Genomic DNA, 56374 nt, shown 5'->3' with positions numbered 1-56374 from the left:
TGAGGTCTTGCGTGTCAGTTGTGCCTAAGCGTTCAGTGCATCGTGCTTTGAGGTTGTTTTGAGCGGCGGTAGCGGACTTCCCCCGCGCTCGAAGGCGTACCGTTTCGCCGTTCCATAGGCGAAGGCGTGTAGATGCTTCTAACTTGCCGCTCGCTAACTCCTTAACGTGGATCTCGCCCCACGTTCCGAGCGGCGTCGCCGGCCTACCCCTCGCCATCGCCATCGCTCAGTTCAACAGGATCGGGCTTTTCAACGTTCCCACCTAATTCGGCGATTTGGCTCATGCAGTTGTCAATTTGTCGTTGGAGCGTTTCTATCAGCGGAGTTAGGTCATCAATCCGGTTTTGTCCTTGAGTCAACGCTGCCCACAATTCTGAAAGTTGTCCGGACAGGCGATCCGACAGTGCCGCCGCCTCGCGCGCGAGTTTAAGAATCTTGACCTGCTTCGACGGATCGTTTTCGCTTAAGTCGAATTGGGGATCAGGGTATTCAACTCTCCCCTGGAGATATTCAATCTTCGTATGCATCGCCAACAGGTCGCCATCCTCCATGCCAATGAGCACGTCGGCTCCAACAGGCACAGTTTGTCGCTCGCCGCTAACCCATTCGACCGCATCGAACGCGGCGACCTCCAGATGATTGGGGAGAAGTGTAACGAGCCCGTTAGGCACCTCCGGGAACAAAAGCGAGACGGGCGGCACCTCAAGTGCTGCGGCGATGACGAGCCAGTCAGTCACCGGCATCGTCTTGCGAACTCCGCGACGGTATTCGGAGATGGCCGTCCGAGAGATTGGATGCCCATGCAACTGGGTTTTGTCGGATATCCACTGGTCGGAATGTTTCTCGCGGGCAATGTCGATAGCACGTCCCATTTGGCGAGTGAAGTTTTCCACCCATTCAATTGACTCCATGCCAGTCAGTTTATGCCATCGGATACGGGTATGTCTTGACAGTCCAGTCAATTACAACTAGTTTGACTGTTATCGAGTCATAAAACCTCGATTCAAGTGAGAACTTGTCCTTCTTTCAGTCGAAAGGAGGGGTGATGACCACCCCCACAGTTTCCATCCCAGTCGCCGCAGCCCTGCTCGGAATCAGCCGGAGCAGCGCATATGAAGCGGCCCGCACCGGCAATTTTCCGTCGCCAGTCCTAAAGATCAACGGCCGCTACGTCGTACCGACGAAGCCGCTTCTCGACGCGCTCGGTCTGGACGAGCTGCCCGCGACCGCCTAACCGAAAGGAACCCTCATGTTGTTTATCCCTACGGTCGAGAAGCGCGGCAACACTGCCGCAGTCCTTCTCGACGAGCCCCGCACCTTCGCCGAAGGTCTCGACCTGGACGCCGCGCGCGAAATCGCAAACGCGCTCTCCGACCGCTTCGAGATCTACGCGATCAAGGACAACGCCGGCTACATCGTCATGATCTACGCCAACGAAGAGTGCATCGAGACCGTGAAGGTCGAATCGTGGACCGACGCCCTCGATGCCGTAGCTCAACGCTCGGCCGATCTCGCCCCGGAAGATTCCCTCGAAGGTGCCGAAGATTCCCACTCACACGAACGGGAACCCTCCGGCCCCTTCGGCACCGCGCACTCGCCACGTATGGACTACTCGCCGGTTGATTCCCTGCGATTCCTCCATCACGGCAACCCGCTCGACGTTGCTCTCAACGTGCTCGCCGAGCGCCCTGAAACCGACGAGCTCGGCGAAGTTCGTGCCGTAATCGAGCAAGCGATCGCACAGATTCGCCGCGAATACATGCACCACCGCGAAGCGAACGAAGACCCGGCCGCCTACTCGAACGGCATGCCAGTGTCGACCGTCGTGCCGCACATCGCCAACGACGGCAAGCAGGCCTTCGTCTCGCCTGCGCAGCACATCAACCACCCCGGCGAAGGCTTCCGACTTTTGACCCGCTCGGCGGATGCCGACCGCTACTTCGACGGCCTAGAAGACGGCTACGTCGCGTAATTCCCTAGAGAGGAAAACATGCTCAACCAGAAGCAGCTCGAGTACTTCCTGAAGTCCGCAGCTATAACTCACGCCGCGGCCATGTATGAAGCAGCGCACGCGATCGAACGCACCAAGACAGAGGAAAACGTGACTTTCGCAGCCGGTGTTCAGTCGGCAATTGAAGACTTGGAAGAAGCCCTAGCGCTCGGAACTGGTCAAGACCCGGAAGGCAGTGTGCGCAAACGCTTCTGCGATTACTCACAGAAACTTCTCGACGGGCTCAACATGATGTTTGAGAAGTCCCCCGAAGTCTTCGACAAGACACGCACCGTCAATGTCGCCGCCGTAATCGCCGAACGATTGCTCGGATGCCCCCGCGCTGGAAGCCCGTTCCACCTTGAAGGGCTGGTGTCCTAAATGTCCCCAATCAACGAGAAAACCCCGGCAACCGCGCCAACGACTACCGGGGCAAAGGAGCAAGTAGATATGCCGAACCTCAACCAGAACAATACCTCACGGTCGGTTGAACTCCACCTACCGCACCGCACGAACGGGCGCTTAGGCACCTGGGGAGAGTGCGACATTCCCGACGAGCGCCGTCGAACGGTGTTTGTCAACGCCGCCGACTACCTCGACCTCGCCGACAACATTCGCCCCGCGCACCTTTGCCCGGTTTGCGTTGACGCCGCAGTCGCCCACGCCGAAGAAGAGCGACGAAAGAAAGAAGAGCAGCTTCGCCGACAACAGGCCAACGAAGAAGCTCAACAACGTCGCATGCGCGAAGCAGATATGCACTACGAACTTATCGAAGCTCACCGCGCAGGCGACACCGAAACAGTGACGAAGTTGCTCGACGCACTTCTCGCCGAAGACGATGCCGCACTCGCCAAACTCGGCATCTCGTCATGGGGCGAGGTGAACGACGATGAATGACCTTCTCGACCAGGCAGACCAGATTCTCGAAGCCGAAGCCGCGTTACTGCTCGAAGCTCTCGACCTCAACCACCTACTCACAAACGTCAAGTGACGTAAAACAGGCCGACTAGCAGACACCGGGAGTGCAAGTCCCCGGCGGCCACCGGGTAGCCGTCACCCACACAACGCAATATGCCGCAGACACCTACCTCACGTTAGGAACAGTCAGTTGAAACACCTTCACCCCCGCGAAGCGCACACACTCGAATACCTCGCCGCGCTTCTCTTCGAATCAACCAACCGCGAAGCCTACGACGGCACCCGCTTCATCCACTCCGACGATCTCCCCCACTGGCAAGCCCGAACCGTACTCGCCGCGATCACCACCGTCGCCCGCGCCGGCATCGACTCCGGTTTTGCCCTCAAACCAATCGCCCCAACCGACGTACACGACCACCTTCGCGACGAAGGCCACCTCGACGAAGAACCGATGCGCCGCTACTGGCACGACCTCGTCGCCCCGGCCGTCGCCCACACCCCCGCGAAGCACCGGCTGAAAGCACTTGCTCGCCGAATCGCCGAAGACCACCTTCGCCAGAAAATCGGAGACGTCTACACCTACGGCGACCACGACACCGCACCCCTCGACGAGCTAATCGATCGCATGTCCCGCGACCGCCAAATCATGCTCAACATTCACGCCCGCACCGGCCACACACCGCACCTGCACGTCGTATCGAAAGAAGGTGCATAAGGTTTGGACTCGATCTATCCGCCGCCCTCGAAGCCGTTCGCTGTCGCCCACGCACTCAATGCCGACGTGTTCAGCCGCAACGGTATTCCTACGCTTCGTTACTGGCTCAAACACGGCTGGTATCGCTACAACGGCCGGTCTTGGTCGCCGGCCGACGAGCTCGAAATCAAAGGCCCGATCTGGGAACGCTTAGAGCAAACGCAGTTCGAAACCGACAAGGGAATGGTCGACTTCTCGCCGACACCAGCGAAGGTTGCCAACACGATCGAGCCGTTACAGTGGCTCAACCGTCTCGCAGACACCGCCGAACCGCCGATCTGGCTCGACGGCCGCACCAACGACAACCCGAAAGCACTTATCGCCCTCGACAACGGAGTGCTCAACTTCCGCACCGGCACCTTCACCGAAGGACACACCCCAGCTCTGTTCACGTTGTGGCACCTGCCGTTCCCATACGACCCGAAGGCGACATGCTCGCAGTGGAAGGCGTTTCTCAAACAGACCTTCGCTCACGACCCGGACGCCGCCCGCGCACTCCAACAGTGGGCCGGCTACCTCATTAGCGGCCGCACCGACCTGCATAAGGCACTCATGCTTATCGGCCCGCCCCGCTCGGGTAAAGGCACCATCTCGCGAGTGCTCCAACAGCTCGTTGGAACGCAAAACTCCGTATCCCCAAGCTTCGGCACGCTCGACACCAACTTCGGCGCACAAGTCCTTATCGGCAAGACCTTCGCAGTGTTCGAAGACACCCGCAACGACCGCGACCGCAACATCGGCCAAACCGTCGAACGCATTATCGGCATCACCGGCGGCGACGCACAGACCATCGACCGCAAGTACCACGAAGCGTGGAACGGCCGGCTCGACACCCGTTTCATGCTCGTTTCCAACGAGATACCTCGACTCACCGACGCATCCGGCGCGCTGGTCAACCGCTTCGTCTCCATCGAGCTCAAACGCTCCCACGCCGACAACCCCGACCCGGAGCTCGGAGCCAAACTCGCCGCAGAACTCCCCGGCATCTTCCTTTGGGCACTCGAAGGCCTTCGCGACCTCGAAGCCGCCGGCACGTTCACCACCCCGCGCACGATGGCCGGACTAACCGAGATGCTCGCCGACGTCTCACAACCCGTCGCAACCTTCCTCGACGATCACGACAACTACACCCTCACCGGCAACCCAGACGATCACGTTCTACTCCGCGACATTCACGGCGATTACAAGACGTGGTGCGAAGAAGTCGGAGTCGGAGCTGTCAAACAATCCTCATTCGCCCAAGCGCTCAAGGCCACCGACCCGCGCATCGAATACAAGAACACCGCAGTCGACGGCCACCCGAAGGCGCGCCGCATCTTCGGCGTCAAACACGTCAAAAACCCCCACGCATGGCAATTCGCACAGAAAACCGCCTAGGAACATGTTCCAAATGTTCCACCAGCTCAACCCAACTTTTCGCCTTGTTCCCAGGAACAAAGGAACACGCAGAACAGAATAGGAACAAAACCATGAATGTTCGGAACACAACCCAAAACACCCTTGACCAGCAGGAACGCCCGGAACATGTTCCGAGCACAAAACTCCCCACAGAAAACAACCAGCCTGCCGCCGAACCCATCCGCGCCCGCCTTAGTCAACCCGTCCACGGCTGGAAAACGACCGAAATCACCGTCGCCAGGCACCTAAACAGCAAAAGAAAACGACGAGTCTCCATTCGAGCCCACATGACAAATGGGCTCTACATCACGCTAGAACTCGAAGCTCGTCACGCCTTTGAGCTCGCTAACCGCATCGTCGACACGATGGAAAGCGGTGCAGCATGAAAGACGAGCCGGCACGCCCGCCGCTACCAACACGCGCCGAAGTCGCCGCCGCCCCGGTGCGACTGCCTGGGCCCGCGCTACTGCGATTCGTCAAGAACATTCAACCGGCCTACGACCTACGCAAAGGCCGGTGTGTTGGGCAAGCGCCACGCTTCGATACCGACCGACTCGAAGGCGAAACGCACGAAGACTACAAAGAGCGCATCGAGTGGGCACAGCGGCAATGCAACACTTGCCCGATTCTCGCCAAGTGCGGCATACGCATACCCCGAAACGCCGATGGGGTATGGGCCGGCGAAGCCCGCTACTTCGGCCGTCCACCGAAGCCGAAGGCGGCATGATGTCCAGCCGAGTAATCCGAAGCGCACTCATCCTCGACCAGGAAGACGCCATCAACGTTGGCCGCGCTCTTGCATACCTCGACCGCACACAACGACGCGCCGGCGGCGCTCTCGCGCCCGCGCTACGGGAGATTATGGAAGAGATCGCTGCCAACTTCGGCAACTCGGCACACATCGAGCAGGCCACCGACGAATGTGTGCGGCATGAGTTCATCGACGTCGAAGAAGCAGCGCACATCCTCAGCTGCTCACCGCGCAACGTGCGTGACCTCGCTACACGGGGGAGACTGCCAGGCCGCAAACTCGCCGGCCGCTGGCAATTCCTTCGCGCCGAAGTCGAGCAGCTTCGCGACTTCGGCGGCAGATAACTCATACATCGGTGTGCCCCTCGTTCGCACCGGCACGTGGAACGCATCCACCGGCACCGTGACACTGACACGCGCCGACCTTGCATCGGCCGTTGCATCGGCCCGGATGCTTCCGTTTCCTCCTTTAAAACTCGGCCACACTGACCCGCGTTTCGACGCAGACCCCAGTGTCGGCCGAGTGAAAAATCTTCGTCTCGCAGACGCCGGCCACACACTGCTCGGCGACTTCGTAGACATGCCCGATTGGGTCTACAAGATGCTGCCCGACAGCTACCCACAGCGCAGCATCGAAGCAACGTTCAACCTCGAAGACAACGGCCGCACCTACCGCATGGCGCTTACCGCCGTAGCACTACTCGGCGCTCAATGGCCCGCAGTATCAACGCTCGCCGACCTTCGAGACCTCTACACGTAAAAGGAGCTACACATGGCCATTCACCCGCAGCAGAAACGCGACCGCATTTTCGAGCCAACAACGGTAACCCGATTCCAGTCGAACGCCGGAATCGCGCTCACCCTCGACAAGATCGACGCATGTGTCTTTGAGCCGGTCGACCTCAAGATGCAACCGCAGCGCCCCGCAGTCATCGGCGTGACCCTCGACGAAGATGCCCTCGGCGTCGACCACGTACCCGAATACGAAAACCCCGAAAACCTCGGCGCTTGGCTCAAGGGCTACTACGCCGGCAAACGCGCCGCACGATAAACCACGAAGGGAGATTTCACATGTCGTTCTATCCCGGAGCCGTCGACTATCAAGACGGTAAGATCACCATCGACCAGGCACTCGACCAGCCCGAGACCATCGAGCAGCGCATCGCCGAAATCGCAAGTGGCAGCAAGCTTCTCGACACATTATTCACCCAGCACTCCGCACCGGTCAACGGCGGCGCAGTGTTCTATTCGCCGGTAACGAAGGCGCACCTCTACACCGCCGAAGACGTCGCCGACCGCAACCCCGGCGACGAGTACCCGGTGCTCTACTCGACACGTCCAGAAATGCAGGTCGCCCGTGTCCAGGACTTCGGCGGCAAGTTCGCCGTCACCGACGAAGCCCGCCGTCGCAACCTCACCGTCGACTTCGACAACGACGTCACCGCCTTGACAAACACGATCACCCGCAAGATCAACCAGCGAGCCGTCGAGACCATCACCGCCGCAGTTCAAGGTTCCGAAGACGTCTTCGAGATCGCATCCTCCGAACCGTGGACACAGATGCAGGCACAAGGCAACCCTGCGAACCTCACCGACCCCTTCGCGCTGCCGTCTGCAAACTTCGCTGACATCTTTGCGAACGCCGCCGAACAAGACCTCGGCGTCGAATTCGACCACCTAATCGTGACCCCGAAGGACTACTCGGCGCTGAGAATCATGTACGGCACCGACCTCAAGCCCATGCTCGACGATTACAACCTCACCGCCGTGGTCTCCAACCACGTACCGGCGGGGCACGCCTACCTCGTCGACGCCGGCGAAATCGGCTTTGTCAACTACGAAGAATCGCTCACCGTGACTACATGGCGCGACGAACACCACCGCCAGACCTGGGTGCAAGGCTTCTGCATGCCAGTCATGGGCGTGACGAAGCCCTCCGCCATCGCAGTGATCACAGGCACAAACGAATAGGAGAACAAAGTGAGCTTCATCAACCAGGCCCGCGACTACTACAACCCGGGCACCGACCTCACCACCGTGGCAACCACGCCAGTAAGGGGCAAGACCTTCGCCGCGATAGCAGGCCCGCGTACACGTAACCTGCTATCCACCACCACTGCTAAGCCCGGCGCACTCGCCGCCGGCGTATTCAAGTACGACGCAGCAGCCGACGAGCTCGTCGGAGTCGCACGCGGCGCATCCCGCATCCTCACCGTCACCGCAGAAGTCAAGATCACCGCCGGCGAGACGATCTACGTCGGCAACGACGGCAAAGCAACCAACACCAGCGACGGCATCGCAGTTGGCTACGCCGTCGACAACGCTGACGCCGACAGCGACGTGCTCGTCAGCCTGAACCAGTAGGAGAGACGATGTTCGAATTCCTCAACCGTGGCCGTAACCAGGCCGTCACCTTCGCCGCCGAAGCGCCGGAAACCATGACTATCACAGCGGAACAGCTTGCGCTGCTCGTCGAATCACTCGGTCTCGACCCGGAAGAGATCGTCACCTTCGACGAGCTCGTCGCCGCAGTAGTCGCCGCCCGCGAAGAAGCCGACGACGTAGCGGCAGCAGCGGCCGACTCAACCGTCGTGCTCGACAAAGACGTCTACGATGATCTGCTCACACGGGCGAACCGCGTCGACGAGGTTGACCGGGCCGAAGGCCGCAAACGCGCTGCCGAGCTCGTAGAGCGCGAAGGCATCAAGGCCGGTCGCTTGCTCGGCTGGCAGCGAGAAAAGTGGGTCGACGCCGCGACCGAAGACTACGACAAGACCAAACGCGAACTACTGGCACTCTCGGCCGGTGCCGTCAACCTCAATGAAGTCGGCCGCATCGGAAACGAAGATGACGCGAAGGAAAATAAGGGCGGTAACTGGGTGCGATAAGCCAAGCTACGGCAAACTTTTTGACCCCGCGTAAAAAATCCCTGACTCGGGGGGCGCGGTGCTCAGTCAGGTGGGCATAGTGCCGGAGATTACCCCGGTGGCCATATTCATCGGCACATCCCGCCCCTGACTGAGCACCGCGCGACCCGAGTCAGGTTTCTCTCTCCCCGGTCAAAGGGGGGGTCGCGCGCGTTATAGAGGTATCAGGCCTTTCGGCCGAATTGACGTGCACGGCCGACAACACGCGCGCGCGATGGCGGCCCGTTTTTAAATGGACATTTTTCGGACACCTCAACCGGCGATCGACAGCTTCGGCACTCGTTTCGCCTGATAAACGTGCCCCCAGTCGGGCTCGAACCGACACTGGGCGGATTTTAAGTCCGCTGCCTCTGCCAATTGGGCTATAGGGGCGACGGGAAACATCGTACTTCCCCGGCGCCTCCGGGCGGGAATCGGTCGGCTCGTTTTCGCCGTGCGGAGCCGACCGACCCGCCTTACACTCTCCGTGCAAATACTAAATTCTACCTGAGCTGACGCTCAGGTTCCCGGACACTGCAAAGGTAGAAGCACGTGAACATCCAGCTCCCTCCCCCGCTTGACCAGCTGATCAAGGACCTGAACTTCGAGCAGATCATCGCCGCCGTCGCAGGCGCCTTCGTCGTCGGCGGTCTCGTCGGCGGCGCCATCGGAGCCGCTGCGGGCGGAAGCTCCGAGGGGACAGGATCAAGCAACCAGGCAGCTGCCCCGTCCACGGCACAAGGCCCCGTCCTGGACGGTCGCGCGAAGCTCTCGGCGCTCTACCAGGCGCCTGGCCCGGATTCCGGCAAGGATGCCTTCGACGGCAACGGGCAGACCCACCCGTTCAAGGGCCAGGTCATCCCAGGCTTTTCCGGAATTGTTGAGAAGGGCGATGGCCAGTTCTACGCGCTTCCCGACAACGGCTTCGGCTCGAAGAAGAACTCCTCCGACTTCCTACTGCGCATCTACACGGTGAAGCCGAACTGGGAGACCGCGGGCACCGCGAAGGACCCGAAGGACACCGGCGGCATCGAAGTGCTGGACTACGTTTCGCTGAAGGACCCGAACAACAAAATTTCCTGGGACATCGTCAACAACGACACCGAGGACCGCCTGCTCACCGGCGCGGATTTCGACCCTGAGTCCTTCGTGCAGGCCGCGGACGGCACCTTTTGGGTTGGCGAAGAGTTCGGCCCCTACATCCTCCACGTGGACAAGGACGGCACACTTCTCGACGCCCCGTTTGCCTACCCGGATGTCAAGAGCCCGTCCAACCCGACGCTGGGCGCTGAAGAAAAGCCGAACCTGCGCAACTCCAAGGGCTTCGAAGCCATGGCCACCGACGGCCGCTACCTCTACCCGATCTTCGAGGGCTACCTCGACGAAGCCACCGACAAGCGCGTGCGCGTGATCTCCCAGTTCGACACCGAAACCGGAAAGTACACCGGAAAGACCTGGGATTACCTTGCAGAAGACGAAGACGCGCTGATTGGCGACGCATTCTTGACCAAGGACGGCCGCCTGCTCATGCTCGAGCGCGACGATTTCCGCGGCTCGGAGGCCCAGCTTAAGAAGGTCTTCGAGGTGAAGGACTTCGCGGACGCCAAGGCTGGCTCCACGCTGAAGAAGGACCTGATGGCGGACCTGCTTAGCATTGCCAACCCGGGCAAAATCGGCATGGTCTCCGACGCCCGCGCTTACGGCGTCGGCGATCCGTTCCAATTCGCGCTGCTCAGTGTCGAAACCATCATCCAGCTGGAAGACGGCCGCTACCTCACCGCGCTGGACAACAACTTCCCCGGCGACGATGGCCGCTACCGCGGCAAGCCGGACGACACCGAGATGATCACCTTCTCGGTGAAGTAACTTCCGACATCGCGGCGACGCCGAGCCCGCTCGCCACAACCGCGGGCCACGGCGAGCGCCCAGCCTCTCGTGCGTTACCCGCGGCGATGGTGCCCGCCACCGCCGCGGCGAGGTTGAGCGGAACCTGCACCAACGGCCGCCGACTTAACGCGCCCGCAGCCACCGCCGCCAAATGCAACATGGTGGCCAACCCGCCATACCAGCCCGGTTCGGTGCCCTCGGCGGCCGCCCGCACCGCGTCCTCGAATTTCTGGTTGCCGCCCCGTGGCGTTCCCACCAGCGCTTCGAGGTCGTGTTCCTCGACCACGGTGTCCACGCTGACCGATTCGAAGATCGGCAGGATCTGCTTGTGGCCCAGCGGGGTGAGCACGCCCAACCCCCACGCGGCTAACCCGCGGGTCATGATCGGCGCGGTGAAGTACGGGCGGCGGTGCAACCCCACCGCCTCGGCGTAGCGCTGCATCATCTCCACGTACGGCATCGAGTCCAGCCCGCCCACGTCGAAGGTGCGGTTCATCTCCGCCGGGAGATCGGCCGCCGCTACTAGGTAGAAGGCGATGTCGCGGGCGCCGATCGGGGTGATCTCGTTGGTGATCCACTCCGGTGCGACGAACGCGGGCACGCGTTCGGTGACGTGCCGCAGCAGCTGGAACGACAGCGAGCCGTCACCGATGACCACGCCCGCCTGCAGCACCGCAGTGGGCACGCCCGAATCCATTAGGATCTCCCCGCCCCTGACGCGCGAGGCGAGATGCACGGACATTTCCTCGCCCTGCGGGTGCAGCCCGCCCAGGTACACGATCCGGCCCACCCCGGCTCCGCACGCGCCTACACGTACGTCTCCGGCGCGGCCGAGCTCGCCGCCGCTGCTCTGCTGGCAAACCCGAAAGCGCGGGCTACCGGCGGGAAGTTCGCTGCCCGCGATGCTTCCTCTTCCATTTGTCCGTCCGAGGTCGCGTGCGACCTCGGGGGCGACGACTGGCGCAAGCTCATTCAGCCCGTGCGCGACGCAACACAGGATCTTGCACACTCCGGGACCGTGATTGTTACTCAGGGGTCCGACACCGTGGATCTGGAAACGGTGAAGGGCCCCATCCGAATCAGACGAGGCCCCAATTGGTGACAGTGCCCCCAGTCGGGCTCGAACCGACACTGGGCGGATTTTAGTCCGCTGCCTCTGCCAATCGGGCTATAGGGGCGACGGGAAACATCGTAGTTCCCGGCGCCTCCGGGCGGGAATCGGTCAGCTTTTTCACCGTGCGGAGCCAGCCGACCCGCTTTAGCCCGGGGCAACCTGATGAACAGAAACAGTAGGTACTAACCCCGCCGAATCTAAAATTCCGGCTTCAGGCCAAACCGCTTCGGGCTCACTATGTTGGTCGTGACATCAAAGACGAGAAACTGACTGAGCTGATAAAAGACCGGGGAAACTCATCTTCGTCAGCGAGAAGCATATCTTCCCATAACCGGGATACTGATGCGCCGGGTTCGATCGGCTCCTCGAGAGTCCCAAGAGCGGTGGAATAACTATAGAGATTCCATTCATCTTCATTTGGCGGTTCAGCACTCTGATAACCAAGTTTCACGAGCAGATTTTCCTTCACAACAGGATTAGTCTCGTAAAACTCCATATCAGCGACCAGGTAGACGGTCGTGAACTGTTTGACGCGCTCGACCCGTTCAAGATAGCGCTGATAACACCGGGGTAGCTCGTCCTCCTTGGCTAGAAAGTAGGTTCGAGTCAGCGTGATTTCACCGGGTTTCATTTAGGGTTCCAATCCGTGTCAATGGCTCCTGAAGGCCGGTATTTCTTTTGAGGGTAACAATGCCTCTTGTGCGCATCCCCGAGTTTGCTCCCATAACGGTAAGCATCCTTTTCAGCTTCGGCAGAATCTACCGAACGCCATGTCGGTTTCCTATTGGGCGAACGGGCGCCGTCGTCCATGTAGTGCAGCAGCTACCACGCAAGTCCGCTCCCCTCGAACGGGCGAGGATTTTCGCGCGCCAGCCATGCCGTAATCTTGGACCAGAATCGCCGCAGATATTTAGACGGAGGCACACGTGACCAGGCAGTGGCTGTTTGTCGTCCCCTGCTCCCTCGGCGCACTCGGCCTGTTTCTCGCACGCCGCGCCGGCGACGGCACCGCGGGCTTCTACTGGGCCACCGCCTTTACCGCCGTGGTGTACGCGGCCGCGTGGTGGCTGTGGGGCAGCCGCACGGCGTTCGCGGGGCCGCGCAAGCTTTTCGACGTCCTCCGGGGCGCCCTCATCGGCGCCGCACTGGCGCTCGTGTTCGTCCTCGGGGCGCTGGTGGTGCAGCACATCCCGTTCCTCGCTGGCCCCGCGGCGGAGCTGCTGGACACGCCTGACAAGGGCGGCTACGCCCTGACGCTGCTGGTGCTGGTGGTTAACGGAGCTGGCGAGGAGTTGGTCTTCCGCGACGTGGTACCGCGGCAGCTGCGCGCGATGGGCCAGTCGTTGGCGCAGGCCGGCGTGTGGTCCACCCTCGCCTACTGCCTGGTCACGTGCGTGATGGGCGTGCCGCTGTTGGTCTTCGCCGCCGGCGTGCTGGGAGCGGTGGCCTACTTCGAAGCGGCGAAAACCGGCCGGCTCTACTCTCCGATTGCAGCGCACCTGACCTGGAGCATCGGGATGCTTTTGATCCTGCCCCAGTTCTTCTAGGCAGGTCTTGACCTGCCTACTCGCTGACGGAGAACACCTTCTTCTTCGGCTTCTCCTCCGTCTTGGCGGCCCCGGCGACCGAGATCTTCGGCGCGTCCAGCATCTCCGTCATGAAGTCGGCCACCCACTGCAGCAGCTCCGTATCGCGCAAGTTCGGCGCGTTCAGGGCGCGCTTCGCTCCACCTTCGCGCGGCATCGGCACCTGCAGCGCCTTGGCCGCGGCGCGGAAGTTCGCGCCCGGGTACAGGCGCTTCAGGCGCACCTGCTTGGAGTCCGGCAGCTCCACCGGGTGCAGCTTGATGCGGCTGCCCTGGGTGAGGATGTCGGAAACCCCCACCTCGCGGGCCTGGTTGCGCAGCCGCGCCACAGCCATGAGGTGCTCGACCTCCGCGGGCAGGGCACCGAAGCGGTCGATCATGTCGTCGGCGGCGGCACGCAGCGCGTCGTCGTCACGCGCCTCCGCGAGCTTGCGGTAGACCTCCAAGCGCAGGCGTTCGGAGTTGATGTAGGTCTCCGGGATGTGGGCGTCCACCGGCAGGTCCACGCGGATTTCCTTCGGGCCTTTGTCTGTCGCGTCGACCGGCTCGCCGCTCATCAGCCCCTTGAACGTCTCCACCGCCTCGCTGACCAGGCGCACGTACATGTCAAAGCCCACGCCAGCGATGTGGCCGGATTGCTCCGCCCCCAACACGTTACCGGCGCCGCGCATCTCCAAGTCCTTTTGCGCCACTGCGATGCCGGAGCCCAAGTCGTTGTTCTGGGCGATGGTGGCAAGCCGGTCGTAGGAGGTCTCCGTGAGCGTCTTGTCCTTCGGGTACAAAAAGTACGCGTATGCGCGCTCGCGGGAGCGCCCCACGCGCCCGCGCAGCTGGTGCAGCTGGCTGAGGCCCATGTTCTGGGCGTTTTCCACGATCAGGGTGTTGGCGTTGGCGATGTCCAGGCCGGTTTCCACAATCGTGGTGCAGACCATGACGTCATAATCACGGTTCCAGAATCCTTGCACGGTCTGCTCGAGCACCTGCTCGCTCATCTGGCCGTGCGCGACCACGATGCGCGCCTCCGGGACCAGCTCGCGCAGCTGGCGGGCGGTCTTTTCAATGTCGGAGACCTTGTTGTGGATGTAGAAGACCTGGCCGTCGCGCAGCAGCTCGCGCCGGATCGCTGCGGCGACCTGCTTGTCTTCCTGCGGTCCCACATAGGTCAGCACCGGGTGGCGGTCCTCGGGCGCGGTGGTAATGGAGGTCATCTCGCGGATGCCGGTCAGCGACATCTCCAGGGTGCGCGGGATCGGCGTTGCGGTCATGGTCAGCACGTCCACATGCGACTTCAAGGCCTTGATGTGTTCCTTGTGCTCCACGCCGAAGCGTTGCTCCTCGTCCACGATGATCAAACCGAGGTTCTTCCACTGCACGCCCGTCTGCAGCAGGCGGTGGGTACCGATGACGATGTCCACCGAGCCATCCGCAAGCCCCGAGATGATCTTCTTCGAATCCGCGGCGGTAGTAAAGCGCGACAGCTCCCGCACCGTCACGCCGAAGCCGTCCATGCGCTGGTTGAACGTGGAGAAGTGCTGCTGCGCCAAAAGCGTGGTCGGTACCAGCACCGCGACCTGCTTGCCGTCCTGCACCGCCTTGAACGCGGCACGTACAGCCACCTCGGTTTTGCCGAAGCCGACGTCGCCGACGATCACGCGGTCCATCGGGGTGGGCTTTTCCATGTCCGCCTTCACGGCCTCGATGGCGGTGAGCTGGTCTTCGGTCTCCATAAACGGGAAGGCGTCTTCCATCTCGTGCTGCCACGGCGTGTCCGGCGCGAACGCGTGCCCCGGCGCGGCTTGGCGCTTGGCGTAGAGCTCCACCAGCTCGCCGGCGATCTCGCGCACCGCCGCGCGCGCCTTGCGCTTGGTGGATTTCCAGTCGGAGCCGCCCATTTTGCTAAGCGACGGCTTCTCGCCCCCGGTGTACTTACTCAGCAGGTCCAACGACTCCATGGGCACCCACAGCTGGTCGCCGGGCTGGCCGCGCTTGGCGGGCTGGTACTCCAACACGATGTATTCGCGGCGAGAATCCTCGTCGCCGGCTTTGACGGTGCGCTCCGCCATCTTCACGAACTTGCCGATGCCGTGGGTGTCGTGCACCACGAAATCGCCCGGCTGCAGGGCCAGCGGATCAACGCGGTTGCGGCGGCGCGGGGCCCGCCGTTTAGCGCCTGCGATGTCGCCGACGCGGTTGCCGGTGACATCCGTTTCGGTGACCACCACAAGGTTTGGCCCGGAAAACACCAGGCCGGCATGGGACAGGGCCTGGTAGAGGGTTACAGCGCCCTCCACAGGCTCCAGGCCCGGCGTGGCTACCCGGGCGGAAATCCCGTGCTCGCGCAGGCGCTCCGCCATGCGGTCGATCGAGCCCTTCGCCGGCGCGACATACGCCGCCTTGCCGTGGTTGTTCCCGACGTGCAGCTTCAAGGTGGCGTAAAGCTGCTCAATCGCCTTCGGGTCGCCTTTCGGCGCGGGGGCGGGCTCGAATTCCAGCGGCAGCGTTTCCGCGTCGTCCGCGGCGAACATGCCCGGCGGGGCGAACGTCCACCAGGCGTTGCCCGCCTTGCGCGCAGAGATCTCCAGGGATTCGTACGAGCGGTAGGACGACGCGGAGACGTCCAGACCCTCCACCACCACGGGGCCTTCGGCGCCCATGGCGGCGGCCTCCCAGCCCGCTTCGAGGAACTCGCGGTCCGTCGCCTCCAAATCGGCGATGCGGGCGCGGACCTTCTCCGGGTTGGTCACCAGCACCAGAGAACCGGCGGGCATGAGCTCTGGCAGCACCGCGTACTGCTCGTCCGTCAACGCCGGGATCAGCGCCTCCATGCCGTCCGCCGGCTGCTTTTCGGAGATGCGGGAAAGCAGTGAGGAAAGCGTGGGGTTCGAGGGGAATTTCCGCGCCAGCTCATCGGCTTTGGCGGCCACGGAGTCGTCGATAAGCAACTGCCTCGCGGGGTGCAGCTCCACCGAACGCACCTCCTCGATGGTGCGCTGGTCGGCGACGGCGAAGGAGCGGATGTCGGTGACTTCATCGCCCCAGAACTCGATGCGCACGGGGTTTTGAGCGGTGGTCGGAAACACGTCGATAATGCCGCCGCGGGTGGCGAACTCGCCCCTGGAGGCCACCATGTCCACATGGTCGTACGCGAAGTGCACCAGCTGTTGAGTCAGCTCCTCAAAATCGCACTCCTGGTCCACCGCGATGCGGATCGGCTCCACGGCCGGCAGCACCGGCTGGCACACCGCACGCGCCGCCGCGACAATCACGCGCGGCATGTCCCACAGCACCTTCGAGCGGCGGCCCACGATATCCGCCGCCGGCGAGAGTCGCTCGTGCGGCAACGTCTCATACGCCGGGAACTGCGCCACCTCTTCCTCGCCCAAGATCGCCTTGAGCTCAGCCGCGAGATCCTCAGCCTCGTGGCCCGTAGCCGTGACCAACAGCAGCGGTATCTCCCGGGCAATCGCGCCAGCAGCCCAGGAACGAGCCTGGTCAATGCCCGTTACGTGCAGCGAATCCTCGCCGACGTGCGTGACAAGGCCCTTCAGTTTCGGGTCTGTCAACGCTGCCGTCAGCAACCCGCCGAGCACTGCAGGGGTGGTATCAGTCATGTCTTACACTTCCTTTTCTGCGGTTTCCGCCGCTGCAACTGCCGCCGTATCGCTTCCTGCCCCGTACACCCGCGGCTGCGCTTCCATCCCCCGCAGCCCGTTCCAGCACAGGTTGGAAATGTGCGCCGCCACCGTTTCCTTGTCCGGCGTGCGCTCGTCCAGCCACCACAACGCCGAGTTGGAGACAGTGCCCACAAGCGCCTGACCGTACAGCCCGGCCATGGCCTCGTCGAGCCCGCGGTGCTGGAACGCCTCCGCCAACAAGTGGCTCACCTCAGCGGTGACACGGTTGAGGATGGTCGAATACGTCCGCCCCTCCCCCGGCAACTGCCCGTGGGCGAGGATGACAAAACCATCCGTCTCGTCCTCAACGTACGTGAGCAGCGCCAACACGCCACGCTCAATGCGCTCGCGCCATCGCCCCGCCTGGATTGAGGAGGTAATAGTCTGTTCCAGCCGCGCCATCTCCAGCCTGACGACTTCCTGGTACAGGCCCTCTTTGCTGCCGAAATGCTCGTACACGACAGGCTTGGACACTCCGGCGCGCGCCGCGATCTCCTCCATGGAAATGCCGTCGAGCCCGCGCTCGGCGAATGCCTTACGCCCAACACCGATCAGTTGATCCCTGCGCTGGGGTGCTGTCATACGCCTTCGAGCCATGCGCCCTAGCTTAGAGCGTCACCCCCAGGCCCCCGTCTTTGGCAGTTGGCGGGTCTGGTCTACAATCATCGTTGCTATTCCCCATGGTGTAATCGGCAACACTACGGTTTTTGGTACCGTCATTCTAGGTTCGAGTCCTGGTGGGGAAGCTTTTTATTGGAGGGGTACATGAAACGCCACGTCGTTTCGCTTCTGTCGTGCGGACTGCTAGCGGGGTGCGCCACATCGCCCCCGCCTATCGACGAACCTTCGGCCCTCCCCACCACCCCCAACACAAGCGAACAGCCATCGCCTGCCGCCTTCCACTTCAAAAGCGGCACCCTGGAGATCGGCGACTTCGACCCCTACACCCTCGGCGACGACATCTTCGACCCCTGCACCGAGATCTCCCCCGAAGAGTTCGCAGCCGCCGGCTTCGACAACGTGGAGCCGATCCCGGAGGAGTACCGCAACTTAAATAGCGAGATCAAAGCCTGCTTTTTCGACTCTGAGCTAAAGAATTATGTAATGAGCCTTTCTAGCACCAATGCCAATCGCAAAATCGTCGAATCGAAGCGGAAGATTCCCGCGCGATTCCACTCACAGTCTCTGCCACCATTATTCGTCTACGGCACAGGCTTACCCGACGATTCAGATTGCTACGCACAAGTCGATACGAAACGAGGTGGCTTGACTGTCTCGGTCACTCAGCCGCCTGGGCTAGGCAGTTTTGAGGAATCGTGCAATGTGGCAATAGCTTCCCTTGAATCGTTGTTCGAAAATGCTGATTAAATGGGTTGTCCATTTCAATGGACAACCCATTTACGAATGGCTTTCCCCCTCTTAGCATTCTCAGTGTTTATGTAACAGAAACAGGGGGTATACATGCTGATCCAACTCGATGTAGACGGAGTTGAGAGCGCAATCGAACAGCTAAGGAAACAAGCACTTGCGCTGAAAACACAACGCCACTTCAGCAGCATTGCATCACTCGCTTCCTTCTCCACCGCCAGCGGCCTGGACGAAGCGGGTGAGCGGCTCAGCCCGATCGGCGACGAGCGGGCACCGGAAGCGAACCAGGCGATCGCGCTTTATCTCAAGCACACGGCGGATAATCTCTGGCTCGCGCTGACAAACACGATGCAGACGGACGAGTCCTTTTCTGGGCTTTTGGGGTCGATGCTTGCGCCGCTCCGCAATTCCTCGGCGGAGGTCCCACAGATGTACTCCGAGGCGTTCCAGCAGCTCAAGGCGGCGGACCCGAAAACCAATACCTTCGACAACGCTGCGGTATCCGGCGCGTCGGAATCGTCGCTGATGTTCGCAGACCAAAAGCTCACTTTCACAAACACAGATTTGGCTTACGCAGCCTCTGATTTTTGGACTGCCAACGCCACACTCATCGAGGATGCGGTGGAAGAACTCAACGGGGTGCACCATGCGCTGAGTTCGTCGGCGGATACCGTTTGGATCGCGGAAGCGATGAAAAAGGTCACGCAGATTCAAAACGCTGGCCTGGAGTACGTGTCCAACTCGCGCTCGTTGGCAAACCACACTCAGGCGCTTGCAGAGGCGGCGGATGCGGAAAGCATGATTTCGTCCGCCGCAGTGTCGGCGTACCTTGCCGCCGAAGACCCGAAGATGAAGGCGCTCATTGAGTCGGACTACCTCAGCTCTTACGAAACCCGCATGACGAGCGGTCTCAGCACCGTCATCCCGAGCTTCAACCGTTTGCTTCCAGAGGCGGGGGCGCTTCCCAGCGCGCCGTACAGCAGTACCGATATCCCTGCCCCCGCGGATACTTCGTTCGAGCCGACGCCGCTGCCGCAGGGACTGCGCGAGGCGTTTTCGCAGCGCGGCCTCACTGACCTGGCTCACGCGAGCACTCCGACGGAAATCATTGAGCAGTACGGCCGCCCCACCCCGGAGACCTTCGAGCGCATCGCCGCGGGAGCCGCGCCCACGCAGTCCGCGTCCGCAGTCATGGCGCCGCCAGCGCCCTCATCTGCAGGAAGCTTGACGACGAACGGTACCGCCTCCCCCAACCTCTCCCCGGCCCCTGTTGCCATCGGCGGCGCTGGCCACAGCGTTGGAGGCACCGGCACTGCCTCCACGCACAGCGCCGGACCAGCCAGCGCTTTCCTCGGTGGCCCTGGCGCAGGTGCAGCAGCCGGTCAAGGCACTAGCACAGGGGCAAACAGGTCGGCCCGCGCCGGTGCAGTCGGAAACAACGGGCTGGGCCCAGTTGCGGGACCCGGCGGAGCGGCAGGAGCGGCAGGTACCTCACGCGCGGGTGGAGCAGGCACAGGTCTCGGCGGGCACCGTGGCGCGCTCGCCGGGGCAGGAATGCACGCGATGCGCCCAGGCGCAGGCGGTGCGGGTTTCGGCGCAGGATCGGGCGCGAACTACAGCACTACTGCTTCCCCGGGCGCTGGGCACGGCACTGGACCTGGTTCCGGGCACGGTCTCGGCAACAGCTCGGGCGCCCACGGTGCCGGCGGTTCTTCCACGGCCACCGGTGCCACTGGGGCAGGCGCGCAGCATGCCAACGGCGCGCACGCTGCCCGCGGCGCAGCGTTCGCCGCCGGCCCAATGGGCGCAGCCGGGGCTAACCGCGGGCGCGGACGGGAGAAATCGGGCGGGAAGATCGGCACGGTCACCAGCGCGGTCGAACGCGACGGCAACCTGAAGGCCTTGCTCGGCGACGCCCCTCTGCTCCTGCCCGACATCATCGGCCACAACGTGCGCCGCTAGCGCCCCTCAAAAAGATCGACGCCTCGGAGGTGAACTCCTCCGAGGCGTCGATTCATGCGTCTAGTGCTCGCGGCCGTGCGGCACCTTCAGGTTGGGTTCCTGGCCCGGCTCGACCACCACGAACTGGCCCATCATGCCCGAGTCCTCGTGGTTGAGCATGTGGCAGTGGTACATGTACGCCAGTGTCGGGTCCGGGTAGTAGCCGATATCCACCAACAGGGTCACCGTCGCAAGTGGCGGCACCTCGATGGTGTCGTGCCAGCCGGTGGTGAATTCGACCTCACCGTTGTCCACGCCTTGCACCGCAAAGCGGGCGTTGTGGACGTGGAAGTTGTGCAGCATGTCCTCGTTCTCGTTGGTCACGTGCCAGACCTCCGGTCCCCGGTGGTCGACGGCGAAGTCCACGCGCGTCATGTCCATGGTTTTGCCGTTGATCTCCATGTTCTTCATGCGGAATTCGCGCTCCACGCCAGACGGCTCGGGCAGCTCAATCGGCACGAGTTCGCTCGCCAACGCGGGCGAGGCCGGGGCGTCTTCCGGCGGGCCGACGATCTCGAGCAGGTCGAACACGTCGGTGGCGCCGAACATCTCGGCGGTCTCTTTGTCGGGCAGGCCGCCCCAGTCGGGCAGCTTCTCATCGCGCAGCTTGAGGTTCTTGCCCGGCTCGAGGTCGACCACGATCTCCACGCGTTCGCCGGGGCTGAGCATCACGCCGTCGACTTCGACCGGGGCGTCTAGGAAGCCCTGGTCGGTGGCCACAACCTTGAACGGCACGCCGAGGGTGATGTAGCGGAAACGCAACACCGCACCGTTGAGCACACGCAGGCGCACACGACGGGTGGTGGCCTGGAAGCGGGGTTTGGTGATGCCGTTGATCAGCGGGGTGTCTCCGACCCAACCGCTGTCCTCGTCGAGCTGGCCGTCCTCGGTGAAGTTCGCGTCGCCGATGATGACGGGGATGTCGTCCACGCCGTAGTCGTTGGGCAGGCCGGGGAAGACGGAATCGTCGTCGTCAAGCACGAGCGCACCGGCGAGGCCGCGGTAGGCGTGCAGTGCGGATTTTTCGTGCGGGTGCGGGTGGTACCAGCAGGTCGCGGCGGCCTGGTCGACGGTCCACGACGGCGACCAGGACTCGCCCGGGTCGAACATGAGCGCTGGGCCGCCGTCGGCGGTGGCCGGCAAGTGCAGACCGTGCCAGTGCACGACGGTCGGCTCCGGCAGTTCGTTGCGCACGGTCATGTCGATGTTCTCGCCGCGGCGCATATACAGGGTGGGGCCGAGCCACGGGCCGTTGAATCCCCAGGTCTTGGTCTTTGTACCGGGGACGATCTCGTATTCGCCCTCCTGCGCGGTCAGCTCGAAGCGGCGCGTGTTGCCGTCGAGTTCGCCTTCGTACAACGGCGGGATGGGCAGCGGGCGGGCGTCGAAGTCGGCGCCGGCAGGCTCGGGTTGCGAGGAGGTGGAACACCCCGCAACCACGGAGGCGGAGGCTGCCGCCGCTGTTGCCAGCACCACGCCCTTGAAAAATGTCCGCCTACTCAGTGCCATATTGCGCCTCCTAGTTCGCCGGTTTTGCGCCAATGATCCTACTATCCCCACTATGCATACCCAGCAACGCGAGGAACTCAACGCCCGCCGCTTCGTGTGGTCGAACGGCCTGCAAAACATCGGCGATCAAGTCGTCGCCCCGAAGACGGTGCTGCCGTGGCTGTTTCACGCCGCTGGAGTGCCCGCGGTGCTCACGTCCTTTCTGGTGCCCATCCGCGAGTCCGGGTCGATGTTGCCGCAGGCCTTTCTCAGCCCGTGGGTGACCTCGCAACGCTCCCGCAAGCGCGTGTGGCTCATCGGCTCGTGGGGCCAAGCCCTCGCCGCGGGGCTTATTGCGCTCAGCGCCTTGCTTCTCGACGGAGCTCCGCTCGGCGCCGCCGTCCTCATGCTCTTGGCCGCGCATGCGCTGTTTCGCTCCCTGTGCTCGTTGGCGGGTAAGGACGTGCAGGGCCGCACCATTTCAAAGGGACGCCGCGGCGACATCACCGGCCGCGCCACCGCTCTCGCCGGCGCGTTTACCCTGGCGATTGGCCTGATTCTCTCGGTGCTGCCCAACGACTTGCCGCAATGGGCGCTCGTCACGCTGCTCGCAGTGGGTGCCACCACGTGGGCGCTGGCAGCACTGGTGTTCCGCGGCATCGACGAGCCGGAGGCGGAACCGGAAGCGAAAGACGGGCAGAGTCTGGGCCAGATGTGGGCGCTGATCAAGGGCGACCGCGACCTGCAACGCTTCCTCGTCGTGCGCTCGCTGATGTTGGTCACCGCCCTGTCTACCCCGTTCATCGTGGTCATGGCAGGCGATGAGGGGGCGAACCTGACCGGGCTGGGCGCGTTCATCATCGCCTCCGGAGGAGCGTCGTTGCTGGGTGGGCGGATTTCGGGCAGGTTGTCCGATAGGTCGTCGAAAAGCACGATGGCGTGGGCGGCGGGCATCGCCTCCACGGTCATCGTGTTGCTGGTGCTCAGCGCGCGCCTGACGCCTGCCGGTGTGAACGCGTGGGTGATGCCGCTGGGCTTTTTCCTGGTCAATCTCGCCCACACCGCGGTGCGCGTGAGCCGCAAGACCTACCTGGTGGATATGGCCGACGGCGATAAGCGCACCATGATCACCGGCGCCTCCAACACCGTTATGGGAGTTGTGCTGCTGGTTGTCGGCGCGATCTCCTCGGCGGTTTCGGTGCTCGGGCCGCAGGCGGCGCTGCTCTTCCTCGCCGTGGTGGGCTACGCCGGTGTGATCGGCGCGCGCAACCTGAAAGAAGTCTCGGCAGGCGCCGCCTAGGCGTTATGCTTATGGCCGACAAACCCGCTATAACCAAGGAGCATTCGAGTGCCTAACCACTTCGAACGTGCCGTTGTCGTGCTTGCGGCCGGCGCGGGAACCCGCATGAAGTCTGACCGCCAGAAGACGCTGCACGAGATCGGCGGGCGCAGCCTGCTGTCCCACTCCCTGCACGCAGCAGCCGGTGTGCACCCGGAGCATCTGGTTGCCGTGGTCGGCCACCAGCGCGACCAGGTCGCCCCAGCGGTCGAGCAGATCGCCGAGCAGATGCATGTGGAGATCCGCCAAGCCGTCCAGGAGGAGCAAAACGGCACCGGCCACGCCGTCCAGGTGGGCCTGTCCGCGATCCCGGACTTCGACGGCACCGTCGTGGTCACCAACGGCGACGTCCCGCTGCTGACCCCCGAGACCCTGCAGGCACTCGTGGAAAAGCACGAAGCTGAGCGTGCCGCGGTGACGGTGCTCTCCCTCGAGTTCGACAACCCCACCGGCTACGGCCGCATCATCCGTGGCGAAGCTGGCGACGTCCTCGAGATCGTGGAGGAAAAGGACGCCACCGACGAGCAGCGCAAGGTGCGCGAGGTCAACTCGGGCGTGTTCGCTTTCGACGGCGCCGTGCTGCGTGATGCGCTCGAGCGCGTCACCCCCGACAACGCCCAGGGCGAGTTCTACATCACCGATGTGCTCGGCATCGCGCGTAACGACGGCCTCCGCGTCACCGCGTTTACCGCCCCCGACGCCCGCGAGCTGGCCGGCGTCAACGACCGGGTGCAGCTGGCGGAGGCCGGCAAGGAGCTCAACCGCAGGCTCGTCGAGAAGGCGATGCGCGCCGGCGCCACCGTGATCGACCCCGCCACCACCTGGATCGGCGTGGAGGTCGAAATCGGCCGCGACGTGGTTATTTACCCGAACACGCAGCTGTGGGGCTCCACCGTCATCGGCGACGGCGCCGAGATCGGCCCCGACACCACCCTGACCGACATGGAAGTCGGTGCGCGCGCCAAGGTCGTGCGCACCCAGGGCGAACTCGGTGTCATCGGCGAGGAAGCCACCGTCGGCCCGTTCACCTACATCCGCCCGGGCACCGAGCTCGGCGCGCGTGGCAAGCTCGGCGGCTTCGTCGAATCCAAGAACGCCAAGATCGGTGAGGGCTCCAAGGTGCCGCACCTGACCTACATCGGTGATGCGACCGTGGGCAAGCACTCCAACATCGGCGCAAGCTCGGTGTTCGCCAACTACGACGGCATTAACAAGCACCACACCACCATCGGCGACTACTGCCGCACCGGCTCCGACACCATGTTTGTCGCCCCGGTCAACATCGGTGATGGCGCTTACACCGGCGCGGGTACAGTGGTCACAGAAGATGTGCCCGCTGGTGCACTCGCCATCAAGGAAGGCCGCCAGCGCAACATTGAAGGCTGGGTGGAGAATCGCCGCCCTGGCACCGAGGCGGCTGAAGCAGCAAAGGCCGCGAAGAACGCGAAGCGAGAGGGTTAGTACATGACTGGTTACTCCACCGAAAACCACAAAGACCTCAAGGTCTTTACCGGACGCGCCCACCCGGAACTCGCGGAGGCAGTGGCCAAGGAGCTCGGCATCGAGCTCGTGCCCACCACCGCCCGCGACTTCGCCAACGGCGAGATCTTCATCCGCTTCGAGGAATCCGTCCGCGGCGCCGACTGCTTTGTCATGCAGTCCCACGCCCAGCCACTGAACAAGTGGCTGGTTGAGCAGCTGATCATGATCGACGCGCTCAAGCGCGGCTCCGCCAAGCGCATCACCGCGATCCTGCCGTTCTACCCGTACGCGCGCCAGGACAAGAAGCACCGCGGCCGCGAGCCGATCTCCGCGCGTCTGATCGCGGACCTGCTCACCGCCGCCGGCGCGGACCGCATCGTCTCCGTGGACCTGCACACCGACCAGATCCAGGGCTTCTTCGACGGCCCGGTCGACCACATGCACGCCCAGCCGATCCTGGTGGACTACATCAAGTCCAAGTACCCCATGGATAACCTTGTGGTGGTCTCCCCCGACGCCGGCCGTGTGAAGACGGCCGAGAAGTGGGCGAACATGCTCGGCGACGCCCCGATGGCGTTCGTGCACAAGACCCGCGACATCGACGCCGCCAACAAGGTCGTGTCCAACCGCGTCGTCGGTGAGGTCGACGGCAAGGACTGCATCCTGATGGACGACATGATCGACACCGGCGGCACCATCGCCGGCGCGGTCGGTGTGCTCAAGGCAGCCGGCGCGAAGTCCGTGGTCATCGCCTGCACCCACGGCGTGTTCTCCGACCCAGCTCGCGAGCGTCTCAACGCATGCGGCGCGGAGGAAGTCATCACCACCGACACCCTGCCGCAGGACACCGAGGGCTGGAACAACCTCACGGTGCTTTCCATCGCGCCGTTGCTGGCCAAGACGATCCACGAGATCTTCGAAAACGGCTCCGTGACCACCCTCTTCGAGGGCCAGGCGTAATCAGCCGGACTGCAATAGCCGGGGCAGCGCACGCTGCCCCGGCTTCACGCTTAAGGGAAGGAAACGCATGTACGACCGCTACGCCCCGTCGGTGGATTTCACCCCAGACCTCGAGCACGCGAAATCCATGTTCGACAACGACGCCACACTGGAGTATCTCGGCGCCACGATTACGCGTCTGGAGCCCGGGCTTGCCGAAGGCGAGTTCACCGTAGAGTCGCGCCACGCCAACGGCTTCGGCGTGTGTCAGGGCGGCGTGTTGTTCACCTTTGCCGACGCGCTTTTCGGCGGTGCCTGCAACTCGCGCCGCAGCGAGCCGACGGTCAGTGCCCAGTCCGAGATGATCTACTTGGCGCCAGCGAAGATGGGCCGCACCATTCGCGGCGTCGCTCGCGAGCGCCACACGTGGGGCCGCAACGGCCTTTCGGACGTCACGCTTTACGACGGCGATACCGTCGTCGCCGAGTTCCGCGGCATGTCCCGCACCACCAAACGACCACCGACAGGAAATTAACGTGAGCCCTCAACACCAGGGCCTGCAAGAACAAGGCCTCAACAGAAGCGTCAAAAGCCGGCAGTTGATGATGATTGCCTTTGGCTCGTCGATAGGCACGGGCCTGTTTTTGGGCTCCGCCGGATCGATCCAGTACGCGGGACCGGCGGTACTCATCTCCTTCGCCCTCGTCGGGGTGATCGTGTACTTCCTCATGCGCATGCTCGGCGAAATGGCGGTCAAACACCCCGTCTCCGGCTCCTTCGCCGCGTACTCTCGCGCCTACATCGGGCCGGCCGCGGGCTTTATCACTGGCTGGAACTGGTGGTTCACCACCGTCGTGGTGGGCATGCTGGAGCTGACCGCAATGGGCACGTTCCTGGATTACTGGTTCCCCGGCTTGCCGCACTGGGTCACCGCGCTGGTGACGCTTTTGGTGGTCGCCGCGCTGAATCTGCTCAACGTGCGGGTGTTCGCGGCGACGGAATACTGGCTGTCGTTGATCAAGGTCTCCGCGCTGGTGCTCATGATCCTTCTCGGCATTGCGCTGGTGGTGGGCATTGGGCCAGAGCCTGCAATCGGGCTGCAGCACATCACAGACCACGGCGGGTTCATGCCCAACGGTATCTCCGGCGTGCTCTTCGCGCTGGTGGCGGTGACATTCACCTTCGGCGGGATCATGTCCATCGGCACCGCAGCCGGCGAGGCAGACGACCCGGAGACCGCTATCCCACGCGCCGTGAACTCGGTGGTGTGGCGCATCCTCGTGTTCTACCTCGGTGGCATTGGCACAATCTTGCTGCTCGCACCGTGGAATGAGCAGGAAGCCAATGAAAGCCCGTTCATCCGCGTGCTCAGTGGCGTCGGTTTTGGGCCCGCGGCCACCGTGCTCAACATCGTCATCGTGGTGGCGGTGTTCTCCGTGCTCAACACCATGACCTACTCCGGTGCGCGCATGCTGCGCGACCTCGCACGAAACGGCCAGGCGCCGCGCATATTCGCAGCAACGAGTTCCAACGGACTGCCCACCAAGGCCCTGTTGTTCGACGCCACGCTCATGGGCGTCGTGGTGATTCTCAACTTCTTTTTCGAGGGCAAAATCTTCGCGGTCCTGCTCGCCATCATCGTGGGCACGGAGTTGATCACCTGGGCCGGCATTTGCGTTTCCCACCTGAACTTTCGCAAGCACGAAACCAGCAAGTCCTTCCCCGCCCCGCTGTACCCGCTGGCCAACTGGATTTGCATCGGATTTTTCGTCCTCGTGCTTGTCCTGATGGGTATTCTTCCGGAATACCGCATGGGACTTGCCACCCTCACAGGCTGGATCATTGCCCTCGGCCTCATCTCTTTGACCACGCAACGCAGGAGCCGCGCATGATCCGCCCGGACCTCGCATCGCTGCCCGCCTACGTACCGGGTGTGCGCGATGAACGCGCCATCAAGCTGTCCTCCAACGAGTGCGCCGAAGCACCGTTGCCGAGCGTGATCGATGCCATGCGCGAGGCGCTCAGCGGCGTGAACCGCTACCCGGACATGGGCGCTGTGCAGCTGCGTGCAGCGCTGGCGGAACACCTCGGAGTTGCCCCGGAGCAGATTGCAGTGGGCACCGGTTCCTCCGCCTTGTGCCAGCAGCTGGTTACCGCCACGGCCGGCCCAGGCGACGAGGTCGCCTTTCCCTGGCGCAGCTTCGAGGCCTACCCCATCTTCGCCCAGGTCGCCGGCGCCACCCCGGTGCCGGTGCCGCTGACCGCGGATCAACGCGTGGACCTGTCGGCGCTCGCGGCCGCTGTCACGGAGCGCACCAAGCTCGTTTTCGTGTGCAACCCGAACAACCCGACGGCCACGACGGTCACCGATGCCGAATTCGCTGCGTTCATGGAATCGGTCCCGGAGGACGTGCTGGTGGCACTCGACGAGGCTTACTTCGAATACAACCGCGCCGCCGACTCCCCGATCGCCACCGAAGTCATCGCCCGCTACCCCAACGTGGTGGTGCTGCGCACGTTTTCCAAGGCGTACGGTCTCGCCGGGGCCCGCGTGGGCTACGCGTTCGGCCCCCAAGCCGTGATCGAGGCGCTGAACAAGGTCGCGGTGCCGTTTTCCGTCAGCTCGTTGGCGCAGGTTGCGGCGTGCGCCTCCCTCGCCGCGCAAGACGAGTTGCGCGAGCGTATCGACGTCACGGTGGCTGAGCGGGCACGTGTCGTGGCAAAGCTGGGGCTCGCAGAGTCCCAAGCAAACTTCGTGTGGCTGCCCGGGGCCGGACCAGAGCTGGCGGAACGGTTGGCGGCAGAAGGCGTGCTCGTGCGCGCCTTCCCGGAAGGCATCCGCGTGACGGTGACCAACGCCGACGAGACCGACGCGCTGCTGGAGGCATGGGATCGTGCGCAATGAGCGACGCCGCGTCATCGCGGCAACCACCATCGGCACCGCCATCGAGTGGTACGACTACTTCCTCTACGCCGCCGTCGCGGGCTTGGTGTTTAACAAGGTGATGTTCGGCCCGCTGGGGCCCGCCGCGGCGACGATCGCAAGCTTCCTCACCGTCGGACTGTCCTTCCTGTTCAGGCCGCTCGGTGCGGTGCTGGCCGGCCATTTCGGCGACCGGCTGGGCCGGCGCGGCGTGCTCATGGTCACTCTGTTCACGATGGGCACCGCCACCGCATTGATCGGTCTGCTGCCCACCTACGACACCGCTGGCTGGCTCGCGCCCGCCGCGCTGGTAATCCTGCGCATCCTGCAGGGCACATCCGCCGGCGGCGAATGGGGCTCCGCGGTGCTGTTGGCCGTCGAGCACGCCCCGACCGACAAGCGCGGCCTGTACGGCGCAGGTCCGCAGGTGGGTGTACCGGCAGGTCTATTACTGTCCTCGGGCGTGCTGGCGCTGATGAGCATGATTGCCCCGGGCGAGGCGTTTTTGCAGTGGGGGTGGCGCGTGCCATTTCTGCTCTCCGTCGCGCTGACCTTCCTGGGCTGGTGGATCCGCAACGGCGTCGAAGAATCCCCGGTGGTCGAGGAAATGCGCGAAGTGGGCGCGCGCAACCCGATCGGTTCGCTCTTCGCGCGCCACGCCGGCCTTGTGCTCGCAGCCGCGCTGATCTTCGCCGCGAACGGAACGGTGGGCTATATGACCACCGGCGGTTACATCCAAAACTATGTCACCGACCCGGCCGGTCTCGCGCTCGAGCGCGAGGACATCCTCTGGGCGGTCACAGCATCCGCCGCCATGTGGCTGTGCACCACCGCGTTCGCGGGCTGGGTGTCGGACTACATCGGGCGCCAACGCACGCTCGCGATCGGCTTCGTGGTGCAGGCTGCGGGAGTGGCGACACTCTTCCCGCTGGTCAACACCGGGTCGCTGGCGAAGATCACCGTGGCGCTGATCTTCCTCACCGTCGGCCTCGGGTTGACCTACGGCGAAATCGGCGCGTTTTACGCCGAACTGTTCCCCGCCTCGGTGCGCGCATCCGGCGCGTCGATTTCCTACGCCATCGGCGCGATCTTGGGCGGCGCCTTCGCTCCCACCATCGCTGCGGCTTTGCGCGAGGCCACAGACGGCACGGCGGCGATTACCGCCTACTTGATGGCTGCGACGCTTGTCGGTCTCGTCGTCACGCTGCTCATGCGCGATCGACGCGGCATCCCCCTCGGCCACGAGCACGAACAACTCCAGGCGAGCGGACATTTTGTGTGGCAAAAACAGACTGCTACCCTATAGCAGTCTCGGCGAGGGCCTACGGGCCGTTATCGACGCGATTTTGAGATCCTTTTGCGATCACTCGACGAGCACATTTCCGTTCAGTGGTCGCAGGCAAGGCCTGTGGCCCTTCACACCAGAAGGAGTACAACATGGCTATTACCCCCACCGTTATCAAGGGTGAGCGCCGCGAGGAGTTCGGCAAGGGCTCCGCTCGCCGCCTGCGCCGCGAGGGCAAGATCCCGGGTGTCCTGTACGAAAAGGGCATCGACAACATCCACTTCGCAGTCGACCTGCTCGAGATGACCGCAATCGTGCGTAACGACGGCGTCAACGCCATCGTCGAGCTCGAGCTCGACGGTGAGAAGCTGCTGGCCATGGTCAAGCACGTCGACCAGAACGTGCTCACCCTGGACATCGACCACATCGACCTGTTCGGCATCAAGCGCGGCGAGAAGGTCACCGTCGAGGTCCCGGTCGTCACCGAGGGCGAGGCCGCTCCGGGCGCAGTTGTGCTGCAGGAAACCGACGTTGTGGAGATCGAGATCGACGCGCTGTCCATCCCGGACGAGCTGACCGTCTCCATCGAGGGCAAGGAGATCGGCGACGCCCTGTACGCTTCCGACGTGAAGCTGCCGGAGGGCGCAGAGCTCATCTCCGATCCGGAGACCCTGCTGGTCAACGTCACCTACGAGCAGGTTGACGAGGACCTCGAGGCTGAGGCCGAGGCTGCTGAGGAAGGCGGCGCTGAGGCTGGCGCCGAGTCCGAGGCTCCGGCTGAGGAGGAAGACAGCGAGTAATCGTCGCTTCCCTGCCCGCTACCGCATCGTCGCGGTAGCGGGTTTTCCGCATTTTGGGGTGGGCTATCCTCATTGCGTGACTATCTTGATCGTCGGCCTGGGCAACCCCGGCCCGCAGTACGCAGCCACGCGGCATAACGCGGGTGTGTTTGTCGTCGAGGAGCTTTTGGGCCGCGCGACGCCCATGCCCGCACAGCTGGCTGTGCACAAGCGCACGAACACCGAGATCGCGGAGCTTGCGAAGGGGCGTTTGCTTGACGACGACCAAGCGGTCCTCGCCCGCACCCGGTCGTTCATGAACGTCTCCGGCGGTCCGGTTAAGGCGCTGATGGACTACTTCAGCGTGAAGCCGGAAGACCTGTATGTGGTGCACGACGAGTTGGATTTGGAGCTCGGCGAGGTCAAGCTGCGCCTCGGCGGAGGCGACCACGGGCACAACGGGTTGAAGTCCGTCACGAAATCCTTAGGCGGCAAGCCGTACAACAAGGTGGCGATGGGCATTGGCCGCCCGCCCGGGAGGATGGCGCCGGCGGACTACGTGCTCAAACCATTCAGCGCGAAGGAGCAGGTGGATCTGGCTATCGCTGCGGCGGACGCGGCGGATGAGATCCTGCGCGCGATAAGCTCACGCCCATGAAGCTTGCAACGATCAGGACCGGAAAGACCACTACCGCAGCCCGCATTATCGACGACCACAGGGCGGTCGCGCTCGGAGCACCCGACGTCGGGGAACTGTTGCGCGGCGGCTCTTTCGACGAAGGCGAGGAGTTCAACTACTCCCCTGCCGATCTCGCGCCGGTGATCCCGCGCCCCGGCAAGATCATCTGCGTCGGGTTGAATTACGCGAAGCACATCGCGGAGATGGGCCACGAGCAGCCGGACGTGCCCACCTTGTTTATCAAGTACCCCGAGGCGCTCATCGGCGCCTACGACGACGCCGAGGTGCCGAGCTTCAACGCAGAGACCTTGGACTTTGAAGGCGAGCTGGCCGTGATTATCGGATCGCGCGCCCGCCACGCCACCGACGGGGTTGCGCACATCGCGGGCTATGCCGTCATCAACGATTACACGCAGCGTCATTTTCAAAAGCGCACGCAGCAGTGGCACCAGGGCAAATCGTTGGAGAAGACCGCAGGCTTCGGCCCGTGGCTGGACACCGAGTGGCAGCCTGGCCCGACAATCACCACCACGCTCAACGGCGAGGTGATGCAGCAAGCCGCCACCGACGACCTGGTCTTTACGCCAGCGAAGCTGGTGGAGTTCATCTCGCACCTCTACCCGCTCGAGCCGGGCGATGTGATCGCCACCGGAACGCCTGCCGGCGTGGGGCATGCGCGCGAGCCGAAGCGTTACCTGGGTGACGGCGACACCGTACGCGTTGAAATCGAGGGCCTCGGCGCGATCGAGAACACCACGCGCGTGTACTAGACGCCAAGCTGGTCCAGCACGCGGACCTCTGCCTCGGCGATCAGCTGCAGCGGGAACAGCAGGATCGCGAAGGGCGCTGCGCTGAGCATCACGGCGGGGAACTTTTCGGACGGGTGCTTGTTCGCGCCCCCGTTGAGCTGGTCGAGCCCGTTCATGATGTTGGTCATGAGGAAGCTGTACAACCCCCACGAGCTGCCGCTGTACGCGCGGTTGCTTTCAGCTGGCGCAGCGGGCGCGGCTGGGGCGAGCGCGCCCACCGCAAGCGCGCCGGTGGTTGCAGTGGCAATGACGATCCTGGAAACCTTCACGCCTCAAACATCGCCTCGCTCGGCGAGGACGTTAACATCTGTTCAATTTCGCGTGCCGGAGCAGCCATGAGCTCGCCGCGGTCTGCACCGACGAGGCAGTAGTCGTTGTCCTTGGTCATCGGTCGCAAATACGGGTAGGTCGGCGGCAGGTCCGGGTGAGCGCGAGTGAATGCGGTTTCGACACCGCTCGCCCACCGTCCAGAAAAGGCCCGGGAGACCACCGCGGGCGCGTCGGAGCGCAGCAGTTCGCGGTTGTGCTCGCTGGTGCCGGCCTCGTCCGCGAGCAAAAACGCGGTACCGCAGGCGACGGGGACGCCTAGCTTGGCGACGTCCTCCGGTCCCCGCACTCCTCCCGCCGCGATCGCAGGCCCGTCCACGAGCGCAAGCAGTTCTTCCAACGCACGCTGATCCGGCTCATCGTGCTGGCTCCAGCTGCCGCGGTGGCCACCCGCACGCGGCCCCTGGACGATCACGCCGTCGACTCCCCTGCGCTCGGCTTCGGCGATCTCTGCCGGGTTGGTCACCGTCGCCCAGGCTTCCGAGCCAGCGGCGTGCAGTTGCGCGATCTCTTCCTCGGTAAAGCATCCGAACGTGGACGACACCACGGCAGGTGCCGCGTCTAAGACGAGGGCGAACTTTTCGGCATAGTCGGATGCGACGTCCGGAACCTCCTTGCCGAGGTGGCCCGCGACCGTGAGGACGTCGTCAGGCAAAGGCTTCGGCTGCGGCACAAAAAGATTGGCTCCGAACGGCGGCTCGCACTCGGCGAGCCATTCGCGAGCCTGGTCCACGGAGCAGGTGCCGAGCGCGATGAAGCCGAACTCGACAGCGTTGACGAGCGCGGGTGTGGACGGCCCGCCCGCCATAGGTGCAGCGATCACGCGTGGAAAGTCCATAGCTAGAGTATGGCGCATGTTCGGATTCTTCAGGCGCAAACGCACCCCCGACCTTGAAGCGGAGTGGCTGGTGGTGGGGCTGGGCAACCCAGGCGCGGAGTATGCCGCAACGCGCCACAATGTGGGCTACATGGCGCTCGATGAGCTGGCGGGCGACTTACAGCCGGTACCCGGGATCAAGGCGCTGGTACAGGTGCGAAACGGGGTGGCGTACGCGAGGTCGACGACTTATATGAACACAACCGGCGAGGCAGTCGGCCCGCTGGCGGCGGCGCTGGGGGTGGCACCGGAGCACGTGATCGTGATGCACGACGAGCTGGACCTACCCGCCGGGAAAGTGCGCGTGAAACTCGGCGGCAACGAAAACGGCCACAACGGGCTGAAGTCGATCACCGAGCACCTGGGCACACGCGACTACCTGCGCGTGCGCATGGGCATCGGGCGGCCGCCGGCGGGTACGACGGTGCCGGACTGGGTGCTCTCCCCAATCGAGGTCGACGTCGCTGACCAGGTCGCCCTCGCCGCGCAAGCCGTGCAGTTGATTACCAGCGAAGGACTAGCAAAAGCTCAGAATGTGATCCATGCGACACGGTAGGTTGTGGGGGTATGACACACCACGCCATGCTCAACAGTAAATACCCGCCCGCAGAGGGCCTTTACGAACCCGACGAAACCACCAGCGAAATCTCCCTCCAGCTTTGCCACGGCTGGGGCTCAGCCATGATCATCAGCGGACTCGAGGACGATGACATCCCCGTGTCCGTCTTCGAGGAGGTCCGGGACGAATACGCCCGCCTCGTCCCCGAAGCGTCCGAGGACGCCAAACGCATCGACGCGCTGCGCGGGGCGCTGGCGAAGCGCGATCTCGCCTTCTCCTTCGACGAGGGCTACGACAAGGGCGAGGCCGCCGAAGACGGCGCCGACCTCGCCCGCGAAGAAGGCCGCAAGGGCTACGCCTACTGCACCATGCAGGACGTGGACTGCGTGATCCACACCGGGCTGATCTATTTCGGCTTCAGTTCCCTGGACAATCCCGGCGACGAGTCCGACGCCGAAATCGGCCAGGCGGTCGTCGAGGCACTCGAGGAGGTCGGCTTCACGCCTGAGTGGAACGGCAAACAGACCGGCCGCATCACATGCGAGGGCCTGAAGTTCGAGCTCCCGCTGGCGGACTAGCCCAGCTCGGCCTCCAGGTCATCCAGCGCGCGCGTGAGCGCCGCCTGCTTTTGCTCGCGCGGGGCGAGTTCGCCGTCTTCGACGTCCTCGCCGAAGATGTGCAGCGCCACCTGGTTGCGGATGCCGCGCATGGACAGGTTCGCCACGATCTGGCGCCAATGCTCCACCGCGCGCACGCCGCCGTCCGCGCCGTAGCCGACGAACGCCACCGGCTTGCCTGACCATTCGCCGAACAGCGAGTCAAAGGCGTTTTTCATCGTGCCCGGCACCGAGTGGTTGTACTCGGGCGTGACAAAGACGAACCCGTCGCAGGCGTCCACCGCCTTAGACCAGCGGGTTACCACCGGGTCGTCGTACTGCTTGTTCGCCGCACCAGGCACGACCTCCGCAACCATGTGCGGCACGTCGAAATCGGCCAAGTCGAGCAGGCGGTACTCGGCGTCGCGCTCGGCGGCGGCGTCCATCACCCAGGCGCCGATATGCTCGCCGATGCGGCCAGAGCGTACAGATCCAAGAAACACTCCGATTGTTGTCATGGGCACGACTGTACTTGGCCGAAGGTGCGTCGATAAGCTAGCTGCTTATGAGTACCGTTTCCGAGGCCGCGCGCCGCCGCACATTCGCCGTCATCGCCCACCCGGACGCCGGTAAATCGACGATCACGGAGGCGCTTGCGCTGCACGCGCACGTGATTTCGGAGGCCGGAGCGGTGCACGGCAAGGGCAACCGCAAGTCCACCGTGTCGGACTGGATGGAGATGGAAAAGGACCGCGGTATTTCCGTCGCGTCCTCGGCGCTGCAGTTCGAGTACGCCCCCGACGAGCACACAGGCGAGCCCTATGTGGTCAACCTGGTGGACACGCCGGGCCACGCGGACTTCTCCGAGGACACCTACCGCGTGCTGTCCGCCGTCGATGCCGCGGTCATGCTTATCGACGCTGCGAAAGGCTTGGAGCCGCAAACCCTGAAGCTGTTCCGCGTGTGCAAGGCCCGAGGCTTGCCCATCGTCACGGTGATTAACAAGTGGGACCGCGTGGGCCGCGAGCCGCTCGAGCTTGTCGACGAGATCGTCTCCGAAATCGACCTGCAGCCCACCCCGCTGTACTGGCCGGTGGGCGAAGCGGGCGACTTCCGCGGCCTGGCGCACGTCTCCCGCGACGGAGAGGTTGACGGCTACGTCCACTTCACCCGCACCGCCGGCGGTTCCACCATCGCGCCGGAAGAGCACTACAGCGTGGACGAGGCCGCGGTGAAAGAGGGCGACGTGTGGGACACCGCCATCGAAGAAGCTTCCCTGCTGCTCGAAGATGGAGCGGTGCACGACCAGCAGTTGTTCGAGCAGTGCATCACCTCCCCCATCATCTTCGCCTCCGCGATGCTGAACTTCGGCGTGCACCAAATTCTGGACACCCTGTGCGCGATCGCTCCGGCGCCTGAGGGCCGCGAGTCCGATCCGAAGGCGATCGAGGCGTCCACCACCGCAATGGATGAAAAGCGCGAGGTGGGCGACGACTTTTCCGGCGTCGTGTTCAAGGTGCAGGCGGGCATGGACAAAAATCACCGGGACACCCTCGCGTTCATGCGCGTGGTCTCCGGCGAGTTCGACCGCGGCATGCAGGTCACGCACGCCCAGTCCGGCCGTTCCTTCTCCACGAAGTACGCTCTGACAGTGTTCGGCCGCACCCGCGACACGGTGGAGACGGCTTACCCGGGCGACATCATCGGCCTGGTCAACGCAGGTTCGCTCGCGCCCGGCGACACGATCTACGCCGGCAAGAAGGTCCAGTTCCCGCCCATGCCGCAGTTCGCGCCCGAGCACTTCCGTACGCTGCGCGCGAAGTCGCTGGGCAAGTACAAGCAGTTCCGCAAGGCGCTCGACCAGCTCGATGCCGAAGGCGTCGTGCAGATTCTGCGCAACGACCTGCGCGGCGACGCCGCCCCGGTGATGGCCGCGGTTGGCCCGATGCAGTTCGAGGTCATGCAAGCCCGCATGGAAAACGAGTACAACGTGGAGACCGTCACCGAGCCAATCCCTTACTCCGTGGCGCGGCGCACCGATGCCGATTCCGCCCCGGAGCTGGGCCGGCAGCGCGGCGTGGAGATCTTCACCCGCACCGACGGCGAACTCATCGCACTGTTCGGAGACAAGTGGAAGCTCGCCTTCGTGGAGAAGGAGCACCCGGAGCTGACCATCGAGCCGATGATCGCGGACTAGCGCTTCGCGGTGAGGAACTCGTGCATCGCGGGCCAGTCGCGCTCCACCTGCGCCTGGCCGGCCGCGTAGTTCGCCCACAGTTTCTCCGCGTTGAGCTCGGTGGACTCCACTCCCATCGCGTCGGGAAAGAAGATGTAGGCGTTGCCGGCGTCGGCTTCTTCGATAAGCGACTGTTTCGCGGCGTTATAAATGCCCGGCCGGGCAACCATCGCGTCGGCGACCTTGGGCGTATTGCGCAGGATGCGGCGCACGGCGCGCTCGCGTTTCTGCGGCCCCTTGACGTAGTCGCGCGGTCGGGTGAGCACCGCGAGGAAACGGGTGTAGCCTGCGGCGCGGGCGGCGTCGATGAGCAAACCGCCCGAGGTTCCCAGCGCGCCGTCGACGTAGGGCACGCCGTCGATTTCGCGCATTTTCATCAGGATTGGCAGCGTCGACGACGTTCGGGCTGCAAGGGCGACGTCCTCCAAGGTGCGCAGGTCGTCGCGGTTGAACGCCACCGTCTCCCCCGTGTCGGCGCGCACCGCCTCGACGTGGACCTCCTCGGTGGTCCGGGCAAACGCGTCGAAGTCGAACGGCAGAACATCCTCGGATTGTTCGTAGGCCCACTCGCCGTTGATCAGGCCCTTTCCACGCACCACAGAGCGCCAGCCGCCGAACTTGGGGTTGCCCACGAACTCCGTGAACGCGTTCTCAGAGCGCCACGTGTCGCGGGAGGCGAAGTTAAGCGCGTGGACAGAACCTGCGGAAATGCCGCCGACCCAGCCGAACTGGACCTCTTCCGCGATGAGCTTTTCCACCACGGGGGCGGTGTAGGAGTTGCGGGTACCTCCGCCTTCGAAGATGAGGGCGGTGTCGCGGGCGTCAATCATGCGTGCGAGCCTACGCGCACAGCCTCTCCAATCGCGTTCCAGGCGACCTCCGCAAAATCGGCCGCGTCGAGGCTCCCGCAGCCCTCGGGCATGTGCCCCCAGTACTCGGCGCCGGTGACCTCGGGCAGCTCCTCGACGTTTAAGCGGGTGGGCAGGTCGGGGACCTCAGGCATGGCGCCGCCGATGATCCCGAGCACGTCCAGGCCCCTCGCGCGGGCTTGCTCGCAGGTGAGCTCGGCAAGGTTCAGGCTGCCCAACCCCAGCGAGGTAACCACCACCAGTGGCGCACCGAGAGCGCTCGCGATGTCGGCGACTGTGTAGTCGTCCGCCAGCCGCACCAAAAGCCCGCCGGCGCCTTCCACCAGCACCACGCGCTCGGGGGCGTCGAGGCTGCGGATCCACTCGGTGACTTCGTCCAGGCTCGGCATCTGGATCCCGGCCCGCCGCGCGGCGAGGTTCGGTGCGAGGGGTTCCGGGTAGCGCCACCGCTCGAACGTCTCGATGCCAGCAAGCTTCTCGACGGCTGACGCATCCCCCTGCCCCGGCGCCTCCCCCGTCTGAATCGGCTTGGCGGCCACCACGTCGAAGCCGCGCCGCTTGAGCACGGCGGCGATGGCAGCGGTGGCCACCGTCTTGCCCACGTCGGTGTTGGTGCCGGTTATGGCGATGATCATTTCGTGGCCTCCTTGACTGCTGCCGCAATGCCCCGGCAGATCTGGGCGGTGTCCTCATCCGAGCAGATGTAGGGCGGCATGGTGTAGATCAACCGGCCGAATGGGCGGATCCACACGCCTTCGGCCATGGCGGCCTCGGTGGCTTCACGCATCGGCACGTCAGCTTCCATCTCCACCACTCCGATGGCGCCGAGCACGCGCACATCGGCTACGCCCGGTAGATCCGCCAGCGGGGATAGGCCGCGCTCGAGTTCCGTTTCAATCCGGGCGACTTGGTCACGCCAGTCTCCCTCCGCCACCATCGCGACAGACTCTGCAGCGACGGCGCAGGCCAGCGGGTTCGCCATGAACGTCGGCCCGTGCATGAGCGCTCGTGGCTGCATCCCGGAGGCGATCTTCTCGGTGGCCAAAGTCGCCGCCAGCGTCATGAACCCGCCGGTCATCGCCTTGCCCACGCACATGATGTCCGGTACGACGCTGTTGTCGAGGGTGGTGAACAACTGGCCGGTGCGGCCAAATCCGGTGGCGATTTCGTCGGCGATGAGGGGGATACCGGAGGCGTCGCAAAGCGTGCGAAGGCCGGAAAGTAGCTCGGCGTCGTGAAAGCGCATTCCGCCCGCGCCTTGGACAACCGGTTCGACAATCACGCCGGCGATGTCGGGGGTGATCAGGCGGGCGAATTGCTCGAGGTAGGCGGCCCGCTCGCTCTCCGACGCGCCGCGGATCGGCGGGGCTGGCGCAAACACCTGCGGTTTGAGAGCGTCGCCCCACATGGCGTGCATGCCGCCGTCAGGGTCGCACACGCTCATGGTGGCGAATGTGTCGCCGTGGTACCCGGAACGCCAGGTCAAAAACGTGGTGCGCTCAGGGTGGCCTTGGCCGATGGCGTACTGCAGCGCCATCTTCATCGCCACCTCCACCGACACTGATCCGGAGTCGGAGTAGAACACCTGGGAAAACGCCCCGCCGGTGAGATCGAGGAGGCGTTGCGTGAGCTGTGCCGCGGGCTCGTGGGTGAGCCCGCCGAACATGACGTGGCTCATTGTGGCGATCTGTGTTTCAGCGGCCGCGACCAACCGAGGGTTGGAGTGCCCGTGGATGGCCGCCCACCAGGATGACATGGCATCGATCAGCACGCGCCCGTCGTGAAGCGTGATGCGCGGCCCAGAAGCGCTAGCGACGGGGTACGTGAACTGGCCGGGTTCCGCGTACGGGTGCCAGATGTGGGCGGCGTCGATTGCGGCGATCTCGCGTTGGTCCATAGTTTATGGACGTTAGCAGCTCACGCCACCTTTTGAACGGTGTTCAAGCTTACGGGGTGAGTGCACCTCCAGTCACCGCGAGAGTCTCGCCCGAGATGTAGGACGCGGCCTCGGAAGCGAGGAACACGTACGCGCCGGCGAGCTCCGCTGGCTGGCCCGGGCGGCCGATGTCGGAATCCTGCGCGAAGTTGTCCACCACCTCTTTGGGCTGGCCCTCCGCTGGCTGGATCACTGTCCAGATCGGGCCCGGCGCGACAGCGTTGACACGAATGCCCTGAGACGGCAGCAGTTCGCGGGAAAGGCCCTTGGCAAGGTTGTTGAAGGCGGCCTTGGTCATGGCGTAATCCAGCAGTTCTTTGGACGGGCTGTAGGCCTGGACAGACGTGGAGAAGATGATGGAAGACCCTGGTTCCATGTGCTTGACCGCCTCTTTGGTCACGCGGAACGCGGAGTAGATGTTGGTCTTCATCGTGGCGTCGAAGTCCTCATCGGAGATGTTCAGCAGGCCGTCGTTCCACACCTGCCGCGAAGCGTTGTTGACCAAAATGTCAATGCCACCGAGGCCGTCGACGGTTTTCTGCACTGCCGCGACGCAGTTTTCACGCTCCCGCAGATCGCCCGGGATGGCAACGGCGTTTCGCCCGGCGTCCTCAATGAGCTTCACAATGCGGTCCGCGTCCTTCTGCTCCGCCGGCAGGTAGGCAATAGCGACGTCTGCGCCCTCGCGGGCAAAGGCGATGGCGGTCGCTGCGCCGATGCCGGAATCGCCTCCGGTAATAAGGGCGCGACGTCCCTCAAGCTTGCCGGAGCCGACGTAGGAATCCTGACCAAGATCCGGCTCGGTGGTCATCTCCGTGTCCAGGCCGGGATTATCCTGGCGCGGCTCGGAGGGAAATTCGGACTGGTATTTCGTGCGGGGATCAATGAGTGCCATGGCGACACACTAGCGGAACAGTTGTAATCAGCCGTTTAGAATTTCTTCGGCGGCGCGGTCGTTCCAGCGGCGCAGCTGCAGGCGCCACGCTGCACCGTCCGACGAGCGGGGCGGGGCCTGAATACAGCGACGTGAATCCATGCCCGCCTGCAGTTCTTTAGCCCGCAGCATCTCCGCGTCGATTTTCACCCCCATCAGCAGCACCACATTCATTGTCCAGACCAGTACCAGCACCGCCAGCACCGTCCCGAACGCCCCGTAGGTGGTGCGCACCCCCACAATGCGCACGTACCAGCCAAAGCCGACCCACAGTCCGCTGACCACCGCGAGCGCAAGCGCCGAGCCTAACGTGAGCACGCGGAACCTTCCCGGCCGTACATTCGGCGTGAAGTGGTACAGCACGCTGACGAGCGCCACTGCGACCACCGCGATCACAGGCCCGCGCAGGTAGTCCCACACCGGCAAAAAGATCGAGGTGAGGTACTCCAACTCGTCGTTGAGCTGCAACGGTCGCGCCACCGGGCCGAGGACAGCGGTGACGATGCCGTCGGTAAGCAGCGCGCCCAGGATGATCACCACCGCACCGACCACGAGAACCAGGGTGACCAGCCACATCGTCGTCCACGTCACGGCGATGGGGCGTCCCTCGGTTCGCCCGTACATGAGGTTGGCGTTGCGGGAGAACGACCGCACGTACCCGGATGCCGACAGCAGCGAGATCACCACCGAGACCACCAACGCAATTGTGCTTTGCGACGGCGTCCCGACAATCGTGAGCAGCACATTCAGCGCGTCTTCCTGCAATTCCGCCGGCACGTAGCTTTCGATCAGTTCCGCGAGCAATGAATCGGGCGCGTCTTCTTCGCGCGGCATGAGCAGGCTGAAGATGGAATAGGCCGCCAACAGCATCGGTGCGACGGAAAGCATCGTGTAGTACGTCATCGCCGCGGCCCGATCGACCACAGCGTCGTTGGAGAAGTCCGTGACAATGCGGCGCAGCACCGAACGCCAGCCGGCGCGGGTCAGCCGGTTCCCCCGCCCCAAGGGCGATTCGTAGTCGTGCGGGGAGACCACCACGTCGCCGGTGCCGTACGGCATGACCAGCTCAGCGCGGTACGTGGTGCCCTTTTCTGTCATAAGGCCACTGTAATCGGCGGGGGTGGCGGTCCGGTTCCCTGGTGCCGCAAATCTGTGGACAACTCGCCGCGGGCCGCAGGGTTATCCTCAGATTTCGTTTGCAATGCATTGCGGTGTGCCCAACCCGTGCCGCCAGTTCGGGGCGATGAGGCTGCCTTTCAGCTCGCCACTTACACTCGGCTGGCATGGGACTTCTCAGCCGCGCACGTCAACTTCTGGGCCTCGGGCCAACACCGCTGGTGGATTTTCCGGAGCGGTTTGAGCCTGTGGACGTCGATAGGCTGCATGTGCACACCGCGAAACTGTCCCCCGAGACCGAGGAGAAGATGGTGATTGTGACCACCTCCTCATCCGCGTTGGAGCGCATTGCGGCAGGCGGCGCGGTGCAACTCAACCACCCGGGCGAGCGAGACGTCACTTTCGTGCCCGTGCACCGAGAAGCGGTGCCTGTGCTCGATCCAAATCTGGGCTGGATCATCCCCGTCACCGCAGAGACCGCCGCCGAACTGGCCGCCTTGCCAAAAGGCCCAGGCGAGCACGAGCTGAGCTCGCTGCACCTGGGCCTTGTTCTGCAGTGACTAGACCAGACCGATCCAGTTCCAGTACGTCGCCGACAACAGCAGGATGAGCATGTAGCCCACGATGGTCAGCGGGACACCCGTGCGCAGGAACTGCTTCGAGGTGAACGCGCCCGTGCCGTAGGCGAGCATGTTCTGCGGCGCCGAGACCGGCAGCAGGAAGCCGAAGCAGATCACGAACTGCTGGATGATGACGAAGCCGATGCCGCCGCTCGGCACATCCAGCGTCGACGCCAGCGCGATGAACACCGGGATGAGCGCGGAGGCCAACGAGGTCGCGGATGCGAAGCCCAGGTGGATAAGGATGTTAAACAGGCTCACCAGCGCGATCGTGGCCAAAATCGGCATGGATGCCAGGCCGATGGCACCGAAGGTGGACTCGGAAAGCCAGGTGGCTGCGCCGGTGTCCAGCAAGAACTTACCCAGCGAAATACCGGCAGCGAAGACGACCAGCGTGCCCCAGTTGATGTGCTCCTGGGCGTATTTCCAATCCATCACGCCAATGACCGGCGTGAGCATGATGCCCACTGCCACGATGGTGATGGTGGCGGAACTGATCGGGTGCACGATGCCCTCCGTCGCCCAGAACAGCAACAACGTGACAGCAATTGCGGTGAGCCGCTTTTCCGCGGCGGTCATGGGCCCCATTTCAGCCAGCTGCTTTTCGACGAGCTCCCGCCCGCCCTCAATGGCCTCAGCCTCCGGCTTGACGGTCCAACGCATGATGAAGTACAGCGCAATCGACATCAACACCGACCACGGGGCGGCCCAGACAAACCACTGACCCCAGGAGACAGACTGCCCCATTTGGTCCTCGATGAAGCCGACGGCCACCAGGTTTTGCGCGGCAGCGGTCTTGATACCCACGTTCCAGATGGACACCGCCTGTGTTGCGGTGATCACCAGCAGGGCAGCCAGCTTCGATTCTTTCGCCAGACCGAACGCGGCAACCATGCCCATCAGGATCGGCACAACAGCACCCGCGCGAGCGGTCGCGGACGGGACGAAAAACGCCAGGATGATGGAGATGACAATGGCACCGACAACAATGTGGGAGACCTTCTCACCTGCAAACTTGAGCACGTAGAGTGCGAGCCTGCGGTGCAGCCCCGTCGCCTGCATGGCGGTTGCCAGCGCGAGCGCCGCGCCGACCAGCGCCACAGCGGACGAGGAGAACCCGCTCATCGCAATGCTCAAGCCCTTCGAGGCGCCGATGGTCTGGCCTGTTTCAGGATCCGTGGCGAAGGTGAGCATGATCGCGATCAGGCCGACGATCATCACCGCACTGACCGGGTACGACACCGCCTCGGTCACCCACATGATCACCGCGAAAGCCAACATCCCCAGAGCGATCTTCGCAGGCATGGCCAGCCCCGCAATCGGGATAAGCAGCACTGCGGCGAGTGCGGCAAACGACAAAATGAACGCGACAACCTTGCCTGTCTTGCGTTCCTTTTCAACGGGTTGCTCGGTTGGTTTTGCTGCGGGTGTGACTGCCGTGGTCACGGTGCGCCTCCTCGATTCGGTTGTACTACTTCTGACGCTAGTCGCACCTATAACGCCTGCAAAATGGGATGAACGTACGGTTACCGGAGGTGCGTCGGCAAGCGGGCGTAGCATCATCCGCATGAATCTGAGCTCGCAGCTGACATACAACATGCACCACGGCGCAGAAGACTTGCGCATCCTGCTGATGACCGACATCACCAACAACTTCCTCCCCCAGTCCTGGCAGGACTCCCTGCGTGACCTGAGCATTTCCGTGATCGGACTGTGGGACTCCGTGATCCGCGGCATCTCCGTACTCACCTAAATTTTGCGCACCGTGTGCAATCTTGCATACGATGTGCAACATGTCTGAATTCCTCTACCGCCTCGGCAGTTGGTCATACCGAAAAGTGTGGCCGTTTCTTGCCATTTGGCTCATCCTCCTCGGCGCCCTCGGCTTCGGCGCCGCCAACTACGCAAAATCCCCCAGCCCGACGTTTTCCATGCCGGACATGGACTCCACCGTCACCCAGGAGGAGATGAACCAGCGCTTCGGCACCGACGAAGACGCCATGAGCGTCCCTTCCGCCTCCATCGTCATCCAAGCGCCGGAAGGCAAAACTCTCGCCGACCCTGATGTCATGGGGCAGGTTGACGACATGCTCGACGAGCTGAAAAATACCGGCGACCTGCGAGACTCCGAAAGCATTGTCAATCCGGTTCTGGCGGCCAGCGGCATGGCCAAGCAATTGGGCGATGCGAAGACGGCCCAAGGCATGCCCCAGGAGCAGATCGACGCAGACATCGCCGCTTTGTCCCCGCTCAGCCCAGACCAGCGAACCGGCACCGTGTCCATCACGTTTAACCAGGACACCGTGATGGACATCCCTGCCGAAACGCTGGCCGAGGTGCAAGACATTTTGGACCGCTACGACGGCACCGACCTCACCGTCAAATACAACGGCAACGCATTTTCGGGCGCCGGCGAAATGGACGGCACCTCGGAGCTGATCGGCATGGCCGTCGCCGCGCTCGTGCTGCTCGTCACCTTTGGCTCTCTCGTCGCAGCAGGCCTGCCGCTGATCGCTGCCGTCGTCGGCGTCGGCGTCGGCATCCTCGGCGTGCAGCTTGGCACGCTGTTTACGGATTCAATCTCCGACATGACCCCGATGCTCGCCTCCATGATCGGCTTGGCCGTGGGCATCGACTACTCGCTTTTCATCGTCGCCCGCTTCCGCAACGAGCTGATTTCCTCCTCCGGCTTGAACGACCTGTCTCCGAAGGAGCTCGCAAGCGCGCTGAAGAAGATGGACAAGACCACCCGCGCGAACGCGATGGGCATGGCGCTGGGCACCGCCGGCGGCTCCGTGGTGTTCGCCGGCACGACCGTGCTCATCGCGCTGGCTGCACTCTCCATCATCCGCATCCCATTTTTGACCACCATGGCGCTCGCCGCCGCAGCCACTGTGTTCATCGCGGTCCTGGTGGCGCTGACCTTCCTGCCTTCGTTGCTCGGCTTGCTGGGCACTCGCGCGTTCGCCATCCGCATCCCGGGACCGAAAGTGCCGGACCCGGAGGACGAAAAGCCGACCATGGGCCTGCTCTGGGCACGCCAGATCCGCGCACGGCCGTGGGTCAACCTCATCGCAGGCGTGGTGCTGCTGGGGATCTTGGCTATCCCCGCCGCCAACCTCCGCCTCGCCATGCCCACCGACGGCACGGCCAAGCTCGGCTCCCCGCAGCGCGAGGCGTACGAGCTGACTAACGACGCCTTCGGCCCCGGCCGCAACGCCCCCATGATCGCCTACGTGGACACCGCCAACGTGGCAGAACAGGACCGCATGGGCGCGTACCAGACCCTCCTGCAGGACTTCTCCAGCACCGAGGGCGTGGTCAACGCGCAGATTGTGCGAACGACGGAGAACTTGGACGCCGCCCAGATCCTGATCACACCGGATTCCGGCGCCACCGACGAGGCCACCACGGCCACGCTGGAGCGCCTGCGCGACTTCAAGGGTCCGTTCGAAAGCGAAACCGGCGCCACGTTCGGCATCACCGGCATCACCCCCATCTTCGACGACATCTCCGAGATGCTGTCGAATGTGCTCGTCCCGTACATCGCCATCGTCCTGGGACTGGCCTTCATCGTGCTGATGCTCGTGTTCCGTTCCCTGTGGGTTCCGCTCATCGCAGCGCTCGGTTTCGCGCTGTCGATGGCGGCGACCTTTGGCGTGACCGTCGCCATCTTCCAGGAAGGAAAGCTCGGCATCATCGAGGACCCGCAGCCGCTGCTGTCCTTCCTGCCGATCATGCTGATCGGCCTGACGTTCGGCTTGGCCATGGACTACCAGGTCTTCCTTGTCACCCGAATGCGCGAGGGCTACGTCTCCCGCAACAAGACGGCGGGCAATGCCGTGTCTAACGGTTTCAAGCACGGCGCGCGAGTGGTCACTGCCGCCGCACTGATCATGATTTCCGTCTTCGCGGCGTTCATGCTCATCGACGAGCCGTTCATTAAGGCGATGGGCTTCGCGCTCGCAGCAGGCGTGCTCATCGACGCCTTCGTCGTCCGCATGACGCTGATCCCTGCGACCATGTACCTGCTCGGCGACCGAGCCTGGAAGCTCCCGGGCTGGCTGGACAAGGCACTGCCCAACCTCGACATCGAGGGTGAGAAACTCCACCGAGAGCAGGTGCCGGAATCGCAACCGGTGCCGGTGCAGCCATGAGTCTTCGCGAAGAGAAAAAGGCGGCCACTCGCCGCGCGATCTCGGAAGCTGCAGCGGGGCTTGTACTCGAAGGCGGCATCGGGGCTTTGACTGTCGCGCGGGTCTCCGAGCTCGCGGGAGTGTCGCCTCGCACGTTCCACAACTACTTCGCCGACATTGATGAAGCTCTGCTCGAGTTTCTCAGGGCAGTCTTCCTCGAGATTGCGGAGCAGCTTGCTGCACTGCCGGCCGAGCTGTCCGCCGCGGAAGCGATGGAACGCGCCATCACTGAGTCACTGAACGAAGACGGCTTCGACCTCTACTCCGCCGCCACGCTGGTGTTGCTTGGCGAGCAGGCCAAAACCGCAGCCAGGATTCCTCCTGCTGAGGAAAAGGTGCGCGAGCTGACGGATCCGCTTGTGAGCAGTATGCGCGGACGAGTGCCAGGTGCCACGCGCTTCGATGCCCAAGTGCTGCTCAACGCCTACGGCATCGCAGGCGGCACTGCCATCAAGGAGTACCTGGCGCTCCCTGAGCCCCGGGACGCCTCCGACGGCCGCGCGCTCGTGCGCCGTGCCTTCGAGGTGCTTCGCGACGTGCGCTAGCGGTAAGCCACGAACCACGCTGAGTCGCACGCGCCGATCGGGTTACCCGCGCTTGATGCTGGAGATCTTCTTGCCGCGGGCAAACTCGTCGACGATGAGGTCCATCTGGCGGATCTTGCGCATCAGCTCGTCCTCGACCTCCTCAACTCGGACGCCGCACACTTTGCCGGTGATCAAATCCGCGTTCGGGTTGAGATCTATCCCGTCGAAGAACTCCCGCAGCGTCTTGTCCGAATCCGCAGCCGCGGCCAGCTCGGTTGGGCCCAGCCCGGTAAACCAGCCAAGGACGTCGTCCAGGTCGTCGCGACTGTGTCCCTTGCGCTGCACTTTTGCCAGGTAGTTGTTGTAAATGTCGCCGAACGGGTACGCGTAGACCCGCTCCAACTTCGCCTGTTCATCCATGCCCGCAACCATATCCCCCATCGTGGTTCCCTCGCCGTTGCGCATTTTCATGGACTCGTGGGCTCTTGTGCGCTGAAACTGGGTGGCTTTAGTGTCGTCGATAGGCGGCAGCAGGGGGCTGCCGCACGACACCTAGGGGGGACCCATGCGATTCGACACTTACGAGTTGTACTACCTAGACACGTACGACGAGGAAGTGGCAGACCTCGCGGACGATCTCGGGATCGAAGACGACGATCCGTACTTTGACGAAGACATCGCCCGCCACTTAGACGCCGACTACGTCATCGACACCGGCCTGAAAGTCGCCGTGATCGTGCACGACATCGACACCCACGAGGTCGAACTCGCGATGCTGCAGCCTGGCAGCCCGCAAGCGCCCGAGTGGTACACACCGGAGGACGCCGCGAACGTGGTCGCCGAGCTCGGCCGCATTCTCGTGGCGCTCGACGAAAAAACCGTGAAAATCGTTGACCCGCAGGACCCCGCGTTCGCGTTGAAGCGCCGCGCGTCGTTCCAGGCGGAGGACATGTCCACCGCCACGCTGGCGATGCTGCAGAACTCGCAGGACAACGCGCTCTACACCACGTTCTGCATCGAGTTCCGCCCGAACATGAACTCCGATTTCACGTTCCCGGTCGCGGTGTTCGCGTTCGACCCACGCGTAGGAAAGCTTTCGGGGCACATGCTTATCGACGACAGCCCGTTCGCCCCGCCCACCTTCAACCGCGCACAAAAGAAAATCGTGGCGCGCAGGATCAACGACATTTTGGAATCCATCCACGCGGCCATGCACGAAGATCGCACGATCAGCCCGTTTAAGAACCTCGGCCCGCAGTTCCGGTCCGAGGCGCTGCCGTCGATGGAGGCCGTGGATACGCACCACGCCATCGACCAAGCGATTGAATACCTGCAGCGGTACTACGCGCAGCGGGCGAGCTAGAACGCCCGGCTGCTAAAACAGCAGCTAGATAAGCCCCTGACTTTGCGCCCAACCGAACGCCGCGGCACCGAGCCCGACCAGGCCGAGCAGCACGCCGACCACGATCGCTACCGGCGAGGCGGAGCTGCCCGACGGCTGCTGGCTCTGCGACGGCTTCGCAGGCGCCGGTTTCGCCGTCGCCGTCGGAGCCTGCTCGGGCGCCGCCTTCAGGCGCTCGCGGGCGAAGGATTTCAGCTCCGGATCCGCGTCGGAGGCCAGTACCTCGTCGAGTACCTTATCCATCTCCCCGCGCGAGTATTCGAGAGCGGAGACGTTGAAGGTCTCAGCGAAGACTTGCGCGCCCTCGGAGTTGGACACGGTGACACGGATGGGCACGACGGGGTTGTCGATGAACACTGCCGGGGAGACGTCGATGTCGACCGGGGTGACGTAGTTGGAGTCGCCCTTGGCGAAGTACTTGTCCTTGAACTCGCCGACACCGTAGTCTGCGACCACCTCGAACGTGTCGTCCTTCGAGCCGAGGTTGCGCAGCTCACCCTTGATCACGTTGTGCTCTGCCTGAGTGACGATGCCGTTGTCGTTGGCCAGATTTCGCGCCAGGCTGAAGCCGACCTTGCCGTCGTTGTTGTGGGCAGAGGCGGCGATTAGTTCGTCGACGATGGCGCGCTCCTCGTCGGCGGTGACTTCGGGGGTGTCGGAGGCGGCATCGAGGTCGCGCGCGCCCTTGCCGATGTATTCGGTTTTAAACAGCAGGTTGTCCCAGTCGGCGGGGATGACATAGTCGAAGTCCCCAGCCTGTGGCTGGTAGCGCGATCTGTCGTTCTTGTGCGGGATTCGCTCGGAGGTACGCAGCGGTGTTTCGGAAAAGTTGAATTCGGAAAACTGGTGGGCGTAGCTCATCGCCGATTCGTATTTGCCCAGCCAGTCGTAGCCAGGGCGGTCGAACGTGAAGCTCGGGTCCTTCGTGTCCACGAAGCGGACGGTGCGTCCTGCGGTGTTGTCGGCCGTTTCGCGGCCCCAGTGCTGCAGGCCGAGCGTGTGGCCGAACTCGTGGAGAATGGTGTTGCGCAGCAACTCATCGCTGTTGGTGACGTCGCCGGCGATGAAGAAGGTGGAGCCGTTGACTTGGCCAAGGCCGGTGACGGCCTTTTTGTCCTCTTCGTCGAAGCGGGTCCCGATCAGCGCGGAGCGAAACACTGCCCGACGCGAGCCAAGCAGTCGTTGCGCTTGCTCTTCCAGTTTGAGCACGCGGCCGTCGTCGTCGAGCCCGCCGAAGTACTCGGCGGTGTATTTCTCCGTCTCCCCGCCGTTGCGTTCGGCGGCGGTCATGCTGGCCATGGATTCTGAGACGTAGGTTTTGCCGGCGTCGATATGGAGGTTGATGCCGTGGGCGTCAAAAAGCTCTTCCAGCTCTTTGAGCACCGACGGGTTCGGCGCATAGCTCTTGGTGTTCGCGGTGGCGCACTTGGCAAACTCGGTGAAGTCCTTCAGCGTGGCGGCGAAGCGCTCTGTGCGGTTGCAGCCGAGTGTCTGCCACTCGGATTCCATCCAGTTGACCTGCAGGAACAGGTCCTTGCGGTCGGGGTCTGCGCCCCAGCGGTGGATGGGCAGGCGGGTGCCGTCCTCAAGCGCGATGCCGTGGGCTTCCCAGGAGTCGCGCAGCCCGTCGCCGTCGGAGTCCAGCGCGGAGTCTTGGGTCGTGATCTCCACGCGCATGCGTGCGCTTATCGACGCCCCAGGGTCCACCGTGCGCTCCCACCGCGCGGCCTGGTGCATGGCACCGTCGCCAGCTGACGCGAGCGCGGAGGCCGCGGTGGCGCCTGCGCCGACGGCATCCGGGGCGCTGAAGCTCACGTCGGTGACGTAACCTCCGGCCTTTGGCTGCACGACGATGTGATCGCCCTGCGTGTCAGCCTTGACGTCTGCGGCCGCGGGCAGCGCGTTGACCAGGTCGATGCCAACTGTCCCCGCGGTCCGGCCGGTGTTTCGCACGGTGACGCTCGCCTCCACACGCCCGCCGTCGATGCGGTAGGTCCTGGTGACGAGAACGTCTGCCTGCCGGTGGGTGTAGGTGAGCACGTCGGCAGTGCCATCGGTGCTCACGTTTGGTTGAGCAAACGCGTCCGGCGTCACCGCCTCACCGTTGGCACGCACTGCCATGGAGGTGTTGAAATGGTGAATTTCCGCTACGGATGCCGGGTGGGAGTAGTTGAAACGCCCCTCCCCGCGCGGACTGATGTAGCCGTTGACAAACGGCTGAGTTTTGTCGGAACGGACCACTGTCGCGTCCGGTTGCGTCGCGCCAAGTTCGACCTTGGCTTGCGCCGGCACTGCCGTTGCCGCCAGCGCCGCGCACAGGGTGACTGCGAGTGCTTTCGCCGAAATTCTCATGCCCGTTCTCCCCTTAGAATCCGTACTGCTTCAGCAGCGCATTGATGGCGTCTTGATTGAGATATACCGCGAACCCGAGGCCCGCAAGCGCAGCCAGCGCCCCGAGCACGACTGCGATCCAGCCGCCGTTTTCGCTCGAGCCGCCAGTTTTCGCCGGCGCACCCTTGCCCGTGGCGGTGACCGGGTACTCCACAACTGTCGTGGATCCGTCTGAGAATCGCACTTCCAGGGGCACCTTGATCACGCTGCCATGGGGCACGTCGGTGCTCGGTGCCACGGTCAGTTCTCCGGTGTCGGAGTTGTAATCCACGTTCCAGCCGTCATGGTTGAAACCGACCAGCTTTGCGCCGGACGGCAGCCCAGTGCGCACCACGACGCTGTCGCCGATTTCCGCGAGCGACCCGCTTACACGCGGGCTGAAGCGCACAGCCTCGGACACGGCGGTGATCTTCGCGGTGATCTCCTCGGTGCTGCCGTCGCCGTAGCGCACGCGCACGGTGACGGTGTAGGGCGAATCCAGCTGAGCGTCGGCGGGCAGCTCGACTGCCAAGGTGCCACTGTGCCTGTCGACGCCCACCTCACGCAGACCCCCACCATCGACGACATCAAACGCGGTTCCTTCAGGCACCGTTCCAGACAGCGGCACCGTCGCGGTGCTGCCCGGCTCGGCTTTCACACCCGGGTAGGAGGGGTTGTGGGCCGCGGAGAGAGCGGAGCTCGTGGACAAGCGCACGCCCGCGGTCAACCGGGTGGATGACCCGTCGGAAAAGTAGGCGACCACCGGCACCTCCACCGCCTCACCTTGCTGCGGAGCGTAGACGCGCAGGTTGCCGTTGCGCTCGTCCACCACTGCCACCCAGCCGCCCAGCGGCTCGGTGCGGTCGACTTCGAAGGTGGTGCCTTCCGGCAGCGCCGTCGCGCCGGTGCGCATCACGGTCACTGCCTTGCCGGGGCGCACCGACAAACCGTCCTCGAATCCGAGTGCAGTGGTGCTCGCCAGCAACGGATCGCCGATCTCCACCTCGGCGTTGTACGTGCGCGAGGAGCCGTCCGGGAAGGTCATATCCACCGCAACCTTCCGGGGCCCGGGGGCAGTGCCCAGCGGAGGACTGAAGGTCAACCGGCCGGTAGCGTCAACGCGCACCCAGCCGCGGTGCTTCGGGTCGACGGCGAAGCGCGTGCCCTCCGGCAAGCGGCGATCGGCGTAGGTGAAGGGGCCTTCCTTAACGGTGGCGCGGGGACGGCCAGCCTGACGCGACGTACCCGCGGGCACCGGGATGACCGGGAAGCGCACCGCGTACAGACTGCTCATGGGCGCAGGTTCGGTGACCTCCACGGTGATCACGTGCGCATCTCCCGCGGCATCAGCAACCTCGACGCGGTACTCCCCCGGCGCGGCATCGCGCGGAGGCCTAGCGACGACCGTTCCGTCCCTCTCCACCGAAATCCAGCTTTCCTCCGCCGGGATCTCCGCAGTGGTGCCGTCAGTGCGCGCCTGCGTGACGGTGGAGGTGCGGAAGTTTGGCTCTGTGGTGGTGTTGCCGGAGCGGGTCGGGACCGTCACCTTGGTCTCGCCCGGCGCGACCTGCACCCGGCCCCAAGCGAACTGGGCCTTTTCAGGGTGCACGACGAACGTGGGAAGGCTGACCGTCTTGCCAGCTTTCACGTTCACCTCTACCGGTTCCGGGGCGAGGAGGCCTCGAGGCACACCGATGCTGACCACGTACTGCCCCGGGGGCAGGTCGGTTAGCTCGAACTGCCCGTCCGCGTCGACAGCGACGGTGAACGCCTTGCCGTTGGTGTCGTGAGCTGTCACCGTGGCGCCCGGCACCGGCTGGCCGGTCGCGTCTACCACGGAGCCGGACACGTCTCCGACGCGCGGCGCCGTCGTGGTGGTTGTTTTCGGCGTCGGCTTCGGTGTGGTCGTGGAAGTTCTTGGCGTCGTTGTTTTCGGCGTCGGCTTCGGTGTGGACGTGGAAGTTCTTGGCGTCGTTGTCGTCGGCGTCGGCTTCGGTGTGGACGTGGAAGTTCTTGGCGTCGTTGTTTTCGGCGTCGGCTTCGGTGTGGACGTGGAAGTTCTTGGTGTCGTTGTTTTCGGCGTCGGCTTTAGTTCCATCTTGAAGTTCACGGCGCTGACCTTGCCGGCCGAAACATTCGCTTGCTCAGGTGACGGGAGGACGTAGGCGGTGGGTGCCGCGAGCACTTCGACGGTGGTCTGGCCCGTCGGCACGTCGGCGACTGAATATCTCCCGTCCGCACCGGTTGTGCCGGTCTTTCCACCAGCTCTGACCTTCACACCGGCCACACCGTTGCCGGAGGGGTCCCTCACTTGGCCAGCGACGGTACCCACCTGGGGTTTGGCAGGCACGGTAATAGTGCCTGCCTGATTGTCCTTTCGGTCGCGCACGCTCACGCCTGACTGCTTGGTGCCAAGGGTCGCCGCTGTTGCCCCGACAACTACGTCGTGGGTGCCGACCGGAACTTTGTTGACGGTGAATGTGCCGTCCGCGCCCGAGGTGGCGGGGCGGCCGGCCACGGTGACGCTCGCGCCCGTTACGGGGGTACCGGAGTCGTCGACAAGCGTGCCGCTCACGGTGATCGGATAGACGTCGAAGTCGCGATCCGCAGCGCCCGAGGTGATGTCGACCGTCTTCGCTGGCGGCGTGGCAAAGCCCTCCGGCGGCACTACCTCGACGGTGTAGGTGCCTGAGGTGGCGCCGAGCTCGATCAGGAACGAGTAATCCTCTGCGAGCTCCGGTTCGGTGACGTTGCCGTCTTTCGTCACAACGACTCGCGGGGTGCCCACCGGGTCGGAGTCCGGATTGTGCACGCGCACGTGGCCGCGGTAGACGGTGTTGATGTACGGCATGGAAAAGCGGGAGCTTCCGCCTCGCAGGGGTTTGGGGTATTCAGTGCCCTTGCCTGGAGCAACCAAGGCGAGTCGGTCGTTCTGGTTGACGGTGACGTCGGGCAGCTCGTACTCGAGGCGGATCGCGTTGAGGCCGGACGGGGTGGTGGAGGTGCTGGTGCGCACCACGACGTCGTAAGTGTCCTTCAACACCGGTGTTCTGCCTGCAAGTTCGTAGTGCTCGAGAGTAAACGTCGACGACGCCGGGATGATGTCGAAGACCGGGTCGCCGAGTTCCGCCTCTTGCGCGAGCTGGCCGAAGGGCGTGTTGGATTCCTGCGGCACGAAATCGTGGGCGACGGTGCTGACCACCATAGTTTTGTCGAAGAAGATTTCCGCACGCCAGTCTCCGCGGTCGTCGCGGATCTGGCCAAAGCGCACGCCATCCTGCGGAATGGGCGCGACCTGCGCCTGCGCGACCCCGCCAACGGGTCCGAGTGGCACGGCCGCAGCACCGCCCGCCAGGGCCAATACCGTGGCCGCCGCCGTCATCCGCATGACGGGCGTGCGGTTCCTTCCGGGCATACGGGACATAGAGGACTCCCAACTTCTTCAACGCTCGAACGCCGCTAAAACACAGGAAACGCTACCACTTAGTTGTATGCCCAAATATATTTGAATTCGGCGGGGGTGTCCCATCCTTTTCGGCAAGCACAGCCTCGCAGAGGCCGGTAACCTATGCGGAAATGTGCGTAATGAAAGGCGAAAATTAGTGAAAATTGCGGTTCTCGGCGGCGACGGCTTTTGCGGCTGGCCTGCATCCCTGCACCTTTCGGACTTGGGCCACGACGTCACCATCGTGGATAACCTGTCGCGGCGCCACATCGACGCGGAGCTCGACGCGGAGTCCCTGACGCCGATTGCGTCCATCGACGAGCGCCTCGCGGCATGGCACGAGGTCTCCGGCAAGGAGATTGGTTTTGCGCACATCGACGTGGCCCAGGACTACGACGCCCTCCTGGCGTTCCTCAAGGACTTCCAGCCGGACACGGTGATCCACTTTGCGGAGCAGCGCGCCGCGCCGTACTCGATGAAGTCGTCGCGCCACAAGCGCTACACGGTCGACAACAACGTCAACGCCACCCACAACCTGCTCGCCGCGATTGTGGAGTCCGGCCAGGACATCCATGTCGTGCACCTGGGCACGATGGGCGTGTACGGCTACGGCACCGCCGGCATGAAGATCCCGGAGGGCTACCTGGATGTGCAGGTCGACGCGGGCGACAACGGCATCGTCGAGCAGCAGATCCTCTACCCCACCAACCCGGGGTCGGTCTACCACATGACGAAGGTGCTGGACCAGCACTTGTTCGCGTACTACGCCAAGAACGACGAGCTGCGCATCACGGATCTGCACCAGGGCATCATCTGGGGCACCCACACCCCGCAGACGCTTCGCGACGAGCGGTTGATTAACCGCTTCGACTACGACGGCGACTACGGCACGGTACTCAACCGCTTCCTCATGCAGGCCGCGATCGGCTACCCGCTGACCGTGCACGGCACCGGCGGGCAGACCCGCGCGTTCATCCACATCCGCGACATGGCCCGCTGCATCCAGCTGGCGGTGGAGAACCCGCCGGCGCGCGGCGAGCGCGTGAAGATTTTTAACCAGATGACGGAAACGCACCGCGTGCGGGATTTGGCGGAGCTCGTCGCAAAGATCGCGGACGCGGAGGTGCAGATGGTGCCCAACCCGCGCAAGGAGTCCGCGGAAAACGAACTGCACGTAGTCAACGACGCCTTTCTGGATTTGGGCCTCGAGCCGACGAAGCTAGAGGAGGGCCTGCTCGTCGAGGTCGAGGAGGTGGCGAAGAAGTACGCCGAGCGCGCCGACCGCTCGAAAATCCCGGCGCGCTCCCTGTGGACCGCCGCGCAGTCCGCTGGTGTGCCCCAGGGCGAGAAGTAACCGCCACATGCGCATCGCGCTGCTCACGGAAGTCTTCCTGCCCAAAATCGACGGCGTGGTCACCCGCATCACCCGCCACCTGGACCAGCTGGCGGAGCTGGGCCACGAGGTGCTCATCTTCGCTCCCGGCAACCCGCCTGCTGAGTACGCGGGGTTCGAGGTGGTGCCCATTGCGTCGCGAAGCTTGAAGGTCTACCCCGAGGTCAAGCACGGCATGCTCGGCCCGCACACGTATCGCCGTCTGCGCGAGTTCGACCCGGACATCGTGCACTCGGTCAACCCGATTTGGACGGCCGGCTGGTCCACCCTCGTCGTCGCACGGCGCTATCCCGTCATCGCCTCCTTCCACACGGACGTGCCCGAGTACTGCCACAAACTTGGCATTCCGTGGGTCAGCCCGATTGCCAAGTGGGGCCTGCGCACCTTCCACGGTCGCGCGGGCATCAACATGGTCACCTCGGGGCCGATGATGGACAAGGCGGCCGAGTACGGCATCGACAACGTGCGCTTGTGGCCGAAGGCGGTCGACACCGAGCACTTCACCCCGGCCGCCCGCACGCGCGAGATGCGCAGCTTGCTTAGCGACGGTCATCCGGACGACCCCCTCGTCATCTTCGTCGGCCGCATCTCCGCGGAGAAGTCCGTCGAGCGCTGCATCCCGATCATGCGCGAGGTGCGCCGCCGCGTGCCCAATGCGCGCCTGGCGCTGGTCGGCGAGGGCCCACTCTACGACGAGCTACGCGCCGACCCGCCCGCCTGGGCGACGTTTACCGGCTACCTGTCCGGTGCAGACCTGTACGCGGCGTACGCCTGCGGCGATGCGCTGCTGTTTCCCTCCACCACCGAAACGCTCGGGTTCGCCGCGCTCGAAGCCTTCGCCTCGGGCGTGCCAGTGGTGGCGGCGAACGCGGGCGGGCTGCCGTTCGTCGTCGACGACACCAC

At 63.9% G+C, this 56374-nt stretch carries 56 protein-coding genes and 2 tRNA genes (1 of these 58 only partly in view); 38 read left to right on the top strand and 20 right to left on the bottom strand.

Annotated features, from left to right (window positions below):
* Nucleotides 1–203: 203 nt before the first annotated feature.
* Nucleotides 204–911, bottom strand: a complete 708-nt coding sequence (locus CFOUR_RS03865; RefSeq protein ID WP_085957464.1) for a hypothetical protein — start codon at nt 909–911, stop codon at nt 204–206.
* A 134-nt stretch (nt 912–1045) separates the two neighbouring features.
* On the opposite strand from CFOUR_RS03865, the gene CFOUR_RS03860 reads away from it, so the two are divergent.
* From CFOUR_RS03860 to CFOUR_RS03800, 13 genes are all read left to right on the top strand, one after another.
* On the top strand, nt 1046–1234 hold the full coding sequence (locus CFOUR_RS03860) for a helix-turn-helix transcriptional regulator (RefSeq protein ID WP_085957463.1): 189 nt from the start codon (nt 1046–1048) through the stop codon (nt 1232–1234).
* A gap of 15 nt (nt 1235–1249) precedes the next feature.
* A complete protein-coding gene (locus CFOUR_RS03855; protein WP_085957462.1) occupies nt 1250–1972 on the top strand; it encodes a hypothetical protein in 723 nt (240 codons plus the stop codon).
* Between the two features lie 18 nt (nt 1973–1990).
* Nucleotides 1991–2371 (top strand): hypothetical protein, encoded by a 381-nt coding sequence (locus CFOUR_RS03850; protein WP_085957461.1) that lies wholly within the window; start codon nt 1991–1993, stop codon nt 2369–2371.
* 69 nt (nt 2372–2440) lie between these two features.
* Nucleotides 2441–2887: a hypothetical protein gene (locus CFOUR_RS03845; RefSeq protein WP_085957460.1), complete on the top strand. Its 447-nt coding sequence runs from the start codon at nt 2441–2443 to the stop codon at nt 2885–2887.
* Nucleotides 2888–3098: 211 nt separating this feature from the next.
* Entirely contained in the window at nt 3099–3623 is a 525-nt protein-coding gene (locus CFOUR_RS03840) for a hypothetical protein (protein WP_085957459.1), read from the top strand.
* 3 nt (nt 3624–3626) lie between these two features.
* Nucleotides 3627–5039: a DNA primase family protein gene (locus CFOUR_RS03835; protein ID WP_085957458.1), complete on the top strand. Its 1413-nt coding sequence runs from the start codon at nt 3627–3629 to the stop codon at nt 5037–5039.
* Between the two features lie 92 nt (nt 5040–5131).
* Nucleotides 5132–5446: a hypothetical protein gene (locus CFOUR_RS03830; RefSeq protein WP_143339002.1), complete on the top strand. Its 315-nt coding sequence runs from the start codon at nt 5132–5134 to the stop codon at nt 5444–5446.
* 340 nt (nt 5447–5786) lie between these two features.
* Complete coding sequence (locus CFOUR_RS03825) at nt 5787–6155, top strand: helix-turn-helix domain-containing protein (RefSeq protein ID WP_230471785.1); 369 nt, start codon at nt 5787–5789, stop codon at nt 6153–6155.
* Between the two features lie 178 nt (nt 6156–6333).
* Nucleotides 6334–6570: a hypothetical protein gene (locus CFOUR_RS03820; protein WP_085957456.1), complete on the top strand. Its 237-nt coding sequence runs from the start codon at nt 6334–6336 to the stop codon at nt 6568–6570.
* 12 nt (nt 6571–6582) lie between these two features.
* On the top strand, nt 6583–6861 hold the full coding sequence (locus CFOUR_RS03815) for a hypothetical protein (RefSeq protein ID WP_085957455.1): 279 nt from the start codon (nt 6583–6585) through the stop codon (nt 6859–6861).
* A 20-nt stretch (nt 6862–6881) separates the two neighbouring features.
* The gene (locus tag CFOUR_RS03810) at nt 6882–7781 is read left to right on the top strand and encodes a major capsid protein (protein ID WP_085957454.1); all 900 of its coding nucleotides are present in this window, start codon (nt 6882–6884) and stop codon (nt 7779–7781) included.
* A 9-nt stretch (nt 7782–7790) separates the two neighbouring features.
* Nucleotides 7791–8174 carry a capsid cement protein gene (locus CFOUR_RS03805; RefSeq protein WP_085957453.1) on the top strand — a complete coding sequence of 128 codons (384 nt, stop codon included), beginning with the start codon at nt 7791–7793 and terminating at the stop codon, nt 8172–8174.
* Between the two features lie 8 nt (nt 8175–8182).
* Nucleotides 8183–8698 carry a hypothetical protein gene (locus CFOUR_RS03800; RefSeq protein ID WP_085957452.1) on the top strand — a complete coding sequence of 172 codons (516 nt, stop codon included), beginning with the start codon at nt 8183–8185 and terminating at the stop codon, nt 8696–8698.
* A 337-nt stretch (nt 8699–9035) separates the two neighbouring features.
* Here the strand turns inward: CFOUR_RS03800 and CFOUR_RS03795 are convergent.
* Nucleotides 9036–9109 (bottom strand) — tRNA-Leu (locus CFOUR_RS03795).
* 159 nt (nt 9110–9268) lie between these two features.
* On the opposite strand from CFOUR_RS03795, the gene CFOUR_RS03790 reads away from it, so the two are divergent.
* A complete protein-coding gene (locus CFOUR_RS03790) occupies nt 9269–10582 on the top strand; it encodes an esterase-like activity of phytase family protein (RefSeq protein WP_085957451.1) in 1314 nt (437 codons plus the stop codon).
* Here the strand turns inward: CFOUR_RS03790 and CFOUR_RS03785 are convergent.
* Entirely contained in the window at nt 10563–11345 is a 783-nt protein-coding gene (locus CFOUR_RS03785) for a Rossmann-fold NAD(P)-binding domain-containing protein (RefSeq protein ID WP_230471784.1), read from the bottom strand. The genes CFOUR_RS03790 and CFOUR_RS03785 overlap by 20 nt on opposite strands.
* Between CFOUR_RS03785 and CFOUR_RS03780 the strand changes: the two genes are divergently transcribed.
* Entirely contained in the window at nt 11334–11705 is a 372-nt protein-coding gene (locus tag CFOUR_RS03780) for a DUF3253 domain-containing protein (protein ID WP_085957449.1), read from the top strand. The two genes, CFOUR_RS03785 and CFOUR_RS03780, sit on opposite strands and share 12 nt — an antisense overlap.
* A 3-nt stretch (nt 11706–11708) precedes the next feature.
* Here the strand turns inward: CFOUR_RS03780 and CFOUR_RS03775 are convergent.
* Nucleotides 11709–11781 (bottom strand) — tRNA-OTHER (locus CFOUR_RS03775).
* A 171-nt stretch (nt 11782–11952) separates the two neighbouring features.
* Nucleotides 11953–12348, bottom strand: coding sequence for a hypothetical protein (locus tag CFOUR_RS03770; RefSeq protein WP_085958583.1), 396 nt, complete (start codon nt 12346–12348; stop codon nt 11953–11955).
* 295 nt (nt 12349–12643) lie between these two features.
* Between CFOUR_RS03770 and CFOUR_RS03765 the strand changes: the two genes are divergently transcribed.
* Nucleotides 12644–13264 (top strand): CPBP family intramembrane glutamic endopeptidase, encoded by a 621-nt coding sequence (locus CFOUR_RS03765; protein WP_290180007.1) that lies wholly within the window; start codon nt 12644–12646, stop codon nt 13262–13264.
* A 16-nt stretch (nt 13265–13280) separates the two neighbouring features.
* Here the strand turns inward: CFOUR_RS03765 and mfd are convergent, their stop codons facing one another.
* Together mfd and CFOUR_RS03755 are read right to left on the bottom strand one after the other, a co-directional pair.
* On the bottom strand, nt 13281–16913 hold the full coding sequence (gene mfd / locus CFOUR_RS03760; protein WP_085957447.1) for a transcription-repair coupling factor: 3633 nt from the start codon (nt 16911–16913) through the stop codon (nt 13281–13283).
* Between the two features lie 3 nt (nt 16914–16916).
* Nucleotides 16917–17558, bottom strand: a complete 642-nt coding sequence (locus tag CFOUR_RS03755) for a TetR/AcrR family transcriptional regulator (protein WP_413540777.1) — start codon at nt 17556–17558, stop codon at nt 16917–16919.
* Between the two features lie 183 nt (nt 17559–17741).
* Here CFOUR_RS03755 and CFOUR_RS03750 point away from each other — a divergent pair, with 183 nt between their 5' ends.
* Both CFOUR_RS03750 and CFOUR_RS03745 read left to right on the top strand, forming a co-directional pair.
* Nucleotides 17742–18344: a DUF3558 family protein gene (locus tag CFOUR_RS03750; RefSeq protein ID WP_143339001.1), complete on the top strand. Its 603-nt coding sequence runs from the start codon at nt 17742–17744 to the stop codon at nt 18342–18344.
* Between the two features lie 93 nt (nt 18345–18437).
* The gene (locus CFOUR_RS03745; RefSeq protein WP_085957444.1) at nt 18438–20306 is read left to right on the top strand and encodes a hypothetical protein; all 1869 of its coding nucleotides are present in this window, start codon (nt 18438–18440) and stop codon (nt 20304–20306) included.
* A gap of 60 nt (nt 20307–20366) precedes the next feature.
* Here the strand turns inward: CFOUR_RS03745 and CFOUR_RS03740 are convergent, their stop codons facing one another.
* Entirely contained in the window at nt 20367–21854 is a 1488-nt protein-coding gene (locus CFOUR_RS03740; RefSeq protein WP_085957443.1) for a multicopper oxidase family protein, read from the bottom strand.
* 52 nt (nt 21855–21906) lie between these two features.
* Here CFOUR_RS03740 and CFOUR_RS03735 point away from each other — a divergent pair, with 52 nt between their 5' ends.
* The 10 genes from CFOUR_RS03735 (at nt 21907) to CFOUR_RS03690 (ending at nt 32029) form a co-directional block, all read left to right on the top strand.
* Nucleotides 21907–23133 (top strand): MFS transporter, encoded by a 1227-nt coding sequence (locus CFOUR_RS03735; RefSeq protein ID WP_085957442.1) that lies wholly within the window; start codon nt 21907–21909, stop codon nt 23131–23133.
* Between the two features lie 105 nt (nt 23134–23238).
* Complete coding sequence (glmU, locus tag CFOUR_RS03730) at nt 23239–24633, top strand: bifunctional UDP-N-acetylglucosamine diphosphorylase/glucosamine-1-phosphate N-acetyltransferase GlmU (protein WP_230471887.1); 1395 nt, start codon at nt 23239–23241, stop codon at nt 24631–24633.
* A 3-nt stretch (nt 24634–24636) separates the two neighbouring features.
* A complete protein-coding gene (locus CFOUR_RS03725; RefSeq protein WP_085957440.1) occupies nt 24637–25614 on the top strand; it encodes a ribose-phosphate diphosphokinase in 978 nt (325 codons plus the stop codon).
* Nucleotides 25615–25681: 67 nt separating this feature from the next.
* Nucleotides 25682–26128: a hotdog fold thioesterase gene (locus CFOUR_RS03720; protein WP_085957439.1), complete on the top strand. Its 447-nt coding sequence runs from the start codon at nt 25682–25684 to the stop codon at nt 26126–26128.
* Between the two features lie 67 nt (nt 26129–26195).
* On the top strand, nt 26196–27485 hold the full coding sequence (locus CFOUR_RS03715; RefSeq protein ID WP_085957438.1) for an amino acid permease: 1290 nt from the start codon (nt 26196–26198) through the stop codon (nt 27483–27485).
* Complete coding sequence (gene hisC, locus CFOUR_RS03710) at nt 27482–28498, top strand: histidinol-phosphate transaminase (RefSeq protein WP_085957437.1); 1017 nt, start codon at nt 27482–27484, stop codon at nt 28496–28498. The genes CFOUR_RS03715 and hisC overlap by 4 nt, the downstream gene beginning before the upstream one ends.
* Nucleotides 28485–29822: an MFS transporter gene (locus CFOUR_RS03705; protein WP_085957436.1), complete on the top strand. Its 1338-nt coding sequence runs from the start codon at nt 28485–28487 to the stop codon at nt 29820–29822. Before hisC ends, CFOUR_RS03705 begins: the two co-directional genes overlap by 14 nt.
* A 131-nt stretch (nt 29823–29953) precedes the next feature.
* On the top strand, nt 29954–30601 hold the full coding sequence (locus CFOUR_RS03700) for a 50S ribosomal protein L25/general stress protein Ctc (protein WP_085957435.1): 648 nt from the start codon (nt 29954–29956) through the stop codon (nt 30599–30601).
* 76 nt (nt 30602–30677) lie between these two features.
* Nucleotides 30678–31238, top strand: coding sequence for an aminoacyl-tRNA hydrolase (pth, locus tag CFOUR_RS03695; RefSeq protein WP_085957434.1), 561 nt, complete (start codon nt 30678–30680; stop codon nt 31236–31238).
* Nucleotides 31235–32029, top strand: coding sequence for a fumarylacetoacetate hydrolase family protein (locus tag CFOUR_RS03690; protein WP_085957433.1), 795 nt, complete (start codon nt 31235–31237; stop codon nt 32027–32029). Before pth (CFOUR_RS03695) ends, CFOUR_RS03690 begins: the two co-directional genes overlap by 4 nt.
* Here the strand turns inward: CFOUR_RS03690 and CFOUR_RS03685 are convergent.
* The gene (locus tag CFOUR_RS03685; protein WP_085957432.1) at nt 32026–32337 is read right to left on the bottom strand and encodes a hypothetical protein; all 312 of its coding nucleotides are present in this window, start codon (nt 32335–32337) and stop codon (nt 32026–32028) included. The genes CFOUR_RS03690 and CFOUR_RS03685 overlap by 4 nt on opposite strands.
* A complete protein-coding gene (locus CFOUR_RS03680) occupies nt 32334–33233 on the bottom strand; it encodes an NAD(P)H-dependent flavin oxidoreductase (protein WP_085957431.1) in 900 nt (299 codons plus the stop codon). Before CFOUR_RS03680 ends, CFOUR_RS03685 begins: the two co-directional genes overlap by 4 nt.
* Nucleotides 33234–33249: 16 nt before the next feature.
* On the opposite strand from CFOUR_RS03680, the gene pth (CFOUR_RS03675) reads away from it, so the two are divergent.
* Nucleotides 33250–33828: an aminoacyl-tRNA hydrolase gene (gene pth, locus CFOUR_RS03675; protein WP_085957430.1), complete on the top strand. Its 579-nt coding sequence runs from the start codon at nt 33250–33252 to the stop codon at nt 33826–33828.
* A 26-nt stretch (nt 33829–33854) separates the two neighbouring features.
* Complete coding sequence (locus CFOUR_RS03670) at nt 33855–34409, top strand: DUF6891 domain-containing protein (RefSeq protein WP_143339000.1); 555 nt, start codon at nt 33855–33857, stop codon at nt 34407–34409.
* On the opposite strand, the gene CFOUR_RS03665 is transcribed toward CFOUR_RS03670, so the two are convergent.
* Entirely contained in the window at nt 34406–34945 is a 540-nt protein-coding gene (locus tag CFOUR_RS03665; RefSeq protein ID WP_085957428.1) for an NADPH-dependent FMN reductase, read from the bottom strand. The genes CFOUR_RS03670 and CFOUR_RS03665 overlap by 4 nt on opposite strands.
* A 47-nt stretch (nt 34946–34992) precedes the next feature.
* On the opposite strand from CFOUR_RS03665, the gene CFOUR_RS03660 reads away from it, so the two are divergent.
* Nucleotides 34993–36624: a peptide chain release factor 3 gene (locus CFOUR_RS03660; protein WP_085957427.1), complete on the top strand. Its 1632-nt coding sequence runs from the start codon at nt 34993–34995 to the stop codon at nt 36622–36624.
* On the opposite strand, the gene CFOUR_RS03655 is transcribed toward CFOUR_RS03660, so the two are convergent.
* From CFOUR_RS03655 to CFOUR_RS03635, 5 genes are read right to left on the bottom strand one after another with little or no spacing between them, the layout of a single operon-like run.
* Nucleotides 36621–37493 (bottom strand): patatin-like phospholipase family protein, encoded by an 873-nt coding sequence (locus CFOUR_RS03655; protein ID WP_085957426.1) that lies wholly within the window; start codon nt 37491–37493, stop codon nt 36621–36623. The genes CFOUR_RS03660 and CFOUR_RS03655 overlap by 4 nt on opposite strands.
* The gene (gene bioD / locus CFOUR_RS03650) at nt 37490–38167 is read right to left on the bottom strand and encodes a dethiobiotin synthase (RefSeq protein WP_085957425.1); all 678 of its coding nucleotides are present in this window, start codon (nt 38165–38167) and stop codon (nt 37490–37492) included. The genes CFOUR_RS03655 and bioD overlap by 4 nt, the downstream gene beginning before the upstream one ends.
* On the bottom strand, nt 38164–39429 hold the full coding sequence (locus CFOUR_RS03645; protein WP_085957424.1) for an adenosylmethionine--8-amino-7-oxononanoate transaminase: 1266 nt from the start codon (nt 39427–39429) through the stop codon (nt 38164–38166). Before CFOUR_RS03645 ends, bioD begins: the two co-directional genes overlap by 4 nt.
* A gap of 49 nt (nt 39430–39478) precedes the next feature.
* Nucleotides 39479–40363 (bottom strand): SDR family oxidoreductase, encoded by an 885-nt coding sequence (locus CFOUR_RS03640; RefSeq protein ID WP_085957423.1) that lies wholly within the window; start codon nt 40361–40363, stop codon nt 39479–39481.
* Between the two features lie 27 nt (nt 40364–40390).
* Nucleotides 40391–41500 carry a YihY/virulence factor BrkB family protein gene (locus CFOUR_RS03635; RefSeq protein ID WP_085957422.1) on the bottom strand — a complete coding sequence of 370 codons (1110 nt, stop codon included), beginning with the start codon at nt 41498–41500 and terminating at the stop codon, nt 40391–40393.
* Nucleotides 41501–41685: 185 nt separating this feature from the next.
* Between CFOUR_RS03635 and CFOUR_RS03630 the strand changes: the two genes are divergently transcribed.
* The gene (locus CFOUR_RS03630; protein WP_143338999.1) at nt 41686–42078 is read left to right on the top strand and encodes a hypothetical protein; all 393 of its coding nucleotides are present in this window, start codon (nt 41686–41688) and stop codon (nt 42076–42078) included.
* Here CFOUR_RS03630 and CFOUR_RS03625 read toward each other — a convergent pair whose 3' ends face one another.
* Complete coding sequence (locus CFOUR_RS03625) at nt 42079–43584, bottom strand: SLC13 family permease (RefSeq protein ID WP_230471781.1); 1506 nt, start codon at nt 43582–43584, stop codon at nt 42079–42081.
* Between the two features lie 121 nt (nt 43585–43705).
* On the opposite strand from CFOUR_RS03625, the gene CFOUR_RS03620 reads away from it, so the two are divergent.
* Genes CFOUR_RS03620 through CFOUR_RS03610 form a run of 3 tightly spaced genes read left to right on the top strand, consistent with a single transcriptional unit; the run spans nt 43706 to nt 46879 of the window.
* Nucleotides 43706–43891 (top strand): hypothetical protein, encoded by a 186-nt coding sequence (locus CFOUR_RS03620; protein WP_085957420.1) that lies wholly within the window; start codon nt 43706–43708, stop codon nt 43889–43891.
* Between the two features lie 40 nt (nt 43892–43931).
* Nucleotides 43932–46295: an MMPL family transporter gene (locus CFOUR_RS03615; protein ID WP_085957419.1), complete on the top strand. Its 2364-nt coding sequence runs from the start codon at nt 43932–43934 to the stop codon at nt 46293–46295.
* Nucleotides 46292–46879: a TetR family transcriptional regulator gene (locus tag CFOUR_RS03610; RefSeq protein ID WP_085957418.1), complete on the top strand. Its 588-nt coding sequence runs from the start codon at nt 46292–46294 to the stop codon at nt 46877–46879. Before CFOUR_RS03615 ends, CFOUR_RS03610 begins: the two co-directional genes overlap by 4 nt.
* A 42-nt stretch (nt 46880–46921) precedes the next feature.
* Here CFOUR_RS03610 and CFOUR_RS03605 read toward each other — a convergent pair whose 3' ends face one another.
* Nucleotides 46922–47332 carry a DUF2200 family protein gene (locus CFOUR_RS03605; protein WP_435383885.1) on the bottom strand — a complete coding sequence of 137 codons (411 nt, stop codon included), beginning with the start codon at nt 47330–47332 and terminating at the stop codon, nt 46922–46924.
* A 94-nt stretch (nt 47333–47426) separates the two neighbouring features.
* On the opposite strand from CFOUR_RS03605, the gene CFOUR_RS03600 reads away from it, so the two are divergent.
* The gene (locus CFOUR_RS03600; RefSeq protein WP_085957417.1) at nt 47427–48224 is read left to right on the top strand and encodes a hypothetical protein; all 798 of its coding nucleotides are present in this window, start codon (nt 47427–47429) and stop codon (nt 48222–48224) included.
* A gap of 24 nt (nt 48225–48248) precedes the next feature.
* On the opposite strand, the gene CFOUR_RS03595 is transcribed toward CFOUR_RS03600, so the two are convergent.
* Together CFOUR_RS03595 and CFOUR_RS03590 are read right to left on the bottom strand one after the other, a co-directional pair.
* Nucleotides 48249–50615, bottom strand: coding sequence for a zinc metalloprotease (locus tag CFOUR_RS03595; protein WP_085957416.1), 2367 nt, complete (start codon nt 50613–50615; stop codon nt 48249–48251).
* Between the two features lie 13 nt (nt 50616–50628).
* A complete protein-coding gene (locus tag CFOUR_RS03590) occupies nt 50629–54057 on the bottom strand; it encodes a Rib/alpha-like domain-containing protein (RefSeq protein ID WP_290179992.1) in 3429 nt (1142 codons plus the stop codon).
* 178 nt (nt 54058–54235) lie between these two features.
* On the opposite strand from CFOUR_RS03590, the gene CFOUR_RS03585 reads away from it, so the two are divergent.
* Both CFOUR_RS03585 and CFOUR_RS03580 read left to right on the top strand, forming a co-directional pair.
* Nucleotides 54236–55432: an NAD-dependent epimerase/dehydratase family protein gene (locus tag CFOUR_RS03585; protein WP_085957414.1), complete on the top strand. Its 1197-nt coding sequence runs from the start codon at nt 54236–54238 to the stop codon at nt 55430–55432.
* A gap of 7 nt (nt 55433–55439) precedes the next feature.
* Nucleotides 55440–56374, top strand: partial view of a glycosyltransferase family 4 protein gene (locus CFOUR_RS03580; RefSeq protein ID WP_085957413.1) — the 5' portion only. The gene runs 193 nt beyond the window's last position; only the first 935 of its 1128 coding nucleotides appear in the window; its start codon is at nt 55440–55442; the stop codon falls past the right edge of the window.

The sequence above is a fragment of the Corynebacterium fournieri genome, from assembly GCF_030408775.1.
GTDB lineage: Bacteria > Actinomycetota > Actinomycetes > Mycobacteriales > Mycobacteriaceae > Corynebacterium > Corynebacterium fournieri.
Note: the sequence above shows the minus strand (reverse complement) of the source record. Positions and strands in the feature narration are given on the sequence as shown.

Coding starts and splice junctions, on each gene's coding strand:
- CFOUR_RS03865 (WP_085957464.1), bottom strand. CDS start 911: ATGGAGTCAATTGAATGGGTGGAAAACTTCACTCGCCAAATGGGACGT.
- CFOUR_RS03860 (WP_085957463.1), top strand. CDS start 1,046: ATGACCACCCCCACAGTTTCCATCCCAGTCGCCGCAGCCCTGCTCGGA.
- CFOUR_RS03855 (WP_085957462.1), top strand. CDS start 1,250: ATGTTGTTTATCCCTACGGTCGAGAAGCGCGGCAACACTGCCGCAGTC.
- CFOUR_RS03850 (WP_085957461.1), top strand. CDS start 1,991: ATGCTCAACCAGAAGCAGCTCGAGTACTTCCTGAAGTCCGCAGCTATA.
- CFOUR_RS03845 (WP_085957460.1), top strand. CDS start 2,441: ATGCCGAACCTCAACCAGAACAATACCTCACGGTCGGTTGAACTCCAC.
- CFOUR_RS03830 (WP_143339002.1), top strand. CDS start 5,132: ATGAATGTTCGGAACACAACCCAAAACACCCTTGACCAGCAGGAACGC.
- CFOUR_RS03825 (WP_230471785.1), top strand. CDS start 5,787: ATGTCCAGCCGAGTAATCCGAAGCGCACTCATCCTCGACCAGGAAGAC.
- CFOUR_RS03815 (WP_085957455.1), top strand. CDS start 6,583: ATGGCCATTCACCCGCAGCAGAAACGCGACCGCATTTTCGAGCCAACA.
- CFOUR_RS03810 (WP_085957454.1), top strand. CDS start 6,882: ATGTCGTTCTATCCCGGAGCCGTCGACTATCAAGACGGTAAGATCACC.
- CFOUR_RS03800 (WP_085957452.1), top strand. CDS start 8,183: ATGTTCGAATTCCTCAACCGTGGCCGTAACCAGGCCGTCACCTTCGCC.
- CFOUR_RS03780 (WP_085957449.1), top strand. CDS start 11,334: ATGCACGGACATTTCCTCGCCCTGCGGGTGCAGCCCGCCCAGGTACAC.
- CFOUR_RS03785 (WP_230471784.1), bottom strand. CDS start 11,345: ATGTCCGTGCATCTCGCCTCGCGCGTCAGGGGCGGGGAGATCCTAATG.
- CFOUR_RS03770 (WP_085958583.1), bottom strand. CDS start 12,348: ATGAAACCCGGTGAAATCACGCTGACTCGAACCTACTTTCTAGCCAAG.
- mfd (WP_085957447.1), bottom strand. CDS start 16,913: ATGACTGATACCACCCCTGCAGTGCTCGGCGGGTTGCTGACGGCAGCG.
- CFOUR_RS03755 (WP_413540777.1), bottom strand. CDS start 17,558: ATGACAGCACCCCAGCGCAGGGATCAACTGATCGGTGTTGGGCGTAAG.
- CFOUR_RS03750 (WP_143339001.1), top strand. CDS start 17,742: ATGAAACGCCACGTCGTTTCGCTTCTGTCGTGCGGACTGCTAGCGGGG.
- CFOUR_RS03745 (WP_085957444.1), top strand. CDS start 18,438: ATGCTGATCCAACTCGATGTAGACGGAGTTGAGAGCGCAATCGAACAG.
- CFOUR_RS03740 (WP_085957443.1), bottom strand. CDS start 21,854: ATGGCACTGAGTAGGCGGACATTTTTCAAGGGCGTGGTGCTGGCAACA.
- CFOUR_RS03735 (WP_085957442.1), top strand. CDS start 21,907: ATGCATACCCAGCAACGCGAGGAACTCAACGCCCGCCGCTTCGTGTGG.
- glmU (WP_230471887.1), top strand. CDS start 23,239: ATGAAGTCTGACCGCCAGAAGACGCTGCACGAGATCGGCGGGCGCAGC.
- CFOUR_RS03725 (WP_085957440.1), top strand. CDS start 24,637: ATGACTGGTTACTCCACCGAAAACCACAAAGACCTCAAGGTCTTTACC.
- CFOUR_RS03720 (WP_085957439.1), top strand. CDS start 25,682: ATGTACGACCGCTACGCCCCGTCGGTGGATTTCACCCCAGACCTCGAG.
- CFOUR_RS03715 (WP_085957438.1), top strand. CDS start 26,196: ATGATGATTGCCTTTGGCTCGTCGATAGGCACGGGCCTGTTTTTGGGC.
- hisC (WP_085957437.1), top strand. CDS start 27,482: ATGATCCGCCCGGACCTCGCATCGCTGCCCGCCTACGTACCGGGTGTG.
- CFOUR_RS03700 (WP_085957435.1), top strand. CDS start 29,954: ATGGCTATTACCCCCACCGTTATCAAGGGTGAGCGCCGCGAGGAGTTC.
- CFOUR_RS03690 (WP_085957433.1), top strand. CDS start 31,235: ATGAAGCTTGCAACGATCAGGACCGGAAAGACCACTACCGCAGCCCGC.
- CFOUR_RS03680 (WP_085957431.1), bottom strand. CDS start 33,233: ATGGACTTTCCACGCGTGATCGCTGCACCTATGGCGGGCGGGCCGTCC.
- pth (WP_085957430.1), top strand. CDS start 33,250: ATGTTCGGATTCTTCAGGCGCAAACGCACCCCCGACCTTGAAGCGGAG.
- CFOUR_RS03670 (WP_143339000.1), top strand. CDS start 33,855: ATGCTCAACAGTAAATACCCGCCCGCAGAGGGCCTTTACGAACCCGAC.
- CFOUR_RS03665 (WP_085957428.1), bottom strand. CDS start 34,945: ATGACAACAATCGGAGTGTTTCTTGGATCTGTACGCTCTGGCCGCATC.
- CFOUR_RS03660 (WP_085957427.1), top strand. CDS start 34,993: ATGAGTACCGTTTCCGAGGCCGCGCGCCGCCGCACATTCGCCGTCATC.
- CFOUR_RS03655 (WP_085957426.1), bottom strand. CDS start 37,493: ATGATTGACGCCCGCGACACCGCCCTCATCTTCGAAGGCGGAGGTACC.
- bioD (WP_085957425.1), bottom strand. CDS start 38,167: ATGATCATCGCCATAACCGGCACCAACACCGACGTGGGCAAGACGGTG.
- CFOUR_RS03645 (WP_085957424.1), bottom strand. CDS start 39,429: ATGGACCAACGCGAGATCGCCGCAATCGACGCCGCCCACATCTGGCAC.
- CFOUR_RS03640 (WP_085957423.1), bottom strand. CDS start 40,363: ATGGCACTCATTGATCCCCGCACGAAATACCAGTCCGAATTTCCCTCC.
- CFOUR_RS03635 (WP_085957422.1), bottom strand. CDS start 41,500: ATGACAGAAAAGGGCACCACGTACCGCGCTGAGCTGGTCATGCCGTAC.
- CFOUR_RS03630 (WP_143338999.1), top strand. CDS start 41,686: ATGGGACTTCTCAGCCGCGCACGTCAACTTCTGGGCCTCGGGCCAACA.
- CFOUR_RS03620 (WP_085957420.1), top strand. CDS start 43,706: ATGAATCTGAGCTCGCAGCTGACATACAACATGCACCACGGCGCAGAA.
- CFOUR_RS03615 (WP_085957419.1), top strand. CDS start 43,932: ATGTCTGAATTCCTCTACCGCCTCGGCAGTTGGTCATACCGAAAAGTG.
- CFOUR_RS03610 (WP_085957418.1), top strand. CDS start 46,292: ATGAGTCTTCGCGAAGAGAAAAAGGCGGCCACTCGCCGCGCGATCTCG.
- CFOUR_RS03605 (WP_435383885.1), bottom strand. CDS start 47,332: ATGAAAATGCGCAACGGCGAGGGAACCACGATGGGGGATATGGTTGCG.
- CFOUR_RS03600 (WP_085957417.1), top strand. CDS start 47,427: ATGCGATTCGACACTTACGAGTTGTACTACCTAGACACGTACGACGAG.
- CFOUR_RS03595 (WP_085957416.1), bottom strand. CDS start 50,615: ATGAGAATTTCGGCGAAAGCACTCGCAGTCACCCTGTGCGCGGCGCTG.
- CFOUR_RS03590 (WP_290179992.1), bottom strand. CDS start 54,057: ATGTCCCGTATGCCCGGAAGGAACCGCACGCCCGTCATGCGGATGACG.